56 protein-coding genes and 5 pseudogenes (1 of these 61 running past the window's edge) are annotated in these 57,671 nt (G+C 49.9%); 53 read left to right on the top strand and 8 right to left on the bottom strand.

The genetic code is table 11. The features are described from left to right. Nucleotides 1-68: 68 nt before the first annotated feature. Entirely contained in the window at nt 69-200 is a 132-nt protein-coding gene (locus tag ABLV07_RS20390; RefSeq protein WP_255344245.1) for a hypothetical protein, read from the bottom strand. Between the two features lie 396 nt (nt 201-596). On the opposite strand from ABLV07_RS20390, the gene ABLV07_RS20395 reads away from it, so the two are divergent. After that, nucleotides 597-1,418, top strand: a complete 822-nt coding sequence (locus tag ABLV07_RS20395; protein ID WP_348853715.1) for a DUF932 domain-containing protein — start codon at nt 597-599, stop codon at nt 1,416-1,418. A gap of 65 nt (nt 1,419-1,483) precedes the next feature. Then, nucleotides 1,484-1,792, top strand: a complete 309-nt coding sequence (locus tag ABLV07_RS20400; RefSeq protein WP_047047625.1) for a DUF5983 family protein — start codon at nt 1,484-1,486, stop codon at nt 1,790-1,792. Nucleotides 1,793-1,824: 32 nt separating this feature from the next. On the opposite strand, the gene ABLV07_RS20405 is transcribed toward ABLV07_RS20400, so the two are convergent. Then, nucleotides 1,825-2,310, bottom strand: a complete 486-nt coding sequence (locus ABLV07_RS20405) for a transglycosylase SLT domain-containing protein (protein ID WP_047047662.1) — start codon at nt 2,308-2,310, stop codon at nt 1,825-1,827. Between the two features lie 422 nt (nt 2,311-2,732). Between ABLV07_RS20405 and traM the strand changes: the two genes are divergently transcribed. The 38 genes from traM to repA all read left to right on the top strand — a co-directional run bounded on the left by traM (nt 2,733) and on the right by repA (nt 37,646). After that, nucleotides 2,733-3,119, top strand: coding sequence for a conjugal transfer relaxosome DNA-binding protein TraM (traM, locus tag ABLV07_RS20410; protein ID WP_087858762.1), 387 nt, complete (start codon nt 2,733-2,735; stop codon nt 3,117-3,119). Nucleotides 3,120-3,338: 219 nt separating this feature from the next. After that, entirely contained in the window at nt 3,339-4,028 is a 690-nt protein-coding gene (locus ABLV07_RS20415; RefSeq protein WP_063862887.1) for a helix-turn-helix domain-containing protein, read from the top strand. Nucleotides 4,029-4,202: 174 nt separating this feature from the next. Further along, entirely contained in the window at nt 4,203-4,367 is a 165-nt protein-coding gene (locus ABLV07_RS20420; protein ID WP_071594636.1) for a TraY domain-containing protein, read from the top strand. A 78-nt stretch (nt 4,368-4,445) separates the two neighbouring features. Beyond that, the gene (gene traA / locus ABLV07_RS20425) at nt 4,446-4,814 is read left to right on the top strand and encodes a type IV conjugative transfer system pilin TraA (RefSeq protein ID WP_058344120.1); all 369 of its coding nucleotides are present in this window, start codon (nt 4,446-4,448) and stop codon (nt 4,812-4,814) included. A gap of 79 nt (nt 4,815-4,893) precedes the next feature. Then, nucleotides 4,894-5,262 (top strand): type IV conjugative transfer system pilin TraA, encoded by a 369-nt coding sequence (gene traA / locus ABLV07_RS20430; RefSeq protein ID WP_046883992.1) that lies wholly within the window; start codon nt 4,894-4,896, stop codon nt 5,260-5,262. A gap of 13 nt (nt 5,263-5,275) precedes the next feature. Beyond that, nucleotides 5,276-5,581, top strand: coding sequence for a type IV conjugative transfer system protein TraL (gene traL / locus ABLV07_RS20435; protein ID WP_024191986.1), 306 nt, complete (start codon nt 5,276-5,278; stop codon nt 5,579-5,581). An 18-nt stretch (nt 5,582-5,599) separates the two neighbouring features. Next, nucleotides 5,600-6,166: a type IV conjugative transfer system protein TraE gene (traE, locus tag ABLV07_RS20440; RefSeq protein WP_001568102.1), complete on the top strand. Its 567-nt coding sequence runs from the start codon at nt 5,600-5,602 to the stop codon at nt 6,164-6,166. Next, entirely contained in the window at nt 6,153-6,893 is a 741-nt protein-coding gene (gene traK / locus ABLV07_RS20445) for a type-F conjugative transfer system secretin TraK (RefSeq protein WP_206352972.1), read from the top strand. Before traE ends, traK begins: the two co-directional genes overlap by 14 nt. Continuing rightward, nucleotides 6,893-8,305: an F-type conjugal transfer pilus assembly protein TraB gene (traB, locus tag ABLV07_RS20450; protein WP_348853717.1), complete on the top strand. Its 1,413-nt coding sequence runs from the start codon at nt 6,893-6,895 to the stop codon at nt 8,303-8,305. Before traK ends, traB begins: the two co-directional genes overlap by 1 nt. Next, complete coding sequence (locus ABLV07_RS20455; RefSeq protein WP_329503081.1) at nt 8,298-8,534, top strand: hypothetical protein; 237 nt, start codon at nt 8,298-8,300, stop codon at nt 8,532-8,534. The genes traB and ABLV07_RS20455 overlap by 8 nt, the downstream gene beginning before the upstream one ends. An 18-nt stretch (nt 8,535-8,552) precedes the next feature. Continuing rightward, a complete protein-coding gene (gene traV / locus ABLV07_RS20460) occupies nt 8,553-9,122 on the top strand; it encodes a type IV conjugative transfer system lipoprotein TraV (RefSeq protein WP_058344116.1) in 570 nt (189 codons plus the stop codon). Nucleotides 9,123-9,235: 113 nt separating this feature from the next. Beyond that, nucleotides 9,236-9,649 (top strand): hypothetical protein, encoded by a 414-nt coding sequence (locus ABLV07_RS20465; RefSeq protein WP_329503080.1) that lies wholly within the window; start codon nt 9,236-9,238, stop codon nt 9,647-9,649. Between the two features lie 4 nt (nt 9,650-9,653). Next, nucleotides 9,654-10,052: a hypothetical protein gene (locus ABLV07_RS20470; RefSeq protein ID WP_348853718.1), complete on the top strand. Its 399-nt coding sequence runs from the start codon at nt 9,654-9,656 to the stop codon at nt 10,050-10,052. 1 nt (nt 10,053) lies between these two features. Then, on the top strand, nt 10,054-10,440 hold the full coding sequence (locus ABLV07_RS20475) for a hypothetical protein (RefSeq protein WP_348853719.1): 387 nt from the start codon (nt 10,054-10,056) through the stop codon (nt 10,438-10,440). Nucleotides 10,441-10,516: 76 nt separating this feature from the next. Next, on the top strand, nt 10,517-13,156 hold the full coding sequence (gene traC / locus ABLV07_RS20480) for a type IV secretion system protein TraC (protein WP_348853720.1): 2,640 nt from the start codon (nt 10,517-10,519) through the stop codon (nt 13,154-13,156). Next, nucleotides 13,156-13,533, top strand: coding sequence for a type-F conjugative transfer system protein TrbI (trbI, locus tag ABLV07_RS20485; RefSeq protein ID WP_348853721.1), 378 nt, complete (start codon nt 13,156-13,158; stop codon nt 13,531-13,533). The genes traC and trbI overlap by 1 nt, the downstream gene beginning before the upstream one ends. Beyond that, entirely contained in the window at nt 13,530-14,159 is a 630-nt protein-coding gene (traW, locus tag ABLV07_RS20490) for a type-F conjugative transfer system protein TraW (RefSeq protein WP_058344112.1), read from the top strand. The genes trbI and traW overlap by 4 nt, the downstream gene beginning before the upstream one ends. Before the next feature lie 19 nt (nt 14,160-14,178). Next, on the top strand, nt 14,179-15,162 hold the full coding sequence (gene traU / locus ABLV07_RS20495) for a conjugal transfer pilus assembly protein TraU (protein ID WP_162270604.1): 984 nt from the start codon (nt 14,179-14,181) through the stop codon (nt 15,160-15,162). A 12-nt stretch (nt 15,163-15,174) separates the two neighbouring features. Then, the gene (trbC, locus tag ABLV07_RS20500) at nt 15,175-15,801 is read left to right on the top strand and encodes a type-F conjugative transfer system pilin assembly protein TrbC (protein WP_348853722.1); all 627 of its coding nucleotides are present in this window, start codon (nt 15,175-15,177) and stop codon (nt 15,799-15,801) included. Further along, nucleotides 15,798-17,690: a type-F conjugative transfer system mating-pair stabilization protein TraN gene (traN, locus tag ABLV07_RS20505; RefSeq protein ID WP_348853723.1), complete on the top strand. Its 1,893-nt coding sequence runs from the start codon at nt 15,798-15,800 to the stop codon at nt 17,688-17,690. Before trbC ends, traN begins: the two co-directional genes overlap by 4 nt. Nucleotides 17,691-17,703: 13 nt before the next feature. Beyond that, nucleotides 17,704-17,964: a conjugal transfer protein TrbE gene (gene trbE / locus ABLV07_RS20510; protein WP_058675679.1), complete on the top strand. Its 261-nt coding sequence runs from the start codon at nt 17,704-17,706 to the stop codon at nt 17,962-17,964. Further along, nucleotides 17,961-18,293: a hypothetical protein gene (locus ABLV07_RS20515; RefSeq protein WP_348853724.1), complete on the top strand. Its 333-nt coding sequence runs from the start codon at nt 17,961-17,963 to the stop codon at nt 18,291-18,293. Before trbE ends, ABLV07_RS20515 begins: the two co-directional genes overlap by 4 nt. A 15-nt stretch (nt 18,294-18,308) precedes the next feature. After that, nucleotides 18,309-19,058, top strand: coding sequence for a type-F conjugative transfer system pilin assembly protein TraF (gene traF / locus ABLV07_RS20520; protein WP_279925703.1), 750 nt, complete (start codon nt 18,309-18,311; stop codon nt 19,056-19,058). 10 nt (nt 19,059-19,068) lie between these two features. Continuing rightward, the gene (traQ, locus tag ABLV07_RS20525; RefSeq protein ID WP_001568081.1) at nt 19,069-19,302 is read left to right on the top strand and encodes a type-F conjugative transfer system pilin chaperone TraQ; all 234 of its coding nucleotides are present in this window, start codon (nt 19,069-19,071) and stop codon (nt 19,300-19,302) included. A 19-nt stretch (nt 19,303-19,321) separates the two neighbouring features. Next, nucleotides 19,322-19,858 carry a type-F conjugative transfer system pilin assembly thiol-disulfide isomerase TrbB gene (gene trbB / locus ABLV07_RS20530; RefSeq protein ID WP_058675738.1) on the top strand — a complete coding sequence of 179 codons (537 nt, stop codon included), beginning with the start codon at nt 19,322-19,324 and terminating at the stop codon, nt 19,856-19,858. After that, entirely contained in the window at nt 19,845-21,215 is a 1,371-nt protein-coding gene (gene traH / locus ABLV07_RS20535; RefSeq protein ID WP_023332869.1) for a conjugal transfer pilus assembly protein TraH, read from the top strand. The genes trbB and traH overlap by 14 nt, the downstream gene beginning before the upstream one ends. After that, nucleotides 21,215-24,034, top strand: a complete 2,820-nt coding sequence (gene traG, locus ABLV07_RS20540) for a conjugal transfer mating-pair stabilization protein TraG (protein ID WP_348853725.1) — start codon at nt 21,215-21,217, stop codon at nt 24,032-24,034. Before traH ends, traG begins: the two co-directional genes overlap by 1 nt. Before the next feature lie 18 nt (nt 24,035-24,052). Next, nucleotides 24,053-24,643, top strand: a complete 591-nt coding sequence (locus ABLV07_RS20545; protein ID WP_348853726.1) for a hypothetical protein — start codon at nt 24,053-24,055, stop codon at nt 24,641-24,643. Nucleotides 24,644-24,777: 134 nt separating this feature from the next. Next, a complete protein-coding gene (traT, locus tag ABLV07_RS20550) occupies nt 24,778-25,509 on the top strand; it encodes a conjugal transfer complement resistance protein TraT (RefSeq protein ID WP_348853727.1) in 732 nt (243 codons plus the stop codon). A 184-nt stretch (nt 25,510-25,693) separates the two neighbouring features. Further along, complete coding sequence (gene traD / locus ABLV07_RS20555; RefSeq protein ID WP_348853728.1) at nt 25,694-27,901, top strand: type IV conjugative transfer system coupling protein TraD; 2,208 nt, start codon at nt 25,694-25,696, stop codon at nt 27,899-27,901. Further along, nucleotides 27,901-33,156 carry a conjugative transfer relaxase/helicase TraI gene (gene traI / locus ABLV07_RS20560; RefSeq protein ID WP_348853729.1) on the top strand — a complete coding sequence of 1,752 codons (5,256 nt, stop codon included), beginning with the start codon at nt 27,901-27,903 and terminating at the stop codon, nt 33,154-33,156. The genes traD and traI overlap by 1 nt, the downstream gene beginning before the upstream one ends. An 80-nt stretch (nt 33,157-33,236) precedes the next feature. Next, on the top strand, nt 33,237-33,959 hold the full coding sequence (gene traX, locus ABLV07_RS20565; protein ID WP_058344105.1) for a type-F conjugative transfer system pilin acetylase TraX: 723 nt from the start codon (nt 33,237-33,239) through the stop codon (nt 33,957-33,959). Nucleotides 33,960-34,057: 98 nt separating this feature from the next. Then, complete coding sequence (locus ABLV07_RS20570) at nt 34,058-34,633, top strand: fertility inhibition protein FinO (protein WP_348853730.1); 576 nt, start codon at nt 34,058-34,060, stop codon at nt 34,631-34,633. A gap of 127 nt (nt 34,634-34,760) precedes the next feature. Further along, nucleotides 34,761-35,549, top strand: coding sequence for a DsbA family protein (locus ABLV07_RS20575; RefSeq protein ID WP_348853731.1), 789 nt, complete (start codon nt 34,761-34,763; stop codon nt 35,547-35,549). 3 nt (nt 35,550-35,552) lie between these two features. Then, entirely contained in the window at nt 35,553-36,089 is a 537-nt protein-coding gene (locus ABLV07_RS20580; protein ID WP_348853732.1) for a phospholipase D family protein, read from the top strand. 136 nt (nt 36,090-36,225) lie between these two features. Further along, nucleotides 36,226-36,495 (top strand): replication regulatory protein RepA, encoded by a 270-nt coding sequence (locus ABLV07_RS20585; RefSeq protein ID WP_001568069.1) that lies wholly within the window; start codon nt 36,226-36,228, stop codon nt 36,493-36,495. Between the two features lie 217 nt (nt 36,496-36,712). Then, nucleotides 36,713-36,790, top strand: coding sequence for a RepA leader peptide Tap (tap, locus tag ABLV07_RS20590; protein ID WP_072057007.1), 78 nt, complete (start codon nt 36,713-36,715; stop codon nt 36,788-36,790). Then, nucleotides 36,771-37,646 carry an incFII family plasmid replication initiator RepA gene (gene repA, locus ABLV07_RS20595; RefSeq protein WP_348853733.1) on the top strand — a complete coding sequence of 292 codons (876 nt, stop codon included), beginning with the start codon at nt 36,771-36,773 and terminating at the stop codon, nt 37,644-37,646. Before tap ends, repA begins: the two co-directional genes overlap by 20 nt. Before the next feature lie 1,175 nt (nt 37,647-38,821). On the opposite strand, the pseudogene ABLV07_RS20600 reads toward repA, so the two are convergent. Beyond that, a pseudogene (locus ABLV07_RS20600) lies at nt 38,822-39,857 on the bottom strand (IS3 family transposase). A gap of 382 nt (nt 39,858-40,239) precedes the next feature. On the opposite strand from ABLV07_RS20600, the gene ABLV07_RS20605 reads away from it, so the two are divergent. The 3 genes from ABLV07_RS20605 to ABLV07_RS20615 all read left to right on the top strand — a co-directional run bounded on the left by ABLV07_RS20605 (nt 40,240) and on the right by ABLV07_RS20615 (nt 41,523). Continuing rightward, complete coding sequence (locus ABLV07_RS20605) at nt 40,240-40,452, top strand: DUF1187 family protein (protein ID WP_348853734.1); 213 nt, start codon at nt 40,240-40,242, stop codon at nt 40,450-40,452. Nucleotides 40,453-40,544: 92 nt separating this feature from the next. After that, entirely contained in the window at nt 40,545-41,039 is a 495-nt protein-coding gene (locus ABLV07_RS20610; protein WP_348853735.1) for a nuclear transport factor 2 family protein, read from the top strand. A gap of 217 nt (nt 41,040-41,256) precedes the next feature. After that, nucleotides 41,257-41,523 (top strand): transposase, encoded by a 267-nt coding sequence (locus tag ABLV07_RS20615; protein WP_348853786.1) that lies wholly within the window; start codon nt 41,257-41,259, stop codon nt 41,521-41,523. Here the strand turns inward: ABLV07_RS20615 and ABLV07_RS20620 are convergent. Next, a pseudogene (locus ABLV07_RS20620) lies at nt 41,508-42,261 on the bottom strand (transposase); the annotation flags it as partial. The gene ABLV07_RS20615 and the pseudogene ABLV07_RS20620 sit on opposite strands and share 16 nt — an antisense overlap. Before the next feature lie 510 nt (nt 42,262-42,771). On the opposite strand from ABLV07_RS20620, the gene ABLV07_RS20625 reads away from it, so the two are divergent. The 5 genes and pseudogenes from ABLV07_RS20625 to ABLV07_RS20645 all read left to right on the top strand — a co-directional run. Next, on the top strand, nt 42,772-43,470 hold the full coding sequence (locus ABLV07_RS20625; protein ID WP_348853736.1) for a helix-turn-helix domain-containing protein: 699 nt from the start codon (nt 42,772-42,774) through the stop codon (nt 43,468-43,470). A 98-nt stretch (nt 43,471-43,568) separates the two neighbouring features. Continuing rightward, nucleotides 43,569-43,697, top strand: coding sequence for a hypothetical protein (locus tag ABLV07_RS20630; RefSeq protein WP_348861493.1), 129 nt, complete (start codon nt 43,569-43,571; stop codon nt 43,695-43,697). Nucleotides 43,698-43,793: 96 nt separating this feature from the next. Continuing rightward, complete coding sequence (locus tag ABLV07_RS20635; RefSeq protein ID WP_348853737.1) at nt 43,794-44,579, top strand: MipA/OmpV family protein; 786 nt, start codon at nt 43,794-43,796, stop codon at nt 44,577-44,579. Between the two features lie 61 nt (nt 44,580-44,640). Further along, nucleotides 44,641-44,964: a hypothetical protein gene (locus ABLV07_RS20640; protein ID WP_348853738.1), complete on the top strand. Its 324-nt coding sequence runs from the start codon at nt 44,641-44,643 to the stop codon at nt 44,962-44,964. 1,042 nt (nt 44,965-46,006) lie between these two features. Continuing rightward, nucleotides 46,007-46,738: pseudogene (locus ABLV07_RS20645) on the top strand (transposase); the annotation flags it as partial. Nucleotides 46,739-47,122: 384 nt separating this feature from the next. Here the strand turns inward: ABLV07_RS20645 and ABLV07_RS20650 are convergent. Continuing rightward, entirely contained in the window at nt 47,123-47,512 is a 390-nt protein-coding gene (locus ABLV07_RS20650) for a hypothetical protein (RefSeq protein WP_348853739.1), read from the bottom strand. 276 nt (nt 47,513-47,788) lie between these two features. Here ABLV07_RS20650 and ABLV07_RS20655 point away from each other — a divergent pair, with 276 nt between their 5' ends. Both ABLV07_RS20655 and ABLV07_RS20660 read left to right on the top strand, forming a co-directional pair. Next, complete coding sequence (locus tag ABLV07_RS20655) at nt 47,789-48,958, top strand: efflux RND transporter periplasmic adaptor subunit (RefSeq protein ID WP_348853741.1); 1,170 nt, start codon at nt 47,789-47,791, stop codon at nt 48,956-48,958. 3 nt (nt 48,959-48,961) lie between these two features. Beyond that, nucleotides 48,962-52,069, top strand: a complete 3,108-nt coding sequence (locus tag ABLV07_RS20660; protein ID WP_348853742.1) for an efflux RND transporter permease subunit — start codon at nt 48,962-48,964, stop codon at nt 52,067-52,069. Nucleotides 52,070-52,072: 3 nt separating this feature from the next. Here the strand turns inward: ABLV07_RS20660 and ABLV07_RS20665 are convergent, their stop codons facing one another. Beyond that, complete coding sequence (locus tag ABLV07_RS20665) at nt 52,073-52,780, bottom strand: helix-turn-helix domain-containing protein (RefSeq protein ID WP_348853743.1); 708 nt, start codon at nt 52,778-52,780, stop codon at nt 52,073-52,075. A 206-nt stretch (nt 52,781-52,986) separates the two neighbouring features. On the opposite strand from ABLV07_RS20665, the pseudogene ABLV07_RS20670 reads away from it, so the two are divergent. The 3 genes and pseudogenes from ABLV07_RS20670 to ABLV07_RS20680 all read left to right on the top strand — a co-directional run. Continuing rightward, nucleotides 52,987-53,767 (top strand): annotated as a pseudogene (locus ABLV07_RS20670) (integrase core domain-containing protein); the annotation flags it as partial. Between the two features lie 265 nt (nt 53,768-54,032). Next, on the top strand, nt 54,033-54,878 hold the full coding sequence (mscS, locus tag ABLV07_RS20675; protein ID WP_348853744.1) for a small-conductance mechanosensitive channel MscS: 846 nt from the start codon (nt 54,033-54,035) through the stop codon (nt 54,876-54,878). Nucleotides 54,879-55,493: 615 nt separating this feature from the next. Then, nucleotides 55,494-55,917: pseudogene (locus tag ABLV07_RS20680) on the top strand (DDE-type integrase/transposase/recombinase); the annotation flags it as partial. 147 nt (nt 55,918-56,064) lie between these two features. On the opposite strand, the gene ABLV07_RS20685 reads toward ABLV07_RS20680, so the two are convergent. Then, nucleotides 56,065-57,462, bottom strand: coding sequence for an ISNCY family transposase (locus tag ABLV07_RS20685; protein ID WP_348853746.1), 1,398 nt, complete (start codon nt 57,460-57,462; stop codon nt 56,065-56,067). 178 nt (nt 57,463-57,640) lie between these two features. Then, nucleotides 57,641-57,671 carry the final stretch of a helix-turn-helix domain-containing protein gene (locus tag ABLV07_RS20690; protein ID WP_348853747.1) on the bottom strand. Its footprint extends 395 nt past the window's final position, so 31 of the gene's 426 nt are visible here — the last part of the coding sequence; its start codon lies beyond the right edge, outside the window; its stop codon occupies nt 57,641-57,643.

The following is a 57,671-nucleotide window of genomic DNA, read 5'->3' on the forward strand; positions in this document are numbered from 1 at the left end:
CGCACCTGCCGGGCTCCGCCGAACCCCTTCGGGTTTCGGGCCATACGGCTAGGGTCTGATGGCTGAGGTCAACGGCGCGCTTGCTGCGGCCGTTCCGGCCACGCCGCTTTCACCGTGCCGGCGATACAGCTGCCGTCACTCTGAAGGGCAACGCCGTTTCGCGCCCGCGCGTTCCGTCGTTGCGGCGGGTTCCTGCTCATATCCACCCTGGTGCCGTATCACCCATTTGAGTCCTTTCGCCGGGGCTGAGACAAGCACAACCCGCCTGGCTGTCCAGGGACGGCTCTGCCTTTCGCAATAAATTTTTCCCGGCCATTCCGCTGCGCTTCATTAGACCGAAAAAAATTTCCCGCTCACCCCGGACATCTGCGTCGGGCCGTGCTCGTTTACGCCCTTGCGGCGAACGGCTCTCAAACGGGTGAAGGTAACAACCAGGGGGCAGGTTCAGCAGGTCCCCGCAAAACGTCAAAACCGCGGCCCCGGCAACTCAACGGGTGATGGTTTTAAAAGCTGGAAATCGTTAATGCCAATTACCAGAAGTTATTTTTTGGCGCTTTTTTATTAAACAGTAACTGAAAATAGATAAGGAAATTATTATGCGTTTGGCTTCTCGTTTTGGTCGTACTAATTCAATTCGCCAGGAACGTCCGTTAACAAATGATGAACTGATCCAGGTCGTGCCTTCTATTTTTTCTGAAGCAAAACACAACTCTCGTAGTGAACGTTACACCTATATCCCAACAATCACATTGCTGGATAAATTAAGGGATGAAGGTTTTCAACCGTTCTTTGCTTGCCAGTCAAGAGTAAGGGACGAGGATAAACGGGGACATACAAAACACATGGTACGTTTACGCCGGGAAGGCGGAAGCAAAGGAAAAGAAGTACCCGAAATTATTCTGCTTAACTCTCATGATGGGTCATCAAGCTACCAAATGATCCCTGGGATGTTTCGTTTTGTGTGTACCAATGGTCTTGTATGCGGAACATCCTTCGGAGAAATCCGCGTGCCTCATAAAGGTGACGTTGTCGGGCAGGTTATCGAAGGTGCTTATGAGGTTCTTGGTATTTTTGATAAAGTCGCGGAAAGTGTTGATGTGATGAAATCCATTAACTTAACAAAAGAAGAACAACGACTTTTTGGCCAGGCTGCTCTGACATATAAGTATGATGACGAAACTAAAGCGCCTGTGAGTATTGAACAAATCATTCACCCGCGTCGTTATGAAGATAAACAGGATGATATCTGGACAACATATCAACGTGTTCAGGAAAATATGATAAAAGGTGGATTGCCTGGTCGCACCCAGAAAGGGAAGAGAACGACAACACGACCCGTACAAGGAATCGATGGAGACGTAAAACTGAATAAAGCATTGTGGCTGATTGCTGAACAGTTCAGGGCGTTTAAAGGGTAAATAGCAATAGGGCCCGGGTAAGTTTTACCCGGGTTATCTCATCTGGTAACACAGGCAGAATCTATATGTTCGAGTTTTCCGGCGTATGTATCAGTATTAGTCATATGGAAGAAAGTGACATCAGGGTACTTCAGGTGCTCTCATCTAATAACCATTCTTACGATAGTTATAATGAGTGGATTCACGATACACCGTATGGTTGTGTAATCAGAATGTATGATTTTAAACGGCATATTCTGGCGCTAAAGAGAGGTGGCGTATCAAGACTATTACGTAAAAATCTCATTCGGATGAATCAGGAAAGAGGGTATCTTCTTTTCCATTTCGACAGTGATGCAGATTATTACCCAGGTATTGAATCTGTAGACTTTTGAAAAATAAAAGCCTTCTCTTGCGAGAAGGCTTTTTAGTTCATCGCTGTTTTCTGCTCATTAGCCCTTTGCTGTTTACTCGCTTTTATTGCTGAGTAGTAACGGTGGATCCTTTTTGCATACTCATAGCGCCTGGCTGCCTGACGTGGTGTCTTTCTGAACCCGGCATTGTAAGCCCCCACAGCTACCCATGAAACACCCCACTTATTGAACGCCTGCGCAAGATAATAAGCCCCGGTATAGATATTCAAGCATGCATCGGTGAGAAGGTGATCGGGTTTAATTCCATAGCGCGACAGTTCGTTGAAATGTTGTGAATCAATTTGCATAAGACCTGACCCATAACCTGAGACAGGATTGCGGCCGATCGCGTCAATTTTGAAATGCGACTCCTGCCAGGAAATTGCGCGTAGTAAATCAGGATCAATTTTGTAATCCCTTCCAGCCATGTCAAAACAGTCTGAAGCAGAAGTAATATCCGAAAATAATAAAAGTGTGATCGCCAGCGCCATTCCCTTCATGATTTTCCCTCCGAGGCCAATTACCGGAAATACGTTAACCCATCCCAGGCCCAGACTCAACAAATATGCACTCCTCACCACAAAATCACCACACCCCACGCAAAATTAAAATTTTGCAGATTGTTCTTTAGTTTCAGTTTGTTATGGTTAGTTATATTATGCAGTGTTATATTTTGTTATATATATACAAGTCGTCAAAGACTTATCGGTGAGTTTTGTATGAGTCATATAAAACTCGCCTACAACTCGTCTATTAAAAATCAGTGGGTTAACCAGACTTAAGTCGGGACTTAAGTTGTTGAGTGAGTTGTATTGCAAGTTGCCTGAACTCTAGACTTAAGTTTAGAGTTGTTTTAATTGAATGTTCACGATATCGTTGTGGCGAATATTGTTCTTGTCACCATATTAAAAAAGGAGTTCATATGGCTAGGGTTCAGGCATATCCCAGTGATGAGGTAGTCGAAAAAATCAATGCCATAGTTGAAAAGAGAAGAACTGAGGGTGCGAAGGAAAAAGATATTAGTTTTTCCAGTGTGGCCACAATGCTCCTTGAACTTGGTCTCAGGGTTTATGAAGCCCAGATGGAACGGAAGGAGTCCGGATTTAATCAGGCGGAGTTCAATAAAGTATTGCTTGAGAATGTTATGAAAACTCAGTTTACTATTTCGAAAGTACTGGCGATGGATTCACTTAGCCCACATATAAAGGGCGATGATCGTTTTGATTTCAAATCAATGGTTATGAATATACGAGACGATGCCAGAGAGGTTGTGGAAAGATTTTTCCCATCACAGGATGAGGAGGAATAAGATTTTTCCAGTCTCTGTATAGAGACTAATAAACTTTAGTGTTTGTGCCTGTCTAAAGTTAATAAAAAAGAATAATGATCTAGGTGCTGGAAGTGACACGAAGAGTCAGGAGTTATAAAATGGAATTAGTGCAGTGATTAAAATTTGTTGAAGCGTTAGCGCCTGGGGTTTGCCCCCCCAGACGCCAACTATCCATAGTGTCCTTTAGTGGAGGCGCCTATGTGTGCGAAGGATCGTAGTCAAAATGCGTTTGTCAGTCAAACGGATTCCATTCATTCTTTAGGTGAGATGCTTAACATTTCATCTTCCCTGTCATTTATTCGTAATGCCCGTGGTGAGTTAATTCACACCAGCCCACTTTTTGACAAAGTTTTCTTAACACGTACCAATGTTGACTCATGGTTTTCCTCTCTTCCACTTGAAACAGGCATGGAGTTGGTAAAGTCAGAGATTAATGTTTTATCAGAACGTTCTGCTTGCATTGTTAGAGACGTTCGCATCGATGGCTACGTATGGGATGTTTTTATAGAAAGCCTGTCAGTTAATAATGAGTTCTACAGTAAATGGGTCTTTGTCAGGGAAACCTACGATGTTGGATTTATTTCTAACCCCTTTGCAGACGTGGGGAGAAAAATTGAAAAGTATATCTCCAGTTTGTCTTCAAGAAAGGATGATAAATGGAAAATACTCAATTTGTATGCCATAGGTTTAACACATTCAAAAATTTCTGCTATCACTGGCGTATCCGAAAAAACATCTAGAAACGTTGTGAGCGATTTTAATAAAGAATTTGCTTTTGATAGCAGAGATAACCTTATACTCTCGTTATTTTATTCTGTAAGTTATCACAGGCTGGCAATGAACATCATGGATATATTAAAGCTCTGTGTTAATGATTTGTTAAAGTGACAGGGACATTTCCGGTAAGGGAATGTAAAAATAATTTACTCACATTCCCTGCATTATTTGTTTACTTTAGTAGTTCGTAATGTAAAGATTTATTACGTGATATTAATATTTCTATGGGAGGCATGATTGGCAAGAGCGGTTAGGAGTAACTCAAGACCAGCACCAGGGCTTCATGTGCTTCTTCGTCTTGATGAAGATACAAATCGTCTTTTAATAAAAGCAAAAGACAGAAGTTCAAGAAGTAAGACTGCAGAAGCTTACATGCGTCTTAGAGACCATTTAGAGAGGTTTCCAGACTTCTATAATTCTGAAACTGTGGAGGGAAAAAAAGCACAATAAAGTTTTATTAAAATCAATGGACTGTTCTAAACAGGTTATGTCTGATATTTAAATCCATTTTATTCATTGGGTATAAACATGAATACTGTATTAACTGTGCAGGGTAGCTCTGTAGCTGTTGAAAACAAAAAGTCTATTCTTTCGCGCATCTTTAATAAAAAGAATGTGCTGAAAGCTGCTAAAGGAATTTTGCCTCTTGCCGTTCTGGCAGCTGTATTCCCACAAGCAGCACTGGCCACTACTACCGGTACGGATTTAATGAAGACCGGTGATGGCACTGTAAAAGCAACTTTTGGTTCAGGTTCCAGTGTCGTGAAATGGGTGATTCTGGCTGAGGTTATTGTCGGCGGCATCATGTACATGATGACCAAAAACGTTAAGTTCCTGGCCGGTTTTGCCATCCTGTCGGTATTCGTTACCGTCGGCATGTCTGTTGCTGGATATTAATTTTCCTGCGGCAGATTTTCCCCTGTCTGTCGTTCTCCGGCAGATGTAATACCACTCGTTATTAAAGAAGGATTTTTACATGACTACAGCATTATCCATTCAGAGTGCTGAAATGAGTAAGGGTGTTAAGCCATCTCTGCGTACCCGTCTCTTCAGCAAGACCAAAATGCTGAAGGCGGCAAAAGCCGTTCTCCCTGTAGCTGTTCTTGCGGCAGCTTTCCCTGAAGTAGCGATGGCCACCACCACCGGTACCGATCTGATGAAGTCAGGCGACGGTACGGTTAAAGCCACCTTTGGTAAAGGGTCAAGTGTCGTCAAGTGGGTGATCCTGGCGGAAGTTATCGTTGGCGGCATCATGTACATGATGACCAAAAACGTTAAGTTCCTGGCCGGCTTCGCCATTCTGTCGGTTTTTGTCACCGTCGGAATGTCTGTCGCTGGTTACTAAGAGGGCGTGAATGATGACCGGGGACGAACTCAAAAAGTACCGTTTCCCGGAAACATTGACGAACCAGTCCCGTTGGTTCGGTCTGTATCTCGATGAACTAATCCCGGCCGTAATCTGTCTCGGCTGGGGTTTCTGGACCAGTAAGTTTTTGTTCGGTCTGGTAGCGGCAATTCTGGTTTTCCTGGGCATCAAAAAACTGAAAAAAGGGCGGGGCAGTGCCTGGTTACGCGATTTGATTTACTGGTATCTGCCTACGTCCCTTCTTAAAGGGATTTTCCATGATGTCCCGGACTCCTGTTTCCGGCAGTGGATTAAATAATAGTACGGAGTAACTAACATGGAACACGGCGCACGTCTCAGTACCACCCGTGTCATTGGTCTGGGGTTTATCTGTCTCGGTACCGTCACAGTACTGAGCCTGGCCACCAATGTTATTCAGGGCATCAATAACTACCGCCTGCAAAATGAGCAAAAGGTTGCGGTGACGCCCATGTTATATAACGCCCCTTTCGCGGTATCACAGAACCAGTCTGATGCATCCTATCTGGAACAGATGGGCCTGAGTTTTGTTTCATTGCGCCTGAATGTCACCCCTGAAACCGTGGATGCTCAACACGAACAACTGCTGAAGTATGTGTACCCGGCATCGCAGAACAACCTGAAAATTCAGCTTGCTGAGGATGCAAAACGGATTAAGGACAATAACGTTAATTCCAGTTTTTACTGGACGTTTGTCCGTGCCTACCCGGTAGAAAACCGTGTTGAAATTCGAGGGGAACTGAAGACCTGGATCGGGGATTCCAGGCCTTATTCAGAAATTAAACATTATGTTATTCAGTTTAACCGTTTAGATGGGATCAGCTGGCTGACACGTTTTGGAGAGGTGACTGATGAAAATCGTTAAACCCCTGTGTGTATCCGCCTGCCTGAGCCTTTGTCTGATGACACCGGCAATGTCTGCCACGGTAAACGGAACGCTTGCACCCACAGTGGTACCACTGACAAATGGTGGTCAGGCAAACATCGCTGTCAGCAACACGGATCCTAATCTGTTTATGGTTCCGGGCGATCGCATCACCGCCATTAACAGTCTGGATGGCGGTCTGACGAACCAGGAGCAAACAGACAGTGGCGGAGCCATCCTGGCAACCGTCAGTAAAAAACCATTCACTTTCATTGTTGAGACAGAACGCGGACTGAATTTCTCAATTCGTGCCGTTCCGCGCGCGGGGGCAGGCCGGACCATTCAGCTGGTCTCCGAGCTGGCTGGTACTCCCGGCCCGGCGAAGTCCTGGGAAGAGTCTTCACCGTATGAAAGCCTCCTGGTATCACTGAATCGTGCCGTTCGTCAGGGTGGAATGCCTGAAGGGTACCAGCCCGTTCCTGTCACGTCGGAAACCTTAACCGTTCCGGCAGGGCTGAGTGCAAAGGCAGAAAAAGTGTGGACAGGGCATCACCTGAAAGTGGTTCGTTATGCCGTGGATAACGTGTCGCTTTCTCCACGTATGGTCAAAGAAAGTGATTTCTGGCAGCCAGGTACGCGCGCCATCATGATCAGTGGGACAGCGGGTCCCCTGTTGAGTGGCGGACGCCTGCAGGTCTGGGTCACCACAGCAGAGGGAGATCGCTGATGGCCAACATTAATAAGCTGGTCAAGAACAAACAGTTTATGTGGCTGGGTGTCATCGCCGTATCTGCTGTCGCCGTTATCGGTGGCGGTATGTATCTCTCTGATCTCGAGGTTGGTTCCGATGATGCCGCCCAGACGCAGAACGAACCTGCGCCGGACATGACGGGGGTAGTGGACAGTCGTTTCGATACCAAAGTTCAGCAACATGCGACAACTGAAATGCAGGCAACAGCAGCGGATCTGACAAAGCGTTTTGATGCACTTCAGAACGAAGTGAACCTGTTGAATAAAGGTCGCGGTGAGGATCAGAAGCGTATTGAGCAACTCACTACGGAAAACCAGGCAATGCAGGACCAGTTAAACAAGCTGGGTGTGAAGCCGACCACGACCAGTGGTGAGCCTGTTCCGAAACCACCGATCCCTGCACCGGGACCGGAGGGTGAGCCGCAACCGGCGAATTTCCCGCCGCAACCTGCAGGTGCTGTCCCACCACCCACGTCATTCTATCCAGGTAACGGGACTACACCGGCGCCACAGGTCAGTTATCAATCTGTACCGGCCCCTAACCAGATCCAACGACGTACATTCAGTTATGACAAAGGTAAGAAGGCAAAAACACTGCCGTACATTCCTTCAGGTAGTTTTGCGAAAAGCATTCTGATTGAAGGGGCGGATGCGAATGCCTCTGTCACCGGTAATGAATCTACGGTTCCGATGCAGGTTCGTCTGGTCGGCCGTGTGGAAATGCCTAACAGCAAAACTTATGACCTGACTGGCTGTTTTGTTGGCCTCGAAGCTTATGGTGACGTTTCAAGTGAGCGCGCGATTGTCCGTACCCGAAATATCAGCTGCATCAAAGGTGATAAGACTATCGATCAGCCAATTTCAGGCCACGTTTCCTTTATGGGGAAAAACGGTGTGAAAGGCGAAGTCGTGATGCGTAACGGAAAAATCCTCGGCTGGGCGTGGGGAGCTGGTTTTGTTGATGGTATTGGTCAGGGGATGGAACGTGCTGCACAACCATCTGTTGGAATTGGTGCGACGGCATCAGTGGGTGCTGGTGATGTGCTCAAAATGGGCGTTGGCGGAGGGGCATCCAAAGCTGCGCAGACGCTAAGTGAGTATTACATCAAACGTGCAGAACAGTATCACCCTGTCATTCCAATTGGTGCCGGTAACGAGGTGACCGTTGTGTTCCAGGATGGCTTCCAGTTGAAAACGATTGAAGAACTGGATGCAGAGAAAAATGGTAAGCAGCAGGAACAAAATCAGGAACAGCAGCCGCAACAACCTCAACAGGCAGGTGTATCCCTGAACGGCTTCAGTACTGACCAGATGCTGAAACAACTCGGGAAATTAGATCCCCACCAGTTTTCACCTGGTGCCATGTCAGAGGGGAACAACAATGGCTAGGCAGAAAATGGAGAAAAGTAATCCGCTCCCGGATACGTCTGGTCATACCGTTCCTGTTGGAGATACGGGGGCCGGCAAAACAACCATTATGTCGAAGATGGTATTTGCCTTGTCAGATACAAACCAACTGGAGAATGTTTATGGTGCCATGAGTCCGGAAGAGAGAGACAGATTTACTCAGAAAATTAAAGCTAACACCCTATTCAGGATGAACCTGAAAAAGAGCTAATAACTGGCGGAGAATATTATGAAGGGATTAATTCTGTTAATTCCTCTGGGCAGCGCATTGCTTTTAACCGGGTGCGCAGGTACGGAGACTGATTTTCAATGTAACGCAACAACATCGGATACCTGTATGACGATGGAGCAGGCCAATGAAAAAGCTAAGGCGAAAGAGGAACGCAGTGAGGCAAAGCCGGTTGCGGCCGGGTTGCCTCGACTGGCTGACGGTAATTTCAGAACAACGTCAGTAAATTCATACCCGTTGCCGCCACAACCTGATTTAGTACAGGCGAAAGCCCCAGCGGCTGTAGTAGTAAATAAAAGTACCCCGTCATTATTAAATGACAGGGGTTCGGTAAATAAGCCTCGGTATATACAACCCGTTACACCCCAGGTTATGCGTCCGGTGACAGTATCAACATTTACATCGCCTCAAACTGTACCGGGCCAATATCCGAGACCATTAAGAAAAGGTGAGCAGATAACATCATTATGGATCGCTCCCTATGTGGATTCCGATGATGTTTATCATCAACCAACGACAGTGTTATTTGTGGTGACGCCATCAGCCTGGGGGCAACCTCGTCTTAATTAATTACCAGCGCCATGACTGGCGCTGCTGGAATGTAACTGCTGGATTAAAACGAGTGCCCTCTGCGTTGAAAGGGATGGGCGGTAGCGTGTTTGTGATGTCAGGGATTTCAGTTCATGGTGTTAAATATTGATTTTATAAAGTATCTGTATTTACTGATGAAAGAAGATTCATCATATATTATTTTGAGTATTGCTCTTTTTGGGGGGCTTGCAGCACTGTTATTGCCGGGTGTATTGCGGATTAAAAACAGAATGAAGCGCTTGCTGTCGTTAATGATTATTATGATAGTTTCAGTTGGAGCGCTCGCATTGCTCCAACCAGAAAGTAAGTACAAAGCAATATTAATCAATAAGCAAAATACTGAATATACATTACAACACTGCACAGTATCGGCATTTAACGCGCAACCAGAAACACCATTTACCAGTGCAAAAGATGCCTGGCGTTGCCCTGATGACATTACCCGCTATCTGGGGGTTAAGTACCGGGATAAGGGCATTCAAAGCCTTTCTGATAAAAAGGAGTAAGAGTATGCATGCTTACATAAACGGTATGGATGTGTGGTGGGTTTTAGTCATTGATCTAGTAATATTAGTTGCAGGAATCATTGGGGTGTTCTTAGCACTTATTCTTCCCGAACAATATCAATTCAGGGGAAATCTTTTTCTGGCCGGTGCGTTCACTGCGCTGACTGGCATTGCAATCTGTTTCGTTATGGTGAGGTTAACCTATAGTGCCAGCGAGATCGATGCTGGCCGGCACTGGAAAACAGAGTGCTCACTTATTGAAGCAAATGTGCAGACCGGTTTTTTGAATGACGCCGTCAATAAATTAAGGTGTGAGGGTGTTATTGTTAATGTTCCGGTGAATGCCTATGAAACCTACACTGAACAGTGGCAGTTATTACAAAAGAAAAAAGGTGGAGAATAAAATGGCTTTCCTGAAAAGATACGGCTTTCTAATTTATCCTCTAATGTACTGGTTTGTTTATCTCACTTTAAGGTATTTGTTAACTAAATCTCCAGATCAAAGTACAGAGGAGTTTCATACCGCTTTGCGTCGCGAGTTGGTTTTTATTATATGTAGCCTTGGTGTGTATTATTTCTTGTGTGTGTCGGTAACGGGTTATTATGAAGTTCTTCGTCTCGGTATCTTATCAACACTGATTATTCATAGTGCATTGCTCATTATCACGCTTCTGGTATCACTCTGGAATGGAAAGATTGTGATTGGTGAGGTGATATTTGCACAGTTGATGGCGGCAAAAATAATTCTTTTCTTTATGCCGTTTACTTTATTTTATTATCGGGAAAGATAAATGTCGTGCATCTTGAATTTTTCCCCCTCAAAAAAATATGAAAATCTATTTTTGTTCCTCAAAAAGGAGTTAACCTGTGAGTCTGAACCCTATTGAGTCGGTAGCCAAAGCAGTTAATACATTACTCACAGCGCTGAAGCTACCTGATGAATCTGCAAAAGCAAATGATATACTGGCCAGTATGGATTTCCCTCAATTCAGTCGCGTTCTGCCATATAAGGATTACGACAGTGAAACAGGGTTGTTTATTAACCAGAAGACAGTCGGTTTTATTCTGGAAGCCAGGCCTCTACCAGGCGCCAATGAGCATATTGTAGGTTCGCTTGAGAACCTGCTGAGAACGAAATTACCGCGTAATGTTCCGGTCACCATTAATCTGGTTTCCAGCAAGCTGGTTGGCGATGATATCGAATATGGCCTCCGTGAGTTCAGCTGGAGTGGTCCTCAGGCAGAAAAGTTTAACGCCATTACGCGAGCCTATTATGTGCGTGCAGCTGAGAAGCATTTTGCGCTGCCACCTGGAATGGATTTACCGCTGACGCTCAGAAACTACCGTGTATTTATCTCCTGCAGCGTGCCGCGTAAGAAAAATTCGAATGCGCAAATCATCGAGCTCCAGAACCAGGTCAAGATAATCCGGGCCTCATTACAGGGGGCGCAAATACCAACGAAAGCGCTGGATGCCCCCGGCCTTGTGGAAATCATCAGTGAACTGATTAATCCAAATCCAGGTGAGATGTACCGGAGGCCTAAAAAGCTGGACCCTTACCAGGAGCTGAATTACCAGTGTGTGGATGACAGCTTTGATATGGAAGTGATGGCGAATCATCTCAACATTGGCTTGCTGGACAAAAATGGGGTGGAACGTCATACACGGGTGCTTAACTATCATCTTGCACGCGATCCGGAAATTGCGTTTTTGTGGACCAGTGCAGACAACTACGCCAACCTGCTGAACCCGGAATTGTCTGTTTCCTGTCCCTTTGTCATTACGCTTACCCTGATGGTGGAAGACCAGGTTAAATCACAGAACGAAGCGAACCTGAAGTTTCTCGACCTGGAGAAAAAGAGCAAAACATCATACGCGAAGTATTTTCCCTCGGTTGAGAAAGAAGTTAAGGAGTGGGGGGATATTCGCCAGCGACTGTCTTCCAATTCCTCTTCACTGGTGTCCTATTTTTTCAACGTTACTGCCTATACCGAAAACGACCCAGAAGCGGCACTGGCCACTGAACAGGAAATACTGAACAGTTTCCGTAAGGGGGGCTTTGAACTCATCGCCGCTCGCTATCAGCAGATGCGTAATTTCCTGTCGATTCTGCCTTTTAAGGCGGGAGAGGGGATATTCAAGGAACTGCAGGCGGCGGGGGTAGTTCGCCGTGCTGAAAGCTTTAATGTGGCGAACCTGATGCCGGTGGTGGCCGACAGCCCACTGGCACCTTCCGGCCTGCTGGCGCCGACATATCGTAACCAACTGGCCTTTATCGATCTCTTCTATACCGGCATGAATAACACCAACTTTAACATGGCGGTATGCGGGACTTCCGGTGCGGGGAAAACGGGCCTGATACAGCCGCTTATCCGTAGCGTCATTGATGCCGGTGGTTATTCCTGGGTATTCGATATGGGGGATGGCTACAAATCACTGTGCGAAAACATGGGGGGTGTGTATCTCGATGGCGATACGCTGAAATTTAACCCGTTTGCGAACGTGCTCGATGACAATAACTTCGATGCATCTGCAGAGCGTATCCGTGACCAGCTTTCCGTAATGGCCAGTCCCAACGGGAATCTTGATGAAGTCCATGAAGGCCTGCTGCTTCAGGCGGTCAAAGCGGCCTGGCTGACCAAGCATAACAAAGCCCGGATTGACGATGTGGTGGATTTCCTGCAGGAAGCCAAAGACAGCGAAACCTATGCAGACTCACCGACGATCCGCAGCCGTCTGGACGAAATGATTATTCTGCTCGACCAGTACACGGTGAACGGGATTTACGGCAGCTACTTCAACTCTGATGAACCGTCACTCAATGATGACGCCCGTATGGTTGTGCTGGAGCTGGGGGGGCTGGAGTCACGTCCATCTCTGCTGGTTGCTGTGATGTTCTCGCTGATTATTTATATCGAGAACCGCATGTACCAGACACCCCGTAACCTGAAAAAACTGAACGTCATTGATGAAGGCTGGCGCCTGCTGGACTTCAAAAATGAGAAGGTCGGTACCTTTATCGAGAAGGGCTACCGTACCGCACGCCGTCACCTGGGTTCGTATATCACTATCACACAGAACATCGTTGATTTTGACTCAGATACGGCTTCCAGTGCCGCACGTGCTGCCTGGGGGAACTCCTCATACAAAATCATCCTTAAACAGTCAGCAAAAGAGTTTGCCAAGTACAACCAGCTTTACCCCGACCAGTTCACGCAGCTGCAGCGCGACATGATTAACCGTTTTGGTTCGGCTAAAGACCAGTGGTTCTCCTCCTTCATGCTGTCGGTGGAGGCGCATTCATCGTGGCACCGGTTGTTTGTCGATCCACTCAGCCGCGCCATGTATTCATCCAGTGGTGCTGACTTTGAGTACATCACACAACGAAAACGCGCCGGGGTGAGTATTCACGATGCCGTGTACGAACTGGCCTGCCGTAACTTCCCGGATGAAATGGCAGACCTGGAGGCCCGGGTGGCCATGAATAATACAAGGAGTGCTGCCTGATGGAAAAAAATATCAGAAATCGTCTGTTTACCCGACGTGCCCTTATCACTGGTGGGCTGGCGATTACCATTCTTGCCGCCAATGCCGTGGTGACCCGGGTCATGATAACGCACAGCACGCCTCGTGTTGTCGCGTTTGATATGAAGAAAACGCTCGATAACTTCATGGACAGTGTCAGCCGTAAGCAACTGACGGAAAGCCAGTCTAAGGCACTGTCGGACCGTTTTAACGAGGCGCTGGAAAAAAGTCTGGATGACTGGCAACAGAAAAACCATGTGCTGATCCTTGTTTCTCCTGCTGTGGTTAATGGGGCGCCGGACGTCACGCTCAGCATTCAGCGTGATATTGCGAAGCGGATGCAGGGAGGCAGGGAATGAAAATGATCCGCGGGGCGCTCTTTGCAGTATGTCTGGTCTCCCCGCTTACCCGGGCAGCTGATCTGGGTACATGGGGCGACCTGTGGCCAATACAAGAGCAGGATATGTTATCGCTGATAACCCAGCGACTTGAAGCGCTGGAGAAGTCCGGGCGGTGGGGGCAGGAGATGGAGGCCTTTAAGGAGCGGGTGAAGACCAACAGCCAGCGCCCGGCCCCCGTCGAGGGGATAAAGAAAGCGGATAAATATGAGCAGCGCTGGTTTGATCCCAGCATCAAATTAACTGAAGACCTGAAGGACCAGAACGGCGTGCTGTTCGCCCGGAAGGGCCAGGTTCTTAATCCGCTTAAAACCGTTCCTTTTATGCAGACGCTTTACTTCATTGACGGTGATGATCCGGACCAGGTGGCCTGGATGAAACGCCAGGTACCTGAGACGTTAATCAGCAAGATTATCCTCGTTAAAGGCAGCATCCCCGATACATCGGCGGCGCTCGACAGCCGGATTTATTTCGACCAGAACGGCGTGTTGAGCCAGCGCTTTGGGCTGACGTCAGTACCCGCGCGGATCACCCCGGCCCCCTCGGGAGAGCGGCTGAACATCGAATACTTTCCACCCACGCGATAAGGATGTTTCTGTGAAACGTATTTTGCTTTTCATCGCGGCCAGCCTGCTCTGGAGCCACAGTATGAATGCCGCTGCAGACCCGTCGTGTGAAGGACGATTTGTAAACCCCATTACCGATGTCTGCTGGCGTTGCATTTTCCCCTTATCGCTGGGGAGTGTGCAGGTGGGGAAAGGAGATCAGCCTGACACGCCTAATCCCGGCAGCCCGATACAGTATTGCCCGGCCCCACCCCCAATCTTTGTACGCATTGGTCTGGCTATCGGGTACTGGGAACCGATGGCCATGACCGACGTCAGCCGATCACCTGGCTGCATGGTTAATCTGGGGGGCTTCAGTATCAATCTCGGTAAAACAGGGATGGGGACGGCCAAAAAGGACGACAAACAGGTCAACGGGGCGTTCTATCACGTGCACTGGTACAAGTACCCGCTGACGTACTGGCTGAACATCATTACGTCAGCTGGTTGCCTTGAAGGCGGAGATATGGACATCGCCTATCTCTCGGAGATTGACCCGACCTGGGTGGACAGCAGTCTGACCACGATCCTGAATCCGGAAGCCGTACTGTTTGCCAACCCGATCGCTCAGGGGGCCTGTGCTGCCGATGCCATTGCAAGTGCTTTCCACTTACCACTTGACCCGTTGTTCTGGTGTGCAGGCTCGCAGGGCTCTATGTATCCCTTCAGTGGATGGGCCAGTAACGAATCCAGCCCGCTGCAATCCTCGGTTCTGCTCAGTGAGCGTATGGCCTACAAGCTTCACCGACAGGGCCAGATTATGGAAACGGTCGGCGCTGATACCGCAGTCTGTTACGAATATCCGTCGCCGATTATCCCTAAAGAGCGCTGGCGCTATCAGATGGTGAATATGTATCCGGACAGCGGACAGTGCCATCCCCTCGGGCGCAGTGTGATGCGCTGGGAGGCCGGTCGCAACCCGCCTAATACCCGGAAGAATTTTGGTTACCTCATGTGGCGCAAACGTAACTGTGTTTTCCTCTGAAAGGAGTCTTCTGTGACACGACTAAATATTTTTATCCTCACGCTTTTACTCACCGGTACCGCTGTTGCAGCTGGCAGTCCGGGGAGTCCGACAACGGCTGACCGGGAGTGGCTGAAGCACCAGGAAGACTTCAGCGAGCAGTTACGCCAGCACCCGGACAAGCAGCTGCAGCAGGAACTGGAAGCGCAGATTAACCGTAACCCCCTGGCGAAAGCCGATCGCCAGTACATCGATAATCTGGCCAGCCAGCAAAGGGCGTCAGCACAGGGAAAACCCTCTGAAGGTGCGCTGTACTTCGTGTCGTTTTCTGTGCCGGAGGAAGGTCTGAAACGCATGCTGCATGAAACCCGCCAGTATGGTATTCCGGCCACGTTGCGCGGACTGGTCAATAACGACATGAAGGCAACCACCGATGCGGTGATGCGGCTGGTTAAGGATGGTGTGACAGACGGCGTCCAGATCGACCCGACGCTTTACTCACAATACAACATTCGCAGCGTGCCCGCCCTCGTGGTGCGCTGCAAAGCGGGGTTTGATGTGGTTCGGGGCAATATCCGGCTGAAACAGGCGCTGGAAAAGGTGGCGGAGAAAGGGGACTGTGCGGATATCGCCCGTAATATGCTGGGAGGTAACCAATGAGAACACTTCCGGCCATTCTCTTTGTTCATGCCCTGGTTCTGGGGACATTTATCTGGTTTGCAGGACCAGCCTGCGCGGACAGTAACACGGATTACAGAGCAGGTTCTGACTTTGCAAAACAGGTACAGGGGGGCGGCCTTGATGCCCTGAAAAACTTCAATGGCGAGCAGAATCTGCCGGGGTATACGAAAAATCCCGGGCAAAAGAAATACTACGGTGGCGTGACAGCCAGCGGCGACAGCTCACTGAAAAATGACTCTGCTTCCCAGTGGGCCGGGAGTGAAGTCGGACAAAGTATTACCGAGTCATTTACCAACCGGCCTCCGGACAGCATCTCTCCGGACGCCCCGTTTATCCAGAACGCCAAAGATATTGAATCAAGATCCGACACTATCATCGGCAATACCGGACAGGAGTGTAAGGCGGAAATCGTTAACCGGAGTGAATTTAAAAACTACACCTGTGAACGTGACCTGCAGGTTGAGCAGTACTGTACACGAACCGCCACGATAACCGGACACTATGAGGAAACCACGGTTATCAAAACGTATACCGTGCCGAATAACCAGTTCAGCTACAGCTATGACGGTAACAAAAGTGTGATGCTGACATTCCGCGCTCCGGCCACGGGAACGGTCCTGAGTGCATCAGCAGCGCTGCATTTTAATGACAAAAATATGTACTACCGCATGACCTGGTGGGGAGTAAATGAGGACTCGGTTGCAAAGAGAGATAACAGTTGGTCACTTCCCGGGGCGACTGGCGCCTATCTGACCGAGGGGGGCGCCTCTCCACAAGGTGTCATCCTCAACAAAAACTGCCTTAATGGCAAGCAGAGTCGTTGCCAGGAATATGCCCGTAAGACACTGAACTGGTTACAGGGTGGCTCAGAGGCCTGGATGAGTGTCACGCTGACCATGCGTGTGACGGAAAAAAAATGGGTTCCGGACGTGAAATGGGTCGAGTTCTGTCCGTTCAGTAAAGATGAAGGCAAGCAGACCACGACGGAATGCATTGAGCCGGGAGGAAACCGGACGGTTAACCAGGACGGGAATGTTTACCAGGTCTGGCAGGCCTGCTGGAAGTACCGTGATACGTATATTACCCAGCCTTCTGATTACGGTTCATGCCAGACACTGATGGACAACCATAATTGTACGCTGGCATCCCGGCAATGCGCCTTTACTTCTGATGACGGGACCTGTCTTCATGAATATGCCACGTACTCCTGCGAAACCCGGACCACCGGTAAACAAATGATTTGTGGCGGGGACGTGTTCTGTCTCGATGGTGAATGCGATAAAGCGGCCAGCGGCAAAAACAATGATTTTGGTCAGGCAGTGGCGGAGCTCGCCGCCCTGGCTGCGGCGGGGAAGGACGTTGCCGCACTGAACGGGGTGGATGTCAGGGCGTTCACCGGGAAAGCGAAGTACTGTAAAAAATTTGCTGCGGGCTTCAGTAACTGCTGCAAAGACAGCGGCTGGGGCCAGGATGTGGGGCTGGCGCGCTGCAGCAGTGACGAAAAAGCCCTCGCTAAAGCCAAAAAAGATAAGCTGACCGTCAGTGTGGGAGAATTCTGCTCTAAAAAGGTGCTGGGTGTTTGCCTGGAGAAAAAAAGAAGCTACTGCCAGTTCGACTCAAAACTGGCGCAGATTGTTCAACAACAGGGCCGGAATGGTCAGCTACATATCAGTTTTGGTGGCGCCAGCAGTCCGAATTGCCGCGGTATCACGGTTGATGAACTCCAGCGTATTAATTTCGATTCACTCGATTTCACTAATTTCATGGAAGACCTGATGAAGAACCAAAAAATTCCGGATAACGATGCGCTCACCAATAAAACCAAAGAGCGTATAAAAGAAATTATGAGTCAGCAATCCTCGAAATAATCAGGGGGTAAAAATGAAAGTAATATTCTCTTCAGGCTGTGTTACGGATTTCCTGATTAGATTATGCCTCACTGTTATTATCTCATCACCGGTAATTATCTGGTCATGGGATACGGTAAAACAAACCACGGGCAGTGATATTATCGCTGCCGTGTTTTTCATCACTATCCTCGGTGGGCTCTGGCTTCTTCTGTACGGCGTTTTATCTTTACTGATAGACCTGCTGAAACCAGCTGGCGAAAACAGAACAAAAAGAAAAGAGAGGGGGGAATGAAAGAGGAAAACCCTGAATGGCCGGTAATCGCGATCGTTGCTGTGTTTATCTTATTTATGACGGGTATGATGTGTTACGGACTCATCAGGGATAAGCGAGAGGTACTTTTCCATATTACCAATCAGTTTTATGGTGTTAATTGTGAAAAAAGTTCAGGTATCGCCTGGGTAATAAAAAATGACTATCGTCAGGATTTAACGTTTCATGATTATGCGGTGTTCTGCAATGACACTGGTTTTTCAGGGAAGCAAATTAAAACAGGCCACGAAATTCAGATAAATAAAGACGTTATCTATAACGCTCTGTCCGGTAATAAACATCAGAAATAAAGATGAAGGTGTCCCATGAAAATGAAACGGCTCGTACTGCTGCCCGTTGTGCTGGGTTGCGCCGTTATGTCTGCCTGGGGGAAGGATGCGGGATGGCAGTGGTATAACGAACCACTGAAAACAACCGACCCGGATCCGCAGCCGACCCCGCAGCCACCCCAGCAAATGGATATTCTGCAGAAGCAGGCAGCTCTGCAGCAGGCAACGAAAAAAGCATTAGCCGAAGCCATTATGTATCCATCGGTACCCGCTTTTGTGAAATATTTCCGCCTCCAGAATTACTGGACGCAGCAGGCAGGCTTATTTTCGATGAGCGCCAAGAAAGCGTTTCTTGAACATCCGGAGCTCGATTACAACCTGCAGTTCAGCCACTACAACGGCACGGTTAAAAACCAGCTCGCGGCCGATTACGCGGAACAGCGTAAAGCCATCTCGGCCATTGCTCAGCATTTCGGTGTGATGTTCTTTTACCGCGGCCGGGAGCCAATTGACGGGCAACTGGTTCAGGTGCTGAGTAACTTCCGTGAGACCTACGGGTTGAGTGTTATCTCCGTCTCTGTTGATGGCGTGGTTAACCCGTTACTACCGGACTCACGCGTGGACCAGGGACAGGCAGAGCGGCTCGGCGTGAAGTATTTTCCGGCCATGATGCTGGTTGACCCGAAAAGCGGACAGGTTAAACCGCTCAGTTACGGCTTCATCAGCCAGGACGATCTGGCGAAGCAGTTTCTCTATGTTTCCAACGACTTTAAACCCAATTTTTAAGGAGCGCGTGATGCGTAAATTTCGCATGCCAGATCTGGATATCACGGGAACATGGGTGGTGGCCGTCGGCGTATTTTTCCATCTCATTGCCCGTCTGGTGCGTAAACAACCGGAGATGGCTGTTGAGATGGGAGAAGGCCTGGGTATAGCCATGATGATTTTCGGTGGTTACCGCATCATTAATGCCCTGATTGCGCAGGCTGAGAAAGAGGAAAAGGACCGTGAAAATCATCCTGAACATTAATCACCGCGCGCGGCCGGTAATGCTTTGCTTCGTCCTGCTGCTGTCAACATTTGCTCAGGCCGGCACGCTTGATGAGGTGAAATCGTTGTACAACCCGAAAGGTCTGACCGGAGAGTCGGCAGATCAGGCGCCAGTGGTAACCACCACACCATCCCGGACCGGAGCGGCTCCTGTCTGGTACCGCCTCAGTAACGGTCGTCAGGTGAATCTGGCGGAGTGGAAGGTGGTGCTGTTTATGCAGGGGCACTGTCCGTATTGTCATCAATTTGATCCGGTACTCAAAACGCTGTCAACGCAGCATGGGTTTTCGGTCTTTCCTTACACGCTGGATGGTCAGGGCGATCAGGCATTCCCGGAGGCGCTACCCGCTCCACCTGAAGTGATGAAGACCTTTTTCCCTAACATTCCGGTCGCCACGCCAACCACGTTTCTTGTCAACGTGAACACGCTCGATGCTTTCCCGATATTGCAGGGCGCAACGGATGCTCAGGGCTTTATGGCCCGGCTCGATACCTTATTTCAGATGATGGAGACACCGAAAAATGGACAAGGTTAAGTCGGTAACATTGCTCAGCGGCCTGTTGCTCGGGTTGTCCTTCTCGGCAGCCGCAGACGTCAACGGCGACATGAACAACTTTTTCAATAAGCTCGGGTTTGCCTCAAATACGTCTCAGCCGCAGGTCTGGCAGGGGCAGGCCGCGGGCTACGCTTCGGGCGGTTCTCTGTATGCCAGAACACAGGTTAAAACCATCCAGCTGGTCAGTATGACTCTGCCGGATATTAATGCCGGTTGCGGCGGTATCGATGCGTATCTCGGTTCATTCAGCTTTATCAACAGTGAACAGCTGCAGCGCTTCGCCAAACAAATAATGAGTAACTCCGCAGGATACTTTTTCGATCTGGCACTGCAGACCACAGTTCCTGAAATTAAAACGGCAAAAGACTTCCTGCAGAAGATGGCCAGCGACATCAACAGCACCAACCTCAGTTCCTGCCAGGCTGCGCAAGGCATCGTCGGTGGTCTGTTTCCCCGAACTCAGGTTGCGCAGCAGAAGGTCTGCCAGGACATTGCCGGTGAAAGTAACATCTTCGCTGACTGGGCTGCATCCCGACAGGGATGCACTGTGGGCGGAAAGATGGACAGCGTCCAGGATAAAGCGAGCGATAAAGACAAGGAACGCGTGATGAAAAACATCAACATCATGTGGAACGGTCTGTCAAAAAACCGGCTCTTTGACGGTAATAAGGAGCTTAAAGAGTTCATCATGACCTTAACCGGGACACTGATATTCGGTGAGAACGGCGAAATCACACCGCTGCCGGCGCGCACTACCGACCAGGATTTGATCAAGGCCATGATGGAAGGGGGCAGCGCTAAAATCTATCACTGCAATGATTCGGATAAATGCCTCAAGGTCGTGGCAGATGCCACCGTCACCATCGCCTCGGATAAGGCGCTGAAGAACCAGATTTCGAAACTACTCAACAGTATCCAGAACAAGGCCGTTGCTGATGAAAAACTGACTGAGCAGGAGAAAGGGTTTATTTCAAGCACTACTATCCCGGTATTCAAATACCTGGTAGATCCCCAGATGCTTGGGGTGTCTAACTCGCTGCTTTATCAACTGACCGACTATATCGGTTACGACATTCTGCTGCAGTACATCCAGGAACTTATTCAGCAGGCCCGCGCCATGATGGCGACCGGGAATTACCCGCAGGCGACAATGGACATGATCCTGCAGAACCTTGACCAGGCCACGCAGCAAATCGCCACGTTCCAGGCGCGCGTACAGGTCCAACAGGATGCCTTACTGGTTGTCGATCGCCAGATGAGTTACATGCGTCAGCAGGTATCAGCAAGGATGATGACCCGCTACCAGAACAATTACCACTTTGGCGGAGGTATGTGATGCAGGAAGTGTATGTTATCGCCGGGGGCGACTGGTACCGGCATGTACTGAACGCCGTTGCGGCGTTTATGCAGACCGAAAACTGGAAAATTATCGAGAGAATGTGTATCGGTTTTTCCGTTTTGATCGTGGCAGGGAGCTGGATTAAAAAACACAGCGTGATGGATATGCTGGGATGGGTATTCTCGCTGACACTGGTATCGATGCTCGTTTTAATAAAAACCCCAGTACAGGTCATCGATTACTCTGAACCCTCATCGGTGTATCAGGTGGATAATGTGCCGATTGGCCTTGCGATTCCGGCATCCCTTACGACGCGCATCGGGAACGCGTTTGTACAGAGCTATGAAATGGTGATGACACTGCCGGACAGTTCGGTCTACAGCAAAACGGGCATGCTCTTTGGCAGCAACCTGGTGGCGAAAAGTACCGATTTTATGTCGCAGAATCCGGAGATTGTCACGCTGTTCTCCGATTACGTTCAGAACTGCGTGATTGGCGATATGCTGCTGAATCACAAATATTCGTTCGAAGACCTTATGCATTCAACAGATCCCTATACGCTGATTTTTTCTAACCCCAGCCCGTTAAGAGGCATATTTGACAAAAACAACCAGTTTAAAACCTGTCTTGAAGCGTCAGTCGATCTGAAGTCAGCGCTGGCGCTGGATACCCAGACGGGTGGAAAAACCTGGAACTATTATGTCCGCCAGATTTTTGGTGGCCGTCCGAACCCGGATGTGCTGATGTCCAGTTTACTGGGCGATAGTTACCAGACGTTCTATCACAACAGCCAGTCTGCCAGCCAGATTATCCGTCAGAATGTCACCATCAATGCCCTGAGAAGTGGGATACAGAGTTATGCAGCCCGCAGCGCAGATTCGGCGAGCCTGATCAATATTGCCACCACATCATCACTGGAAAAACAGCGTCTGGCGCAGGCATCAATGGGGCAGCAGGCACTGAGAACGTTGCCGATGATGCAGACCGTTATTCTCGGGATGATGATTGGCATGTTCCCGATTATTGTGATGGCGGCCATGTTCAACATGCTGACCATGCAGGTGCTGAAGGGGTATGTTGTCGCCCTGATGTGGCTGCAGTGTTGGCCGATTTTATACGCCATCCTGAACAGTGCCATGGCGTTCTATGCTGCCAAAAATGCCACGCCGGTGGTGTTATCTGAAATGTCACAGGTACAGTTGCGTGACTCTGATATTGCCACGACCGCAGGTTACATCTCGCTGATGATTCCTGGCCTGGCCTGGATGATGATAAAAAGCGTGGGGGCAGGTTTCTCAAACATCTACAGCCATTTTGCATCCTCTGGCCTCAGTGCCACCTCACAGGCGGCTTCCGGTGTTGTGGACGGGAATTACTCTTACGCCAATATGCAGACAGATAATGTCAGCGGGAACAGCTGGAATACTAACAGCACCACTGCATTTGGCCAGATGACCCGGCAGCTCTCTAACGGTGGTATGGGAACCCAGACATGGGATGGTTCAATGGTCTGGGATACCAGTGGCGCCATGTCGAAACTGCCGGTAGATATCAACGTCGGCCGTCAGATTGCCAGCGCACAGCAGCAGATGGCCAGAGAATCAGAAGTACAGGCTGAAAGCGCCCTGCACGGTTATAACCAGAGCGTGACGAGCGCCTGGAATACCCTGAAGCAGTTCGGTACCAATATGGGGACCAGCTCCTCGATGACGACGGGGGCAGACAGTACTGAATCCTCTCAGGATACGATGGCCAGAAGCAAAATGATGAATGCTGTTGATTCTTACGCGAAAGCCAATCATATAAGCCGTGATGAGGCATTCAGTCGGTTAATGGATAAATCAGTAAAAGGTGCGGTTTCTGGCGAAATTTATGGAAGCGCAAGAGCAGGCGCTGGGTTTGAATTATTCGGTACAGGTGGTCATGTGGAAGGAGGTGGAAAAGTATCGGTTAGCGGTACTGCCAGTTCTGGCTCTCAGGATAATACTAGTGAATCTGGTCGCCATTCTAATACGAATAATCACGATAGCAGCAGCCAAGCGGTTAAAGACTTCAGAGAGGCGTCGGATTACTTAACCAGTCATAAGACAACTACTTCCGGAAATGTTACTGATAATAATGCATCTTCCCGTGTTGACCAGTTTGCAGCGTCGTTGTCCAGCGCGAAAAACAGCTATGACCAGTATACGACAAGCAAAACCCGCAGCCATGAATACAGTGATATGGCATCACGCACTGAAAGCATGAGTGGACAGATGAGCGAAAATCTGACGCAGCAATTTGCGAACTTTGTCCAGAAACAGGCGCCACAGAATGCGGAAGCCATTCTGACTGATACCAGTTCTCCAGAAATTGCCGCACAACGAGAGGCCCTGGCCAGAGATTTTGTAAAATCTCAGGTAGAGCCAAAAATTGATGGGGCATATCAGGAGGCCAGAGGTTCTCTCGGGAATGATATGGGCGGTGTTTCTGCTGGAGGCGGTCGTGACGGTGTTGTTTCCGATTACGGTCAGCATGCAAGCAGTATTGACAATATGACTGCACAAGCTGGCATAAAACATGATGTAGGCAATGGCGTCGAAGCGCTAGTATCTGAAAATCGTCAAATTAATCAGGATGCTCGGCAAAAAATAACTACGCAGGGGCAAGAGGTACAGAAACAACATACAGATCTGCAAAACAACCATAATTTAGAGGGAAATAAAATTGATAATGAATACAATAGGAGAACGTATGAACAGAAAGCTCTTCCTGGTGCAGATACAAGAGATGAGCTCTTAAGGAAAGCTCAGGACTACGAGAAGAATCATAAATAATAGATTTAGGGAGGGGAAATGAAGAAAATGGTATTGCTGTTTATAGTACAGGCCATCTCGTGTCTTATCGGAAGGTGGGATATCCCTTCAACCCTCTTTGTTACGTTAACATTGGCTATATGGTTTTTGATTTTTTACTATGTTTTTTTGAAAGTTGGGAAAGGTAAGTCCAAAAATGAAGCTAATAATAGATTTTATCTGTATTTAGTGGGCGTTTGTGTGAGTGCTTTTGCCAGTCCTGCTATTTGCTTGCTTTTAAGTATGATGTATCCATTGTTTGCAATGAATAAATACTGTCGTTTTGTATCCTTTCACAAGAAAGGAGGATTCAAGAGAATCGGCTATGGCATGGGGATGGATAGAAACAACCAAGTATCTCCAACTCCTTATTCAGGTTGTCTTGAACATAAGGCTAATTTATTTGAATCGCACGAGACTCTCGATGCATCGTCTTTGACGAGTACTGATGTTAATGTGTATAAAGGCTTTGAGACACCAGTAGATACTTCACAATCAACGTTTACCGATGTTAATCCAGCCAGTGGGCTTCCTATGATAGGGAATATTGATGTTGCCGGTAATCCATATGGTATTGACCGGCATGATTGATCTAAATTCTCAATAGAGGTAGCGATTATTCATGTAGGTAATATTGTGTGATTTATTTCAACGTGTAGTAATTGTGCACCTGGGATATAAATGTGGGTGCCATCCATCTTCTTTTTATTGTACAAGGAACATGTATGAAACTTGATAAAGTTATGGCTGTTGCAGTCATGAGTTCAGTTTTGGTGCTTTCTGGATGTGGTGCAATGGGTACCGCAATTAAAAAACGAAACCTCGATGTCAAAACTCAAATGAGTGAGACTATCTGGTTAGAACCCTCTAATAATCGCACGGTATATCTGCAAATAAAAAATACTTCAGATAAAGATATGAGCGGACTGCAGGCTGAGATTGCCAGCGCAGTGACAGCAAAAGGTTACCAGGTGGTGACTAATCCGGATACTGCTGGGTACTGGATACAGGCTAATATACTGAAAGCAGATAAGATGGATTTGCGAAAGTCCCAGGGGTGGTTAAGTAAGGGATATGAAGGGGCTGCGACAGCAGCTGCTCTGGGCGCTGGTATAACGGCTTATAATTCTAATTCAGCAGGGGCTACATTAGGAGTAGGGCTGGCAGCTGGACTGGTTGGAATGGCTGCAGACGCGATGGTGGAAGATGTTAACTATACGATGGTCACTGATGTCCAGATCGCAGAAAGAACCTCGACAAAGGTCCAGACAGATAACGTTGCAGTATTGCGCCAGGGGACGTCCGGAGCGAAGGTACAGACCAGTTCAGAAACAGGTAATCAGCATAAATACCAGACCCGTATTGTCTCGAATGCCAATAAAGTTAATCTAAAATTCCCGGAAGCTCAGCCGGTTCTTGAAGACCAACTTGCGAAATCTATTTCTAATATTCTGTAATGTGTTCAATCCAATTTTCCAGGTGATTTCTCTGTTGGATTAAAGTTGCGTCTCTATCCGGTAATGCCGGTGCTTCAGTAAATTCAGATAACGGTGAGCAGGCACGCAAATATTTTGTGTGCCTGTGAGGCGTTGCCGGCTGCGGCCGGAATTCTTTTCAGTGGTTAATTGATGGATTATTGCCATGAGTTTTAACGCCAAAGATATGACACAGGGCGGTCAAATAGCGAGCATGCGTTTTCGTATGTTTGGTCAGATTGCCAATATTATTCTATATGTACTGTTCCTCTTTTTTTGGGTGCTTTGCGGGCTGATATTAATGTATCGCCTGAGTTGGCAAACCTTTGTTAACGGTGCCGTATACTGGTGGTGTACAACGCTTGGACCGATGAGAGATATCATCCGGTCTCAGCCCGTATATACAATTAATTATTATGGACAACAGTTGCAGTATACGTCGGAGCAAATACTCAAGGATAAATACACTATCTGGTGTGGGGAGCAGTTGTGGACCGGGTTTGTCTTTGCCGGAACAGTTTCCCTGATTATTTGTATTGTTGCTTTCTTTGTCGCCAGCTGGGTATTAGGTCATCAGGGGAAACAACAAAGTGAAGATGAAGTGACGGGAGGCCGTCAGCTATCAGAAAAGCCAAAAGAAGTAGCCAGAAAGATGAAGCGGGATGGTATGGCCTCTGATATTAAAATCGGTGACCTGCCTATTTTACTAAACTCCGAAATTCAGAATTTCTGTCTTCATGGTACCGTTGGTTCCGGTAAATCAGAAGTCATCCGACGACTGTTAAATTATGTCCGTGCCCGTGGGGATATGGCCATCATCTACGACCGCTCCTGTGAGTTCGTCAAAAGTTATTACGACCCGTCTATCGATAAAATTCTCAACCCGCTGGATTCGCGCTGTGCAGCCTGGGATTTGTGGAAAGAGTGCCTGACGCTGCCGGATTTCGACAACGTCTCTAATACCCTGATTCCGATGGGAACCAAAGAGGATCCGTTCTGGCAGGGTTCCGGTCGCACCATCTTTGCCGAAGGTGCCTACCTGATGCGTGAGGACAAGGACCGCAGCTATGAGAAGCTGGTTGATACGATGCTCTCCATCAAAATCGACAAGCTGCGCGCTTATCTGCAGAATACGCCAGCGGCAAACCTGGTGGAAGAGAAGATTGAGAAAACCGCCATCAGTATCCGTGCGGTGCTGACCAACTACGTTAAGGCCATTCGCTACCTGCAGGGCATTGAGAAGAACGGCGAGCCGTTCACCATCCGGGACTGGATGCGCAGTGTCCGTGAGGACCAGCCCAACGGCTGGCTGTTTATCTCCTCCAACGCTGACACCCACGCTTCCCTGAAGCCGGTTATCTCGATGTGGCTGTCGATTGCCATTCGCGGTCTGCTGGCAATGGGGGAAAACCGTAACCGTCGTGTCTGGATTTTTGCAGACGAATTACCGACATTGCATAAGTTACCGGACCTGGTGGAGATCCTCCCGGAAGCCCGAAAATTCGGTGGCTGCTATGTATTCGGGATTCAGTCCTACGCCCAGCTGGAAGATATCTATGGCGTGAAACCCGCAGCAACCTTGTTCGACGTGATGAATACCCGCGCATTCTTCCGCTCGCCCAGTAAAGGTATTGCTGAATTTGCTGCTGGCGAAATAGGTGAGAAAGAGATCAAGAAGGCAAGTGAGAACTACTCCTACGGTGCTGATCCGGTACGTGATGGGGTATCCACCGGTAAGGAGCAGAAACGGGAAACGATTGTCAGCTATTCCGATATCCAGACCCTGCCGGATTTATCCTGTTACGTCACGCTGCCAGGGCCATATCCGGCAGTTAAACTGGCACTGAAATATAAACCCCGCCCCAAAATTGCCGAAGGCTTTATTCCACGCCAGCTCAATCAGGCTATTGATGACAAGCTGGCTGCGGTGCTTGCTGCACGTGAAGCTGAAGGGCAGAGCGCCCGGATTTTGTTTATGCCAGATCCGGTTGAAACTGTGCCGGTTGAGAAGACCGACGAAAAGCCTGCGTCACCGGTAGCGGCCGTACCCACCCCTCAGGAGGAAAAGGCAAAAGTTCCGCCGGTTACTGCCAGTAACACGTTCCACAAACCTGCAAGTGCAGCGGCAGCGGCCGCCAGCGCATCGGCGTCCCCGGCTGGCGGCGTTGAACAGGAACTGCATGAAAAACCTGAAGATCAGCTTCCATTACCCCCGGGCGTGAATGAAGACGGGGAAATTGAGGATATGAACGCCTGGGATGAGTGGCAGTCCAGCTCTGATGTTTTGAGGGATATGCATCGTCGTGAAGAGATCAACATCAACCATAGTCATCATGTTGATCGTGATGATATCGATCTGGGGAGTAACTTCTGATGATGTCAATTGGTTCAGTGAAATCCGCGGGTAAAGCCGGAGATTATTACACTAAAGAAGATAATTATTACGTCATCGGCAGCATGGATGAACGCTGGCAGGGTAAAGGTGCTGAGGCGCTGGGCCTTGAAGGAAAATCAGTGGATAAGGCCTTGTTTACCGAACTGCTGAAAGGGAAGCTGCCGGATGGCAGCGACCTGAGCCGGATCCAGGATGGTATGAATAAACATCGCCCTGGTTATGACCTGACCTTTTCCGCGCCAAAAAGTGTATCCGTCATGGCTATGTTGGGTGGTGACAAACGCCTTATCGAGGCGCATAACCAGGCGGTCACTGAAGCTATTCGTCAGGTTGAAACCTTCGCAGCCACCAGGGTGATGGTGGACGGAAAATCTGAAACTGTGCTGACCGGCAACCTGATTGTGGCGAAATTTAACCACGATACCAACCGCAACCAGGAGCCTCAGATTCATACTCATGCGGTGGTGATAAATGCTACACAGAATGGCGATAAATGGCAGTCACTGGGTACCGATACTGTAGGAAAAACCGGTTTTATCGAAAACGTGTACGCCAACCAGATTGCGTTCGGAAAGATTTACCGTGAAAGGCTGAAACCTCTGGTTGAGGGGCTGGGGTATGAAACAGAGGTGGTCGGCAAACACGGTATGTGGGAGATGAAAGACGTTCCCGTTGAGCCTTTCTCTACGCGTACCCAGGAAATCAATGCCGCTGCCGGTCCCGATGCATCACTGAAATCTCGGGATGTGGCCACTCTCGATACCCGCAAAGCGAAGGAAACACTCGATCCGGCACAGAAGGTAACGGAGTGGCTTTCCACTCTGAAAGAGACCGGGTTTAACCTTAAGGAATATCGTGAGGCTGCCGATCAGCGGGCGAAAATACAACGGGAAGTTCCTCCTCCGGAAGCGCCAGCTGGACCAAATGTTGACGATGTAGTTACGCAGGCTATTTCCGGGTTAAGCGATCGTAAAGTTCAGTTTACCTATACGGAGTTGCTGGCCAGAACGGTCAGCCAGATGGAGGCCCGCCCGGGAGTCATCGAGACGGCAAGAGCCGGTATTGAAGCCGCCATTGGGAGGGAACAACTTATCCCGCTTGACCGGGAAAAAGGGATTTTCACCTCCGGGATACATGTTCTCGATGAGTTATCCGTCAGAGCCCTGAGTCAGGAAGTATTACGCCAGAACCACGTCAGTATGGTCCCGGAAAAGGCGACCGCGCGTCAGACGTCGTTCAGTGATGCGGTTACCGTTCTGGCTCAGGATCGCCCTGCAATCGGGATTGTATCGGGTCAAGGTGGGGCTGCAGGGCAACGCGAACGAGTGACTGAAATGGCCATGATGGCACGTGAGCAGGGACGGGATGTCCATATCATCGCGGCAGATAACCGTTCCCTGGAGTTTCTGTTGAAAGAAGAAAAACTGGCAGGCGAAATCATCACTGGTAAAAGCGCTCTGCAGGACGGAACTGCCTTTGTTCCGGGAGGGACGTTGATAATCGACCAGGCTGAAAAACTCAGCCTGAAAGAAACCATCAATCTGCTCGATGGCGCCATGCGTAATAATGTTCAGATCCTGATGTCAGACAGTGGAAAACGAAGCGGTACCGGCAGCGCGCTGACCGTCATGAAAGAGAGTGGTGTGACGGCGTATAAATGGCAGGGTGGTAAGCAGACTACAGCATCGGTTATCAGCGAGCCGGACAGGAATCAACGCTTTACCAGAATGGCCAGTGACTTTGTTGCCAGCGTCCGGGATGGTCAGGAAAGCGTGGTTCAGATACGCGGTCCCCGGGAGCAGGGGATCCTGACAGGGCTAATCCGTGAAAATCTCAGAAATGAAGGCCTGATAGGCAGTCATGAGGAAACCATTACGGCGCTGACGCCGGTCTGGCTGGACAGTAAAAACCGGGGTATCCGCGATAATTATCGTGAGGGAATGGTGATGGAGCGCTGGGATCCGGAAAAACGCATCCATGACCGGTTTATTATCGATCGCGTGACCGCTGTCAGTAATACCCTGACCCTGAAAGATGAAAAAGGAGAATCACTGAATCTCAAAGTCTCCGCCGTTGATAATACCTGGACGCTCTTTCGTCCTCAGCAGTTGCCTGTGGCGGAAGGAGAACGGCTGGCCATTCTGGGGAAAATTCCGGAAACCCGGCTGAAGGGGGGCGATACGGTTCAGGTGCTGAAAGCGGAGAATGGTGTCCTGACCGTACAGCACCCCGGTCAGAAGACCACCCAGAAGCTGGCCGCCGGCAATACGCCCTTTACAGGGATCAAGGTCGGTCACGGCTGGGTGGAAAACCCGGGCAGATCAGTCAGTGAAACCGCAACGGTATTCGCCTCATTGTCACAGCGTGAACTGGACAATGCCACCCTCAATGCCCTGGCGCAGAGCGGCAGCCAGGTTCGACTGTACTCTGCGCAGAATGAGCAAAAAACGGTTGAGAAACTCGGGCGCCATACAGCGTTCAGTGTGGTAACCGAACAGCTGAAAACCCGTGCGGGCGAGCAGGATATCAGCGCAGCAATTGCTCACCAGAAAACCCAGCTGCATATACCGGCTGAACAGGCAATCCATCTGGCGGTTCCGTCGCTGGAAAGCGATAAGCTCACGTTTACCCGGCCTCAGTTACTTGTCGCCGCTCATGAGTTTTCTGACGGTACCGTTCCGTTCTCTGATATCGAGAAAACTATAGGAGAACAGATTAAATCAGGCGATCTGCTGCACGTTCCTGTCGCTGCCGGTCATGGCAACGATCTGCTGATTTCCCGGCAGACCTGGGATGCAGAGAAAAGTTTGCTCACGATGGTGCTTGAGGGTAAGAACGCCGTTACGCCGTTAATGGCGAAAGTACCAGGTTCGCTGATGGAAGGGCTGACATCGGGACAACGAAATGCCACCCGTATGATCCTGGAAACCCGGGACAGGTTCACTCTGGTTCAGGGTTATGCCGGCGTGGGTAAAACCACGCAGTTCAGGGCGGTGATGTCGGCGGTGAATTTGTTGCCGGAAGACTCCCGTCCGAAGGTAATCGGCCTCGGACCAACACACCGTGCGGTGGGAGAAATGCAGAGCGCCGGTGTGGAGGCACAGACCACAGCCTCTTTCCTGCATGATACACAGCTTCTGATGCGAAGCGGCCAGACTCCGGATTTCAGCAACACACTTTTCCTGGTGGATGAGAGTTCGATGCTGGGGCTATCCGATACGGCAAAGGCCATGAGTCTGATCGCGGCCGGTGGCGGTCGTGCGGTTTCCAGCGGTGATACTGATCAGCTGCAGTCTATTGGCCCCGGTCAGCCTTTCCGGCTTATGCAGAAGCGCAGTGCGGCCGATGTGGCCATCATGCAGGAGATCGTGCGACAGGTGCCTGAACTCCGCCCGGCGGTGTACAGCCTTATTGACCGGGATATACACAGTGCACTTTCCACCATTGAAAGAGTCGAACCCGCCCAGGTTCCCCGAAAGGAGAACGCATGGGTACCTGAAAGCTCAGTCATGGAATTCACGCCAGAACAGGAGAAAGCGATTCAGAAAGCCATCGGTGAAGGCGAAGTTCTTCCTGATATCTCGCCCGTCAGTCTCTATGACGCCATCGTAAGGGACTATACCGGACGCACGGAAAGTGCTCAGGCACAAACGTTGATTATTACCCACCTGAATGATGACCGTCGGGTGCTGAACCGTATGATCCATGATGAAAAAATGCGAAACGGTGAGCTCGGGGAGGACAGTGTCACGCTGCCAGTTCTGGTAACCAGTAATATCCGGGATGGCGAACTACGTAAGGTATCGACCTGGGATGCACATAAAGGTGCCATCGCATTAGTGGATAACCAGTACCACCAGATAGTGGGCGTCAGTAAAGCAGACCAGCTGATTACGCTTCGTAGTGACGAAGGTACCGAACGCCTGATTTCACCGCGAGAGGCTTCTGCAGAAGGTGTCACGTTATACCGCCAGGAGAGTATTACCGTTTCGCCCGGCGACAGAATGCGCTTCAGTAAAAGTGATACCGAACGTGGCTACGTGGCGAATAGTGTGTGGCGGGTAGAAAGCATATCTGGTGACAGTGTCACGCTGAATGACGGAAAAAGTACCCGAACGGTAACGCCCGCTGCGGATAAAGCTGAAGCGCATGTTGATCTGGCTTATGCCATCACCACACACGGTGCGCAGGGGGCAAGCGAGCCCTTTTCAATTGAACTGGAAGGTGTGACTGGCGCCAGGGAACGGATGGTCAGCTTCGAATCAGCGTATGTAGCGCTCTCCCGTATGAAACAGCATACGCAGGTATATACCGATGACCGGAAAGGATGGACGGATGCAGTAAGCCGTTCTCAGGAGAAAGCCAGCGCGCATGATGTGCTGGAGCCTCTTAACGATCGCGCTGTTAAAAGCGCAGAGCAGCTGTTTGGTCGCGCGATTCCCCTGACGGAGAGTCCGGCCGGACGTGCAGCACTGCAACAATCAGGTATCGCCCGCGGGCAGTCCACAGGGAAATTTATCTCCCCGGGGAAAAAGTATCCGTTACCGCATGTCGCATTACCTGCATTTGACCGTAATGGAAAATCCGCCGGGATATGGCTGAGCCCACTGACGGATAAGGATGGGCGATTGCAGGCTATCGGTGGTGAAGGGCGGGTTATGGGGAATGAAGAGGCCCGTTTTGTCGCCCTGCAGGGGAGCCGGAATGGGGAAAGCCTGCTCGCCGGGAACATGGGAGAGGGCGTCAGAATTGCCCGGGATAATCCGGACAGTGGCGTGGTGGTTCGCCTTGCCGGCGACGACCGTCCATGGAACCCTGGCGCCATCACCGGCGGCAGGGTCTGGGGCGATATAGACGCCGTGGTTACGGGGGGGAGCAGTGCAAATATTCCGCTACCACCTGACCTTCTTGCTCAAAAAACGGCAGAAGAAATGCAACGCCAGCAGATTGAAAAGCAGGCACAGGAAACGGCTCGTGAACTGACCGGTGAAAAACGTAAACAGGACGAAGTGGGTGAGCAGATCAAGGACATTATCACGGATGTGGTTCGCGGTCTGGATCGACAGAAGGGGCAGCATGAACGATTCCAGCTTCCGGATGAACCGGAAAACCGTCTCAGAAATGAGGCTGTTCAGAAAGTGGTAGCCGATAATCAGCAGCAGGACAGATTGCAGCAAATTGAACGGGATATGGTCCGGGATCTGACCCGGGAAAAAACACTCGGAGGCGACTGACGCGCCTGCGGCTTGTCTGCTCCGGCAGGTTTCCCGATTAAAATCGGGAAACCTGCCGGAGCTCTAAAAAGGAATACGATATGAGAGCACAGGGTACCTTTCTCAGCATGACGGACAGCTGGCTGCAACGCCTTTTGACCTGGACTCCCGGACAGACGGATATGATTAAAACCGTCGCTCTGGTACTGATGGTGATTGACCATACCGGTCTTCTACTGGCAGGAAACAATGAAGTCATGAGACTGCTGGGCCGCGGTTGCTTTCCGCTGTTCGGGCTTGTCTGGGGAATGAACCTGGCCCGGCACGCTGTCATTCGCCAGTCACAACTGAACCAACTCTGGTGCTGGGCGCTGATAGCTCAGGGGTCATTTATTCTGGTGGGGTATCCCTGGTATATGGGGAATATCCTCTTTACGTTCGCCGTTACCGGACAGGCGATGCGCTGGTTCAGCCTGAGAAGCCGCAACGATATGCTGCTGGCGCTCGCGATAGTGGTGGCCTGGTTGCCGCTATCCACTGACAGCTATGGTCTGGCCGGAGTATTCATGCTGATCAACAGTTACCGGCTTTGTCGTGCCACAGAGCCGGTGGAAAGAACAGGCTATGCTTTACTCTGGGCGGTCATGGTTTTGCTGATGAATATCCATGATGCCGGGCAGGCCGTGGCGGGGTTGGCAATTGCACTTCTGGTCGTGGGTGTCTGCTCGGATATCGGGAAGCAGGTTAAGCGATTCTGGCCAGCGCATTTTTTTGTCCTGTTTTACACTATTCACCTTGCGGTGCTCGGTATTCTGGTCGGGTGACGGCCAGAAAGTAGTCGGGCGACAGGCAGAAGGATGATCAGGCAGGCAACCTGGCGTATCTTACCCGCACAGTATTAACTGCAGGAAAACCTTAAACTATGACGGAAGATAAACGTCCCACTCTCAGCCTGAAACGAAAGCCGGGGGAGAAAACACCGGAATCCGGTGCTGATACAGCCCGTGTTGTCCGCCGTAAACAGGTGGTGAATGTGACCACCCCGCCGGCATGGAAAGTGAAGAAAGAGAAACTGGCCAGAAAAACGGAACCGGTGGCACCTGCTGCCCCCGTGCCGAAGACACCGGACAAACCGGAAAGGATCGTCCGTCCAGTTCGTTATCTTTGCCTGCCGGAGTTGCAGGATGCGATGGATACCCTGAAGGTGTGGTGGCCAGGGCTGTTCAAGGGGGAAGCGCCTCACCTGCTGGCCATCGGCATCCGGGAGGCCTTTTTTGAGGATATTGCCGAACGGGGAATACCGTTGTCCCATAAACAGGTCATTAAATGCCTGAAAAGTATTACACGGTCTGAACTTTACCTGTCATCGATGATCGCCGGTGCTGAACGAGTTGACTTACACGGTAACCCGGTGAGTGTCGTGACCCCGGATGAAGAAAAGTATGCTCAGCTGCGTCTGGAAAAACAGCGACAGCAACAGGCCAGAATTCAGAATTAAATCATTTAAATTGTATTAATTCTTTTTATTTAATCTGTATTCCCTTTTTAACTCTGCCCGCGTAATTGAATACGCTGGCAGAGTGATAATATCTGCACGTTACACTTTGTCATTGAAAAGGATATTTATGAAGCTTAAAACTGTTTTAGCAGCTCCGCTTATTACCGCCATGTTATTTAATTCCTTACCTTCATTTGCGAGCGACACGAGTTCTGCATTTACTCCCGAGCAGGAAAAGCGGATTGGCGAAATAGCCGCAGATTATATGCGTGCACATCCGGATATTCTTATCCAGATGAGTGAGTCGTTACAGCAGGAACAACAGGAAAAACAGACCCGGGAATTAAAATCGGCCGCTATCGCACAACAGGCCCGGATAATGGCGGATAAGCGTATCCCCTCCTGGGGAGCAGAAGGCGGATCTGTCATGGTGGTCGAGTTCTTTGATTATCAGTGTATCTGGTGCAGTCGGCTGGCACCTGAGCTGGAGAAGGTCATGAAGGCCAACACGAACGTGCGCTACTACTTCATGGAGTGGCCGGTGTTTGGCAGCCGCTGGCCAGAATCTTTACTGGCAGCGAAAATCGGATTGCAGGTCTGGAAAGAAAAAGGCGAGAAGGATTACCTCAAATATCACAATGGCATTTATAGCTCTGGACTTAATGAAGGAAAACTAACCCAGGATGCTATCGGGAAATATTCAGAAAATATGAAGTTCAGTAAAAACACGATCGATGAAATTAATTCCACGCTGACCGATATCAATGATATTGCCACCACCATTGGTTTGACCGGGACACCGGGTATTGTCATCATGCCCGTTAAGAGGGCAACAGAAGATAATACGACGGTTTTCGCTGGAATGACTGAGGCTGAAAATATCCAGCAGGCGATTAATAAAGCGCAGGGGAAATAAAGAATGAAACGTTCAACACTGTCTGGTCTCCTGGCGGTCTGTTTAATGGTTTCAGGTGGTGCAGTTGCTCAGCCAACGGTACAGGCAGGATTTTCACCCGAGGGTTCTGCGCTGCAGCTGGTGCTGAACACTATCGATACCGCACAGGAAAGTATTCGTCTGATGGGGTACAGCTTTACATCGCCGGAGGTCACGCGAGCGTTGATTCAGGCAAAACAGCGTGGGGTAGATGTGAAGGCTGTTCTTGACTGGAAAGCGAACAGTACAAAAGGCAGGGCCGGTGTGGCGGCAATGAATCTGCTGGTGAATGCCGGCATCCCGGTGCGTACCGTCAGCCAGTTCAAAATCATGCATGACAAGGTCATCATCACTGACGGCCGTAATGTCGAAACAGGCTCGTTCAACTTCAGCAGGGCGGCGGCACGCAATAACTCCGAAAATGCCCTGGTCATCCGGGATTATCCTGTTCTGGCAAATACCTATCTGCAGCACTGGCAAACTCGTTGGGAGATGGGAAAAGACTGGAGTTCTTCGTATTAACCCCCTCGCTGAATAACCTGTTCATTGCGCCAACAAGGGCAGGTTATATAACAAAAAATAACATAGACTCTCGCTGCATCTGGCTACGTGTAGTATCTTTGTCCAAGTATTTTGTTAAATGCTTGAGGAGGCAGAGATGTCACAGGTCGTTAACGCAGTTACTTCCTCATCTAAACGTCCCTACAGAAAAGGGAATCCGCTTTCTGCTGCAGAGCGTCAGCAGAAAGCTGTTGCACGTAAAAAAGCCACGCATAAAGAAGTGAGGGTGTTTGTGCGTGACTCGCTTAAAAGCCAGCTTCAGTTAATGTGTGAAAATGAAGGGATCACCCAGGCGGAAATGATTGAAAGGCTTATCGAAATGGAATCAGCCAAGCTTGGAATAGGCGTAACGACGTCACATTCTTGATCCTACTGGCGATGAGTGCTAGATTACTGATCGTTTAGAGATTTCTGGTTGGCCACGCCGTAAGGTGGCAGGGAACTGGTTCTGATGAGGTGTCTACCCAGAACCAGAAAAGCAAAAACCCCGATAATCTTCATCTAGTTTGGCGACGGGAAGAAGATTAACGGGGCCTAATTAAACTGTATAGCCATCAATCAGGCTATGCAGGGAGTATAGTTTTATGCTCAGAAAAGTTCAATACTTGTTTCTGTGGCATTTACTCCTTCCGTGCATTGTAAGTGCAGGAAGAAGTGACTGACACCCAAACACCGTTCACTCATTACCGACAGGTCAAAAACCCGAATCCGGAATTCACGCCGCGAGAAGGAAAAAAGACACTGCCGTTCTGCCGTAAGCTGATGGCAAAAGCCGAGGGCTTCACGTCCCGTTTTGATTTTTCTGTTCATGTGGCGTTCGTGCGCTCACTCGGTAAGCGTCATCGCATGCCGCCACTGTTGCGCCGTCGGGCCATCGATGCCTTGCTCCAGGGACTGTGTTTCCACTATGACCCGCTGGCCAACCGTGTCCAGCGTTCCATCACCAATCTGGCTATTGAATGCGGACTGGCCACCGAGTCGAAAACCGGCAATCTGTCCATCACCCGTGCCACACGGGCGTTGAAATTTATGGCGGAGCTGGGGCTGATTACCTATCAGACCGAATACGACCCCCAGATTGGCTGCAATATCCCGACTGATATCACCTTCACACCGGCACTTTTCTCGGCGCTCGATGTTTCTGACGTGGCTGTTGTGGCTGCCCGCCGCAGCCGCGTGGAATGGGAAAATCAGCAGCGCAAAAAACAGAACCTAAAGCCGCTGGAGATGGACGAGCTGATCGCGAAGTCCTGGCGGTTTGTGCGCGAAAGGTTCCGCAGCTACCAGTCCGAACGTAAACAGCATGGCCTGAAACGTGCCCGTGCACGTCGTGACGCGGGCAGAACCCGCAAGGACATTGTGACCCTGGTGAAACAACAGCTGACGCGGGAATACGCCTGCGGACGCTTTACCGGTGGTCTTGATGCCATGAAGCGGGAGCTGGAGCGCCGAGTTAAAGAGCGCATGCTGATGTCGCGCGGTAACAACTACACGCGGCTGGCCACCGTCCCCCTATAACCCTTCCTGTGTGAAAAATCCGGCTGACGCCGGAGGGTTCCGCACGTCTGCTTCCCGCCACTGCTTATTATCTGAGCTACGTGGAGGGGCTGTTCACCAAATCCCATGTCTTTCGGCCATCAGAATGGCCAGAAATTTCATCGCTGTCGTCACTTTCGGCCACTGAATTCAGTTACCCACAAATAACTGCAAGGGAAGTTTCCATAAGGTTAGAACCGTTATGGCTACAGAGCGCCAGGCGAAGTCATTTCAAAGTGCGTGGTTTCCTTTAAAAACCTGCTCTGTACTTCTTTTAAATAAAGAATTTTTCTCTCTTATAAAGATATAACCTGTTCATCGCCTGACCTGTGGACAGGCTCCTTAGAATGCCCGCCCTTGCAGCGGACTCACGTCCGCGCCGGTTCGGCAACAACATTAAGTACCTCCCGCCGCAAAGCGGCGGGCATGGGCGCAGGAGAAATATTAGTTACAGCATTCAAAAGAGCTTATCAGACAAACAAACCGGCGCCGATCTGATCGCCCCAGCCCCTCCCCACCACTGAAAAGCGCCGCCGCCCCCGGCCGAAGGCCGGGAGTAGTGCGCTTTTAATGATGGGTGTTGTAACTACTCTTCTTCGTCGCTGTGAGTGGTGCTGCGGTCAGTTCTGGGGTACACGCTCGTAAGTGCCTAAGCGGCGCTAACGCGGAGATACGCCCCAACTGCGGCTAACGCCTTGCCGGGGCCACTCCGACCGCGTACAGAGGCGTCTGTGACGTTTTATGCGGTTATAGCTTTGCAGCTATCGTGTTAAGTTCCCCGGTGTCGCTGAATTAATTGAAGAACATCCCCCTAAGCGTCAGCAGCAAGCTGCCGCCGCTAAGGCCCCGGAAATCACGCCCTTTACGTCGTAAACGCCGTAAAGCCCGCTCACCGGGGTTGAAAGGGATTACCTTAACTCCTTCATTTCTGTGAGCTGATTAAAGCTAACCAGGGCAGGGGGCGACAGGCAGAATTTGTGATCCAGAAGCCGACTACGCCGGGCTTTCGGCGCCATATAACTCCACAGATACATGCAGCTTCATCTGGCGCCTCCATGCCGCTAACGCGGCATCCGGAAGCTTCCCGATGCTGTAGGCTTTAACGTCTGCTTTGTGCTGTGAGTGGACTGCCCCATGCCTGTAGACAAATTCTGTCCTCACGACGAGGCCAGTTCGAAAGCCTCCAGACTGACGCCGCCGAGGTAACTGTGGCGCCGAGACCGGTTGTAGTACACTTCAATGTGTTTCCGCGACGGCTCATGCTTGGCGCCAGATTGTTGGGCCGGCAGAACCGCTGCCAGTCATCACTGCCATACTGACTACCCTGCTCACTGTGCACAATGACGTTTTCTGAAGGCTTACTCCGCCAGACCGCCATCAGCAACGCATCCAGTGCTAGCTCGCACGACAGTGTTGGTTTCATCGATAAGCCCACCACATTACGGGCGAAGAGATCGATGACCACTGCCAGAGACAGCCAGCCCTGCCAGGTGTGGATATAGGTAATATCTGTTACCCAGACCTGATTGGGCTTTACCACATTAAATTCACGCTGTACGCGGTTAAGCGCTATCAGTGACGGTCGACCCCGGGTCCCGCGTGGCACTTTATAACCATGTATGGCCTGTATCCTGTTTTTCTCATGATTTTGGCGACCCGGTTTCTGCTGCACACTTCACCAATTTCACGAAGATCGCCGTGAATTCGGCGATAACCATAAACCCCACCACTCAGCGTATAGGAGTCCGTATGAGCGCCAGCAGTCGCTGGTTATCCTTTTTTCCGGCAGATCCAGGGTTATGGAGCCAGACATAAAATCCGGCACGGGCAACTTGAGAACCCGACACATTGTAACGATCGACCAGATTTCACGGTGATCGTTGATAAAGCGGTACTTCAGTCGGGCTCCCTTGCAAAGTACCGCGCTGCCTTTTTCAGAATATCCCGTTCTTCCTCAGTGCGTTTAAGCTGCGCTTTCAGCCTGAGAATTTCTGTTCTGGCATCCAGTAAGTCCTGTGCCTGTTGCCCATCGTTGTCAGGCTTAACAGCGCAGAGTCATTTATAAAGACTGTGCGCCGAAATGCCGAGTCGTTCAGATACTTCAGCGATGGAATAGCCCCGCTCGGTGATTTGGCGGACAGTTTCTTCCTTAAATTCAGGGGTAAAACGTGGTGTGCCATAGACCCCTCCTATGCTCAAACTATAGGGCAGATTTGTCTACGGGCTCGGGGGCACTCCACATTTCAGGTCCAGACTAAAATTTCAGATTAACTGTGAACGCGTGAGCCTGCGGCCTGATATCTTTCCCCTCGTTCTGAGAGGATTCACAACAATTGAGGTGGTCCAATGTCCGAACCTATAACCGGCACAGGCTTAGCTGGTGGCGCTCCCTCTGGTTACTTAAGTTTCACTGTCTTCAGGATTTGGTTAAGCGTTCCGGGCTTTCCGTATCAGAAAAGAATGCTTACAGGTTTCGGTAAAATCTTGCTCATCAGTGTTAGATAATCCCGCACTCATTCTGCCTGAAACAAATTGTGCAGTTTATGGTAGGTCTGGAGAAATTGCAGGAGACATGATGTTCAAAATAACCGCAACCATTATTAAACCTGGTGGCGCGCCAGCAAACTGGCTTCGCTACTCCGCCCGGGAGTTGTCAGTAAAGGAATGCGAACAGATGTTTTTCAAATCCCGTGAGGCGGGGCGATCATTCGGTGAAAAAGTGAAGCTGGAAAATTTTAAATGTGAGAAGGTTGATCCTTCCAAGAAGAGTATTGTCAACAAACCTTAATGCCACGAAAAATATTATGTTGCATGAAGATTTCTATTTTGACAGTGCCGATTGATAATCTGTCATGTCATCATGAATAAAGGGGTTATGCTATGAATCAGACAGTCGATGCTTTATGCCATGAATTAAACCCGAAAGATGAGTCTGCAGTAACGAAACTGTTGGCTCAGTACGGCCCTGCTTTTGATCATGGGAAAGCTGATGCTTACGCACTTCTTTTCACTCAAGATGGTCAACTGAGCTTTCCGGACGGAAAGGGAGGGACTACAGTAATCAAAGGACGTGTAGCGCTTGCGAAGTTTACTGAGCAGGCATATAAATCCTCTTATGAGACAGGTGCCAGCGGTGTACATTTTGCGGGAAAAACCATCCTGGTTCAGATTAGCCATGACACCATCCATGCTTACACCCCGGTGACGATGATTTTACTTCAGGAAAATGCTCAGCCCGCTGCGAGCATCATGAGTGTGGGTCAGTATGTTGATGTGATCAAAAAAGTGGAAGGTGAATGGCTGTTCGCCAGCCGCACTGCCGACAGCTACATCACTGGGCCTCTCCCCGCTGAGTTCCTGCCGCCAAATGAATAACATTCTTTTCAAGTGATCCACAGGTTCCGGAACCTGGCGGGGCTTTTTTTATGCCCAAAAGGGAGACCAACAGTAAGCGTCGTCTCAGCACTGTCTGGCAGATCCTGAAATTCCTGAGCGGATAGTGGACACCAAATATGGTGGACGCTATCCATGAAATCATTAACCACAGTACGTAAAAAAAAGCTCTAATTATCCCGTTGAGTTCAAAATCAAAATGGTTGAACTCTCGCATCGACCAGAGCTCTCCGTAGCGCAACTCGCTCGTGAGCATGGGATCAACGATAATCTGCTGTTCAAGTGGCGCCAGTACTGGCGCGAAGGAAAACTACACCCTCCTTCAACAACAGAAAACAGCGTGCCTGAGCTGCTCCCCATAACACTTGATGCCGAAGATGTTGTCCCTGCAACCTCCTCCCGCTCACGACCTGTAGCTACTGCGGCACCGGAATCACTCAATATCATAAAAATACGCGTGACCTGAACACCTGAAATACCGAAAGCAGCGGTGATCGTCAGACACTCCTTCGTGAAATCATCCACACAGGTCAGGCACATGATCCTGCGACCGTTGGCCAGTGCGTCCATAATGAAATCCATCGACCATGTCAGGTTCGGCGCATCCGGCCACAGAAGCGGAAACCGCCCGGTCACCAGTCCTTTGCGGCGTCGTCTGCATTTTACGCTCAGTCCATTAAGGTGGTAGATACGGTATACCCACTTGTGATTGACGTGAAGGCCCTCCCGACACAGCAGCTGCCAGATGCGCCGATAACCAAAACGTCTGCGTCCAAACGCCAGCACAGTAATACGCTCTGATAAATGCGCATCCGCAGATGGACGCTGAGCGTCATAACGGCTGGTCGACAGGGACAAACGTGTAAGCCTGCAGGCACGACGTTGCGACAGACCGGTCGCATCACACATCAACACCACGCCTTCCCGCTTCTGGTCTGTCGACAGTACTTTCGCCCCAGGCCACCTGAAGCGCCTCCTTATCCAGCATGGTTTCGGCAAGCAACTTCTTGAGGCGGGCGTTCTCCTCTTCAAGAGATTTAAGCCGCTTCACTTCAGGAACTTCCATGCCACCAAACTTCTTGCGCCAGGTGTAGAAAGTGGCATCGGAAATGGCGTGCTTGCGGCAGAGTTCACGGGCAGAAACTCCGGCTTCCGCTTCGCGGAGAATACTGATGATCTGTTCGTCGGAAAAACGATTCTTCATGGGGATGTCCTCATGTAGCTTATGAAGACATTACTGACATCGGGGTGTATTAATCAACTGAGAGCAGGTCACGGAGTCCATTTTCGTACCCACACTTTTTCCGGAGCGTGTCACTATGTCCGCCATGAACCTGATGTCCTCTGTCCATCCGCCTGCCCGTCCGGTGTATCCGGAGCGCTTTCCTCCCGACCCCGCGGGCGCGGCAGACCAGCCCTGTGCCCCGGATGATGTCCGGACGCTGATGGTCGCCCTGTTACCCCTCTCGGTCCCGGTAGCCCCCGGGGTGGATGCCCTGCGTCGGTTTGGCAGCACCGACCTGTGCCTGCTGACCCGCGGAAGCATGAACCCTGTGGCGCCGGGAGGGGGTACTCACCATGTCCCGCGGGCACTTGGTACGCCTGAACATCCCTGTCGCCGTCAGTCCGCCACCGGACTCCCCCCGGCTGACTGAGTCCGGCTCGGTTATGCGCTATGCTCTGCAGACTGCATCCCTTTCACGGAGACCTGAGAATGACATTATCCCGGCTTCCTGCTGCCGGCCTGCCGGCAGACGCGCCGTTCACCTCCGGACTGACGACCCCGGACTTCTCCCCGGCACGGCCGGTCCCGCGCCCGGAGGCGGTAATACAGCGGCTGATACAGGCACTCCTGCCGCACGGGCGGGCGCTGCGTACCCGCAGCACCTGTCCGCTGGGCCCCGACACCCCGGTGGTGTACCTGTTGACGCAGGGCAACCTTGACATGCTGCGCATCACGGACGGGCTGGTGCTGACCACGGTGCACGCGCCGTACGTCATCGGGCTGGCGAACCTGCTGCAGCCGGGGCAGGCGGGGTTGCTGGCACAGCATCCGGACAGCCGGATGCTGCGGGTGGGCCGCGACAAGGTGCTGCGGATCCTGGAGGAGACGCCGTCACTGTGGACGGATGTGGCCCACCTACTGGCCTATGCCCTGCAGTTTGCCGGCCAGCGCGACCGGGAGCTGACCACGTCGCGGGCCTATGACACGGTGTGCGGCAAGCTGATGGAACTGATGCATGCGCCGGCGGCCTTCCGGGAGAGTACCAGTGTGTTGAACTTCATCCAGCGCCGCACCCCCCTGTCCCGTTCGGTGGTGGCGCTGATACTGCGTGATCTGCGGGCCGGGGAGTACATCACCATGCGTCAGGGACGCCTGGTGAGTGTGCAGCACCTGCCGGCGGAGTACTGAGGTGTCATCCCCACGTACACGGCAGCAGGCTGGCCGGCCCCCCCGACCCGCAACAGGCCGGCCGGACGATGACGGTGGTGCTCAGCCGGTTTGCATTCATGCCTGACGGACAGGCTGACATTGCCGTTGTGGTGCTGCTCTCAGCGAAAACGGGGGAAGCCCTTCGCGTCATGCCGTTTCAATCCGCGGCATCCGTGCTGTCCGGCGCGGATCACGGCAACGGATGAGCTGAACAGACTGAATGCCGGCTGGCAGCGGGTGGCTGTCAGTCTGGCCAGAGAACTGACCACCCGTTCACCATCACTCTGACCATGAGGACTACCATGCTTCACATTAACGGACGTGACCGCCGTCGCCGGCGTTCACTGCTGGCACTGGCGCTTGTCGCCACCCTGCCGGCCACGGCCCTGGCGGCCGGTAACGATATTCTGCCGGACAGCATCGGGCTCTCCGCCCTGATGACCCCGTCGCCGTACAAAAGGACGGATGCCGATATCTGGCCGGTGCCGATCATCAACTATGACAACGACACCGTTTTTGTGCACGGGCTGTCTGCCGGCGCCTGGCTCTGGAAGGACCGCCGGGACCAGCTCTCGGTCAACCTCTACTACTCCCCGCTGCACTTTAATCCGGACGACAGCGACGACCGTCAGGTCTCACAGCTGAACAAACGCCGCAGCACGCTGATGGGCGGCCTTGGCTGGCGCCACCATACCGACGGCTGGGGCACGATACGCACGGAGCTGGCGGCAGACCTGCTGGGGAACAGTAACGGCCTGGTGGGGGACGCCGCCTGGCTGTACCCGTGGACCCGGGGCAACTGGTCCCTGGTGCCGGGTATCGGGGTGACCTGGGATAACGCCAACACCGCCCGCTACTACTACGGTATCTCGCAGGACGAGGCGGCCCGCAGCGGCCTGAAGGCGGGTAGTCCGGGGAGCAGCTGGAGCCCGTATGTGGAGCTGTCGGCCACCTGGCGCTTTGCGCCCCGCTGGTCGGCGTTTGTGACCGGTCGCTACACGCATCTGGCCACGGGCATTCAGGACAGTGAGATGGTGGACGGCACGGGGACCGGGATGCTGTGGACCGGGGTGACCTGGGCCTTCTGACCTTTCTGACGCACCGGGACCGGCAGGGTACCGCCGGTCCCGCTTCACAGGAGAAAACATAATGACGGCACGACAACGGCGCCATCCGGCGCTCACCCTGAGTACGGAACGCCCCCGCGCCCGGGAGCTGGCCGGGAAGGCAGCCTGGCTGGAGCGCAGTATCAGCCGGCTGCCCTGCGGCCCGGCGGCAACGGATGATGTCATCCACCTGCTGCGCCAGGCCGCGGAATGGTGGCAGGCGGCGCGGGATGCGGCCCGTCCGGGCTCGGCCAACCGTCAGTGGTATGATGCCCGGGCGGAGTACTGCCTGAATCCGGCCACCCAGTCCCGGCTGCAGGGGCGACGGCTGACGACCGTGGCCGACCCGGCTGCTTCCGGGAAGTGACAGGGTGCTCCCGCGGTACCTGGCGGTGCTGCAGCGTCTGCTGACACTGGAGAACGGGGCGGGGGATATTTCAGCTGCGGCGTGAGGTGCAGCGGTGCCGGGCCGGGAGAAGGGAAGCGAGATGGAGGTGGAGGGGTACCTGATAGACCTCATTACTGCCGGCGGCCTGTATGAAGCCCCCCTGCACTGACACCGGCGGCGGAAAGAGGCGTGCCATTGTATGCCGCTCTGTTCACCCTGGTGACTGAGGGGCAGGTGGTTGACAAAAATATATGATAGTGGGCAGTGGTGAGTAGCGGTACCGTCACTATATGATACCAAAAGCAGATGAACAAAACATCCGTCAGACAGGCGAGAGAAAATTCATAATGTCAGGATGAAGCATGACAATTATCCGTGTGGCCGGTGCGGTAGCGGTGCTGCTGCTGACAGCCAGCGCCATGACACTGGCAGACTGGTATCTGCTATTGTGCCCCGGGTGAGACATTGCAGAGGCGTTTTCATTGAAGGAATAAAAGCTAGCAGTCCATAATTGTACTGAAAAAAAACGAATGGCGGAATAATATAGGTATGTTCTTTGATAGCTAAATAAAAGAGCTGAAGCAGGCAAATCGAAACACAACAACTTGCCCGGCCATCTTGTGGTCGGGCTTTTTTATTGAGGAATGCAGTTTGGCAGAACCTCGGTCAGGATGAATTTCCCAGCAGATCTGTACTGCAAAGGGACGCTATGACAACCTGTCCGCACCTTCTGTGAGGGCTACTAGTTATGAAGATTTTTATTTCCTAATGCAGCTAGTTCTGTGCTTTTAAATAATTGGAGTATAAAAATAAATGTTGCGACTAATGGTTTTTTTTTGCGTTTTATTATTATTGATGTCAGGTGTTTTTTATATTTTAGCATTCCCTTGGTATTAGTGATTGAATATCAAAAGAAAAATACCTTATGCTGCGTATTCTGATTGTAAGCATCCCGGCAAAACGGCCCATTCACTTTTAGAGATCTTCCGACATACTGATTATGTCCCCTGAGGAGATCGCTATGCGTAAAGCCCGATTCTCTGAACACCAGATCATCGCCGTTCTGAAGTCCGTTGAAGCCGGACGTACCGTCAAGGACGTGTGCCGTGAGGCCGCTATTTCGGAAACCAGCTATTACAACTGGAAAGCGAAATATGGGGGGATAGAAGCGGCCGATATTAAAAAAATCAAGGAGCTTGAGGATGAGAATCGACGTTTGAAGCAGATGTTTGCCGACCTGAGCCTTGAGTGCCGGGCACTTAAAGACGTTATCGCTGAGCAGGACGGTATATTTTTATCAGCCTGATACCCGGCGTGATGAACCCGTTATTGACACATTGCAGGTGGTGGCAAAACGCTATCCGCGCTACGGTTTTAAGAAACTGTTCCAGCTGCTGCGCAGGCAGGGTAATACCTGGAACCATAAACGTGTTCACCGGATTTACTGCCTGCTGAAACTGAATTTTCTCCGCAAAGGAAAACAGCGGCTGCCTGTGCGTAATCCAGCACCACTGGCGACACCGCAAGCGTTAAAGCAGAACTGGTCTCGCTGGTGCTGGCACAATGGGCCGAAGAGCATGGCAAGCAGGTCGAATTTATCAAGCCGGGCAAGCCGACGCAGAACGCTTTCATTGAGCGCTTTAACCGGACATACCGAACAGAAATCCTGGATTTTTATCTGTTCAGAACACTGAATGAAGCACGGGAGATTACCGAGCGCAGGCTGAAAAACCGGAACACTCAAAAAGTGCATGGAACTGAAGCTGGGTTGCTTACATAATGATTGCGATTCAGTGATTCCGATGATTTCGATCGCGCTTCTCGCGCTGGTTTTTTCATACTTTAGTTTTTATGCCGCCCGGGTCGGGTGCTATACGTGGCTGCATACCCGGTCTCGGCGCGTGAAAATGATAACCAGCATCTGCTGGTGTTTATCCGAGGCCCATATTCACTGAGCGTAGGCGGACAAATTACTCGGTGTGGAATGGCAATCAAGGATGTGTCGAAAAAATGGAGCATACCGACCCAGAACTGGCGGCTGGCAATGAGTCGTTTTATTATCGCGTTCGGTGACCGACTAAGCGATCACCTTTAATACCGTGGCAGTTTCACAGAATTACTAACAGGCTCTTAAAATCTACTGCATTCCTTTTTTATACATTTCTACTAATTTTTGTTTTTGCTCTGCAGAGAGCATATTGCTGACATTTGTGTAGTAGGTTATTTTACAATGCGCAGCCTGGTCATGCAGTTTATTCTGAAGGTCTAACTGTTGATTAAATTCTTTTTCATCAACTTTGCCTTTTTTTACCATATCAAGAAACAATTTTGGCTGATAGCCTCCAGCATCAATATTATTGAAACACTCCTCAGCGCTGGCGTGAAGCTTAATGAGTTGCTCTCTTTGCTCTTTAGTTAATTTTAAGGTGCTACCCATCTCATCGGGTTTGCTTGGTATCTCAGCGGCTAGCGTCATACCAGAAAAAATAAGAGAGGAAAGACCAATGGCAATGTTCTGAAATTTCATGGCATTATGCTCCATATCATTTTTGTGTCCAAAAAAATCTCTGCCGCAAATTGCGTTCTACGGCAGAGCAATCGGACTTTCAAGGTAAAAAGCTGCAAATAATGCAACATAGCGCAGTCAGACCAAACTACCCTGTCGCTAAAAAAAACACTAACTCTTGTTATGGTTTTGGACAACCAATAATCAGTCCCAAATGAAACTCTTTTTTTACTGAGTCTTTGTATAATTCTTTTGGTTTATATAAATAAAATACTTTCGGACTTATCAGGCGGAATTATGATTAATACCTTTCAAAGAATGTTTTCAGGGGGCTTATTGATTTCATGTGCCTTCCTTTTAACGGCTTGCGATCAAGCATCTACTCAAGAGGCCAATACGGCGCCACACGAAGTTGGGGTTGTAACTTTACGTACACAGTCTCTTCCGGTTAAAACTGAGTTACCGGGCCGTGTCTCAGCGTTTCGTATTGCCGATGTCCGCCCACAAGTAAATGGGATTATTCTCAGGCGTAATTTTGTTGAAGGTAGCCACGTCAAAGAAGGTGAGTCGCTCTATCAGATCGATCCGGCACCTTACACAGCTGTCCTGAATAGCGCAAAAGGTGATCTGGCCAAGGCAAAAGCAGCAGCAGTACAGGCTCATCTGACAGCCAGTCGCGATAAAGCACTGGTCAAAAATAATTATGTTAGCCAGCAGGATTACGACACGGCGATTGCCAATGTAAAACAAGCAGATGCCCAGGTAGTGGCAATGCAAGCCGAAGTTGAGGCTGCCCAAATAAATCTCAAATATACTCATGTCACTTCTCCTATTTCTGGAGTGATTGGTAAATCAAGTGTGACAGAAGGCGCACTGGTCACCAACGCACAGTCTTCAGCTCTTGCCACCGTACAACAGCTCGACCCTGTATACGTCGATGTTACACAATCCAGCGATGATTACATGCACCTGAAGAGTGAGATAAAAAATGGCGAAATTAAGCAGCAGGATGGTAAAGCAGATGTGATGCTGCAGTTGGATAATGGACGTCTTTACCCACTGCAGTGCAAACTTGAATTCTCTGATGTTACGGTGGATCAAACTACAGGTTCGATCACTATTCGTGCCGTCTGTCCTAATCCAGACGATATATTACTTCCCGGTATGTTTGTACGAGCTTTCTTGAGCGAAGGGGTTCGTGAAAATACGATGTTGGTCCCTCAGCAAGCAATTACTCGCACACCTCGTGGTGACGCTACTGCATTGATAGTGGATAAAAACAACAAAGCACAATTGCGTTCGGTAGTTGCAGCACAAGCGTTGGGAAACCAATGGCGCGTTTCTTCTGGCCTGAAAGCGGGTGATCGAGTGATTGTTACTGGCCAGTTAATGTTACATCCTGGTATGTCAGTGAAACCTACCGAAGATGACAGCATGGCAGCTTGGACTAACACTGCGGGGAAATAAAAAGTGTCAAATTTCTTTATAAATCGACCGATTTTCGCATGGGTTATCGCGATAGTATTGATGCTTTCTGGAGCCTTGGCCATCCTCAAATTGCCGGTGTCGCAATATCCGACGATTGCTCCCCCTGCGGTACAAATTACCGCAAGTTATCCTGGGGCTGACGCCAAAACAGTACAGGATACCGTCACGCAGGTGATTGAACAGAAGATGAATGGCCTTGATGGACTAATGTACATGTCTTCTAATAGCGACGCTATGGGCAATGCCACCATTACCTTGACATTCTCCAATGGGACTGATCCCGATATTGCTCAAGTGCAGGTGCAAAACAAGCTTCAACTGGCTATGCCACTACTTCCACAGACAGTACAGAGTATGGGGATCAATGTACAAAAAGCCAGCAGTAGCTTCTTGATGGTGGTTGGCTTCACTGGTGAAAAAGGAAGTTCTCTGACTCAAGCGGATCTAGCCGATTACGTAGCTTCAACAGTGCAGGATCCTATCAGCCGAACCCAAGGGGTAGGCCAGGTGCAACTATTTGGCGCACAGTATGCGATGCGCGTCTGGCTGGACCCAAACAAACTAAATAATTATCAAATCACTACAGAGGATGTGGTACGAGCAATAAAATCACAAAACAACCAAATTGCCGGAGGACAACTCGGAGCTCTACCTGCCCCACAATCACAACGTTTGAATGCGTCTATTATCGCCCAAACGCGACTTAGTACGCCTGAGCAATTCGGCAATATCATATTGCGTGTTAATGAAGATGGCTCACAGGTTCGTCTACGTGATGTGGCTCGCGTTGAGCTCGGTAGTGAGAACTATAGTACTAGCGCTGAATACAATGGACGCCCAGCGGCAGGGCTTGGCATAAAACTTGCTACTGGAGCTAACGCTCTGGATACAGCTAAAGCGGTGAAGAACGAAATTGAGACCCTGAAGCCATTCTTCCCTCAAGGTATGCAAGTAGTATACCCATATGACACCACTCCGTTTGTGCAAATTTCAATTCACGAAGTGGTAAAAACGCTGCTCGAGGCCATCATCCTGGTATTCCTTGTGATGTATCTGTTTATGCAGAACTTCAGAGCGACACTAATCCCCACCATTGCGGTTCCAGTTGTTCTCTTGGGGACGTTTTCAGTGCTGGCGATATTTGGTTTCTCGATAAACACACTGACGATGTTCGGCATGGTACTGGCTATTGGACTGTTGGTGGATGATGCCATCGTGGTGGTGGAAAATGTCGAACGCGTGATGATGGAGGAGGGACTTTCCCCGAAAGAGGCAACCCGTAAATCGATGTCGCAGATTCAGGGGGCTCTGGTTGGGATTACGATGGTACTATCAGCGGTGTTTATTCCAATGGCATTTTTCGGAGGCTCCACTGGCGCTATATATCGTCAGTTTTCGGTGACTATTGTCTCGGCAATGGTGCTGTCGGTAATGACAGCAATGATACTGACTCCAGCATTGTGTTCTACACTCCTCAAACCGGGAAATCATGCGCCGCAAAAAGGTTTCTTCGCCTGGTTTAACCAAATGTTTACCAAGAGCACCGCTCACTACGAAGGTAGTGTTGGACGCATTATTCGTAAAACCGGTCGTATGATGGCACTGTATCTGTTTATAGTACTTGGGATGGCGGCGATGTTTATTCTGCTTCCTACTTCGTTTCTACCGGACGAAGACCAGGGGGTGTTTATGAATATGGTACAACTGCCATCGGGAGCCACTCAGGCACGGACACAGGCAAGCTTGGACAAAGTGACGCAATTCTATCTGAAAAATGAAGCGAAAAATGTAAATTCTGTGTTTACTGTTGCAGGCTTTGGTTTCAACGGTAACGGACAGAACAATGGCCTTGCATTCGTCAGCTTGAAGGACTGGAGTCAACGCAGTGGCGCAGAAAATCATGTGGAAGCAATTATTCGTCGCGCCAACATAGCTTTCCACCAGCAAATTAAAGATGGCGTGGCATTCGCCTTTAACTTGCCTGCAATTACCGACTTGGGTACCGCGACAGGTTTTGACTTCGAGCTTATCGATAAAGCAAATCAGGGGCACGCAGCGCTGACTAAAGCACGAAATCAATTGTTGTTTATGGCGCATAAATATCCGAATGTGGTAACGAAAATCCGTCCGAACGGGCTGGAAGATGCTCCGCAAATGAAACTTGAAATAGATCAAGAGAAGGCTGAAGCACTGGGGGTAAGCAATGATGCGATCAACCAAACAATTTCCACCGCACTCGGCGGAACTTACGTCAATGATTTCCTTGATAGAGGGCGTGTGAAAAAAGTCTATGTTCAAGCGGATGAAGAGTATCGGATGCTGCCTGATGATATTAACAATTGGTATGTTAAAGGCAAACACGACCAGATGGTACCATTTTCGTCTTTCGCCACAGCGAAGTGGGAATATGGATCCCCGCGCCTAGAACGTTATAACGGTCAACCATCAATGGAAATTCTCGGCGAGCCCGCTCCAGGTCGTAGTTCCGGTCAGGCGATGATGCTGATGGCGAAACTGGCGGCGAAACTGCCACAGGGATTTGATTATCAATGGACCGGTATGTCGTATCAGCAGAAGCTTTCAGGAAACCAAGCCCCAGCTCTATACGCTGTTTCTCTGGTGGTAGTATTCCTGTGTCTGGCAGCGCTGTATGAAAGTTGGTCGGTGCCGTTAGCAGTTATATTGGTCGTGCCACTTGGTGTCATTGGTGCACTTATGGGAGCAACGTTCCGCGGGCTCAGTAATGACGTGTACTTCCAAGTCGGTCTATTGACTACAATAGGACTATCAGCGAAGAATGCAATCCTGATCGTTGAATTTGCCAAAGACTTGATGGAGAAAGAGGGGAAAGGATTGATGGAGGCTACCCTTGAAGCTGTACGTATGCGCCTTCGTCCAATTCTGATGACATCGCTTGCTTTCATACTTGGTGTCCTACCATTGGTAATAAGCGATGGAGCAGGCAGTGGTGCGCAAAATGCAGTTGGCACAGGAGTCATGGGGGGAATGGTGACTGCCACATTGTTCGCCATATTTTTTGTCCCGGTATTCTATGTAGTAGTGATGCAACGCTTTAGCCGCAAAAAATAAGGCCTAATAGCGCAGCGGTAGGTGAATAATTCGAATCAGTTTACCCCGCTGTGCTTCCACATAACCGCCATCTGTCAGATCTTTCATCACCCGCAGGATCGTACTACGCGAAAGTTTGGTAGTTCTGAGAATGTAATTGAGAATCGTGGTTGTTTCCTTCAGATTTTCACCATGCATTTCCATTTCCATTAACTTGCCGCGAATGGTGTCGTAGGCGTTGCCATTCAGTAAATGCAGATCACGCCAAGTAGAAAAATGCAGATGAAAAGCGAGAACCCGCGAAACATCCCTCCATAAAATTGGGTTTTCATCCAGCAATCCCCGGGCTTTTGCCCCAGATAGTGCATAAACCTCACTTTCTGCAGAAAATTTAACGTAAGTAGTATTTCCCACTGGAATTACCAGTTCTGCTAGTCCAAAAATATGAGGGGCTTTCGCCATGCTCATTTGCAAATCGTCTGCACGTCGGTGTAACCCAAACCCCCCCTCAGTGAGGAGGTAAATTTCAGGGCCATTCTTATGAAAACTTCGCGGACGGCGTACTATTATTTTGTCTGCCTGCGGCAGTAGCACAGTCATCAGCCGTTCAATGCTGCCAATTGGCTTTAACCCCATGATTTTACTTAGAACATACTGAAGTGAATCACCGTGGGAAAGATTTTGGGATGTTATCATTCTGAGCCATTGAATCAAAAAATATGAAGGTGTCATACCTTTTGCAGGATATCAAGCACCATAGAGCAATAACATTAATGCTTCAAATAGGTTCTGGGAAGATTGAAGATAAAAAATGACAGGAACGCTATTAATACAGAAAAGAGAAGGAAGCATCGTCAGCAAAACACATCGTTACTTTTTACAAAGGTTATCAATCCCACACTGTTATCAGGCCGACAGTAAAAGATGATTGTTGCTGTGTGATGCGACGTCGTGCCTGTAGACTTACAGGTTTGTCCCTGTCGACCTGCCGCATTGACACTCAGCGTCCAGTTGCTGACGCGCATTTTTCAGGGAGCATCAGCAACTGGCGCTTGAATGGGGGCGTTTTGGTTACCAACGCATTGTGTAGTTGCTTCTTCGGGAGGGGCTTCACATCAACCTCAAGCGGATATACCGTATTTACCACCTTAATAAACTGAGAGTGAAACGCAGACGACACTGTAAAGGACTGGTGACCGGGCGGTTTCCGCTTCTGTGGCCGGATGCGCCGAACCTGACATGGTCGATGAATTTCGTTATGGACGTACTGGCCACTGGTTGCAGGATCAATACCTGATTTGCGTTGATAATTACCGAAGGAGTACCTGACGATTGTCGTCGTATTCGGGATTTCAGGTGTTGCAGGTCACGCATAATCTGTACCGTGTCGCGTTCTTTCGTGGCTATCCTGTGAAGATAAGCACCGTTCAGGGGCCGGAACTCACTTGCAGACTTGAAACAATGGGCCTTTGAACACGGTTTGGAACATCGGCCTTTCCTGCCGGGCAAGCCGACTAAGAACGGATTAATTGAGTTTTTTAACGGTCGATTCAGAGATGAGTGTCTCAATGAGCAATGGTTCAGCGATATTGTTTGCGCAAGGAACAAGATTAATGACAGGCGGCAGGATTATAATGTGAACCGTCAACACTCATCACTGAATTTACAGCAGACTGGCGAAACGGGAAATATAAAAAAACAAACGACATTACTAACTAAAGGTTGTATCTAATCCCAGGTGTAAGTTATCTCAGCTATATCGAACGTATTGATTTTGCAACCTGGATGTTTTGCGCATGAAAAAATGATGGGGCTACAGAAGAGGAAAAACAGAATGAGGCTATAATGTGCCTCGTGATGAGCTGCCCCCAATTCAATGCGTTGAAAAATTTTTCAAGCATTATTTTGTTTTTTTTAAGAGTCATCATGGTCTATTTTTACGATATTATTACTAAAACCAACATGACTTTAGGGCAAATCCAGCATGGTGCAGATTAAAGCAGTAACCGAATTCGAACAGATTGGAAAATGGGTAACACAAAATGAAACTTTGATTATGCAAAGCGTTATAAGTGTAATAGGTGCAATAATAATATTGTGTCTGGGAACAGTTTTAGCTCGAATTTTGTCTGTTGGCATAAAACGCTTTCTTCTACGTCGCGGCGTTGATAAGACCGTCGCTCAGTTTTCAGCCACTCTGCTTAGATACTCTTTGATTGTCTTTTCAGCAGTTGCAGCATTGGGCCGAATTGGGGTCGAAACCAGTTCCATCATTGCCGTTATTGGTGCGGCAGGGTTAGCTATTGGTTTAGCGTTACAGGGGTCTTTGGCTAATTTTGCTGCAGGGATCTTACTAGTTTCTCTACGTCCATTCAAAGCTGGTGAATATACAGATATGGGGGGGGTGGCTGGTACCGTTGAGGAAGTTCACATTTTCTCAACTACTCTGCGTATGCCAGACAACCGACAAGTTATTATTCCAAATAGTAAAATTATGTCAGGGGACATCATCAATTACTCCCGTCAACCCAATCGTCGAGTCGATTTGGTAATTGGTGTAGCTTATGATACAGATGTTAAATTGGTGAAACGAATTCTTCAGGAAGTCATAATACAGACGCCAGGAATACTCCATGAACTTGGTTATACCGTCAGATTAAATGAAATGGCAGCATCTTCCCTGAATTATGTTGTTCGAGTATGGGCTCAAAACTCGGATTACTGGGATGTCTACTACGACCTGATGGAAAGTATTAAAACAACACTTGATGAATATAAAATAGGGATTCCATTTCCGCAACTAGATGTTCACCTTCATCGAATAAAATAAACACAAGCAAGGCAGCTTAGAGTATGCCTGAGTTATACTCTAAGGTGTATGGGGACAGTAAGTTTTGTGGACTTACAAACGTTGTTTAATGAGATTTTTGGATGAGTTACCAGAAAATTTTGTGCCGAGGAATCATGATACTAGTGGCTGTGTTGTTAAGCGGATGCGTTAAAAAACAGACATCACCCCTGCCAGAATGCGACATTGATAATGACACTAACGTAGTGACCTGCGACTGGCAACTTCCACCATCATCGACTGGTGACAACAATTAGCAGTATTTTATACCAGCTACCTGTGCAGTAGTCTGGCCCACTTGGGTTTTCTCCACGATATGCTCTAGGACGCAGTTTACGGTTGCTTACATACTGATGAGTTTTGAGATGGTTGATTTCTTTCACGGTGAATATCCCGGTTTCATGCATAGCCGCAGAAAATTCCTCATCAGGAAAAGTGAGTTGTTGACTCGGCATACAGGTTTGAAAACTTTTATCTGGACATTCCAATGAGCAACAATGGGGTGCGGACGAATTCCTGGACCTTCAGGAGTTAATTTATGCATTCATATGAGGAGTGTATCCGGGCCATTGAACTCTATTACCGGTACGGTAAATGCTTCCGGCTGGAAAAGTCTATCTGTCGCCGGTTATCGACTGCTTTGATGGCCAGGTCGTGAGCTGGTCTATAGGAACACGCCCGGACGCTACGCTGGTGAATACCATGCTCGATGATGCGCTCAGCACACTCAGCACAAATGACAAACCAGTGATACACAGCGACCGGGGCGGCCATTACCGATGGCCGGGCTGGCGTGATCGTATCAACACATCCGGACTTAAAAGGTCCATGTCGCGCAAAGGATGTTCGTCGGATAATGCGGCGTGTGAAGGCTTCTTCGGGCGGGTCAAAAATGAAATGTTCTATGGCAGAAACTGGGCGGCTATAACGCTGGAAAAATTTATCTACATACTGGACAGGTACATACGCAGGTGCAATGAGTCCGGTGAAATACCGACAGCATCTTGGGATCACAACATAACAGTCCAGGAAAACATCCGCAGCCCCCAAATAGACATTATCATTGAGCCCCTACATTAGATGTCTGGGCTGTTTTTAAAGGTATGTCTGGGCTGTTTTTAAAGGCCGCTTTGTGGCTAAATTAAGATGTCCGCATGTGGGTTATGTTTCAACTTTTGCCAAAGATTTCCTGGCTCCTTGTCTGGAGTTGCTGCAGGGCTTCCAGCATGTCGTTCTGATTCAGACTTCGTTGTGATTTCCTGCCAGATTGTTTCTTTCTGCGAGATGTCTGTCCGTCAAGGGATGGCAGGGCCTGTGAGCGGGTATTGTCACGCTTGTCCTGAACCAGCTTTATCATTTCCAGTGCGCATCCCAGGCGTTTGTTGTCGACGATGGCTCCCTGGTCCAGTTCTCCCAGCCGGTCGTAAGTGATGAAGGGCAGGGAAGTACCGTTAGCCCGGATCTCAATAGCGCCGTCCGGATACTGCCAAACATCAATGTACTTCCCCTGAAAACGCCGGTTTTCTTCATTGTCTTCAAGCAGATATAGCTTCTTATCGTACTGTAGTGTCAGGTTTTTTGAGACCTTACGATGTTCACGCCAGGTGAATGTTGCCTCCAGATTTTCATTATTCTCAAGCGGACGGTGAACGTCGAAATCGTGACGAGGTGGCTTTGCAAACCGGCGGTTGTAGTCAGCCATGAATTCTCCGGCAAAGGCGTTTGCTGCCTCGGGGGTACTGATACCGCGAAGCCGCAGTTCCTTGACGAGGCGATCCTGCAACGTCAGGTGAGCCCGCTCAACACGGCCCTTGGCAGAACTGGTATTGGCACAGATACCGGTGATGTTCAGCTCGCTCATGGCACGGCCAAACTGAGTCTGGCCATCTCCATCGGTGGCCTGCTTGTTGTTAACCCTGAAGACACTGGCCTTGTCGCTGTAGAACGCCAGAGGCTTACCGTAACGCTCCAGATAGCCCCGGGTGGCTTCAAAATAGGTGAAAGTGGACTCAGAACTGACGAACAGAAGCTGCATCAGCCGGCTGGTCGCATCATCAACGTAAACGAGCAGCGTGCAGGCCGGACCACGATCCTCGAACCAGCGGTGCTCACAGCCATCAATCTGGATGAGTTCTCCAGTGCAGGTCCGACGCGGTCGTGGCTGATGTACACGAGGCGGCCGTAGCTTGCGGGGGATCCATAAACCAGCCTGTGTCATCAGCTTGCGTACCGTCTCTTTGGCCAGATACAGCCCATGAACCTCGGCGAGCTTCTCACAGGCTAAAGTCGGGCCAAAATCAGCGTAGCGTTCTCGGATAATACGTAGTGCGCGTTCAGCGAGGCCTGGCATGAGTTGCCGGTTGCCAGGCTGGCCACGACGACGGTTAAAAAGTGAAAGCGGCCCATGTTCACGATAGCGCTCCAGCAACCGTCGGCAGTGTCTGTCAGATATCTCAAGCCGGGTTGCTGCAAGACGTGTGGTAAGACGGTGGTCTATAACGTCCTGAAGGATCCTGAGTCGGTTTACATCGTTCATTGAGAAAAACTCCGTTCCGTATGCCGTCATGAGTCTCATCCTTTGAAAGCCGTGATCGCTGTGGTGAGACTGTAGCGCGGACATGTCTATTTGGTCAGAGACGGACATCTCAATTTAGCCACTACAATATGTGTCTAGCCAATGTTCAAATGTCGTATTTAAAACCAGGCTGACGTGACGTCTGTGGAGAGTCCGGGCAATCCTTTCTCTAGTCTGATTCAGGTTTTGAGGACGGGCGA

Origin of the sequence: Klebsiella sp. CN_Kp097 (genome assembly GCF_040064495.1) — a bacterium.
Lineage (GTDB): Bacteria > Pseudomonadota > Gammaproteobacteria > Enterobacterales > Enterobacteriaceae > Klebsiella > Klebsiella aerogenes.

Coding starts and splice junctions, on each gene's coding strand:
- ABLV07_RS20605 (WP_348853734.1), top strand. CDS start 40,240: ATGTTCAAAATAACCGCAACCATTATTAAACCTGGTGGCGCGCCAGCA.
- ABLV07_RS20585 (WP_001568069.1), top strand. CDS start 36,226: ATGTCACAGGTCGTTAACGCAGTTACTTCCTCATCTAAACGTCCCTAC.
- trbI (WP_348853721.1), top strand. CDS start 13,156: ATGGAAAAAAATATCAGAAATCGTCTGTTTACCCGACGTGCCCTTATC.
- traH (WP_023332869.1), top strand. CDS start 19,845: ATGGACAAGGTTAAGTCGGTAACATTGCTCAGCGGCCTGTTGCTCGGG.
- ABLV07_RS20625 (WP_348853736.1), top strand. CDS start 42,772: ATGACATTATCCCGGCTTCCTGCTGCCGGCCTGCCGGCAGACGCGCCG.
- ABLV07_RS20575 (WP_348853731.1), top strand. CDS start 34,761: ATGAAGCTTAAAACTGTTTTAGCAGCTCCGCTTATTACCGCCATGTTA.
- traA (WP_046883992.1), top strand. CDS start 4,894: ATGACTACAGCATTATCCATTCAGAGTGCTGAAATGAGTAAGGGTGTT.
- traG (WP_348853725.1), top strand. CDS start 21,215: ATGCAGGAAGTGTATGTTATCGCCGGGGGCGACTGGTACCGGCATGTA.
- ABLV07_RS20640 (WP_348853738.1), top strand. CDS start 44,641: ATGACGGCACGACAACGGCGCCATCCGGCGCTCACCCTGAGTACGGAA.
- ABLV07_RS20610 (WP_348853735.1), top strand. CDS start 40,545: ATGAATCAGACAGTCGATGCTTTATGCCATGAATTAAACCCGAAAGAT.
- mscS (WP_348853744.1), top strand. CDS start 54,033: ATGGTGCAGATTAAAGCAGTAACCGAATTCGAACAGATTGGAAAATGG.
- traA (WP_058344120.1), top strand. CDS start 4,446: ATGAATACTGTATTAACTGTGCAGGGTAGCTCTGTAGCTGTTGAAAAC.
- ABLV07_RS20405 (WP_047047662.1), bottom strand. CDS start 2,310: ATGAAGGGAATGGCGCTGGCGATCACACTTTTATTATTTTCGGATATT.
- ABLV07_RS20415 (WP_063862887.1), top strand. CDS start 3,339: ATGTGTGCGAAGGATCGTAGTCAAAATGCGTTTGTCAGTCAAACGGAT.
- trbB (WP_058675738.1), top strand. CDS start 19,322: ATGCTTTGCTTCGTCCTGCTGCTGTCAACATTTGCTCAGGCCGGCACG.
- ABLV07_RS20475 (WP_348853719.1), top strand. CDS start 10,054: ATGGCTTTCCTGAAAAGATACGGCTTTCTAATTTATCCTCTAATGTAC.
- ABLV07_RS20650 (WP_348853739.1), bottom strand. CDS start 47,512: ATGAAATTTCAGAACATTGCCATTGGTCTTTCCTCTCTTATTTTTTCT.
- tap (WP_072057007.1), top strand. CDS start 36,713: ATGCTCAGAAAAGTTCAATACTTGTTTCTGTGGCATTTACTCCTTCCG.
- traI (WP_348853729.1), top strand. CDS start 27,901: ATGATGTCAATTGGTTCAGTGAAATCCGCGGGTAAAGCCGGAGATTAT.
- traQ (WP_001568081.1), top strand. CDS start 19,069: ATGCGTAAATTTCGCATGCCAGATCTGGATATCACGGGAACATGGGTG.
- ABLV07_RS20630 (WP_348861493.1), top strand. CDS start 43,569: ATGCCTGACGGACAGGCTGACATTGCCGTTGTGGTGCTGCTCTCAGCG.
- ABLV07_RS20570 (WP_348853730.1), top strand. CDS start 34,058: ATGACGGAAGATAAACGTCCCACTCTCAGCCTGAAACGAAAGCCGGGG.
- ABLV07_RS20685 (WP_348853746.1), bottom strand. CDS start 57,462: ATGACGGCATACGGAACGGAGTTTTTCTCAATGAACGATGTAAACCGA.
- trbE (WP_058675679.1), top strand. CDS start 17,704: ATGAAAGTAATATTCTCTTCAGGCTGTGTTACGGATTTCCTGATTAGA.
- ABLV07_RS20545 (WP_348853726.1), top strand. CDS start 24,053: ATGAAGAAAATGGTATTGCTGTTTATAGTACAGGCCATCTCGTGTCTT.
- traB (WP_348853717.1), top strand. CDS start 6,893: ATGGCCAACATTAATAAGCTGGTCAAGAACAAACAGTTTATGTGGCTG.
- traX (WP_058344105.1), top strand. CDS start 33,237: ATGAGAGCACAGGGTACCTTTCTCAGCATGACGGACAGCTGGCTGCAA.
- ABLV07_RS20580 (WP_348853732.1), top strand. CDS start 35,553: ATGAAACGTTCAACACTGTCTGGTCTCCTGGCGGTCTGTTTAATGGTT.
- ABLV07_RS20515 (WP_348853724.1), top strand. CDS start 17,961: ATGAAAGAGGAAAACCCTGAATGGCCGGTAATCGCGATCGTTGCTGTG.
- traK (WP_206352972.1), top strand. CDS start 6,153: ATGAAAATCGTTAAACCCCTGTGTGTATCCGCCTGCCTGAGCCTTTGT.
- traW (WP_058344112.1), top strand. CDS start 13,530: ATGAAAATGATCCGCGGGGCGCTCTTTGCAGTATGTCTGGTCTCCCCG.
- ABLV07_RS20655 (WP_348853741.1), top strand. CDS start 47,789: ATGATTAATACCTTTCAAAGAATGTTTTCAGGGGGCTTATTGATTTCA.
- ABLV07_RS20615 (WP_348853786.1), top strand. CDS start 41,257: ATGGTTGAACTCTCGCATCGACCAGAGCTCTCCGTAGCGCAACTCGCT.
- traM (WP_087858762.1), top strand. CDS start 2,733: ATGGCTAGGGTTCAGGCATATCCCAGTGATGAGGTAGTCGAAAAAATC.
- ABLV07_RS20635 (WP_348853737.1), top strand. CDS start 43,794: ATGCTTCACATTAACGGACGTGACCGCCGTCGCCGGCGTTCACTGCTG.
- traV (WP_058344116.1), top strand. CDS start 8,553: ATGAAGGGATTAATTCTGTTAATTCCTCTGGGCAGCGCATTGCTTTTA.
- ABLV07_RS20455 (WP_329503081.1), top strand. CDS start 8,298: ATGGCTAGGCAGAAAATGGAGAAAAGTAATCCGCTCCCGGATACGTCT.
- ABLV07_RS20390 (WP_255344245.1), bottom strand. CDS start 200: ATGAGCAGGAACCCGCCGCAACGACGGAACGCGCGGGCGCGAAACGGC.
- ABLV07_RS20665 (WP_348853743.1), bottom strand. CDS start 52,780: ATGACACCTTCATATTTTTTGATTCAATGGCTCAGAATGATAACATCC.
- traN (WP_348853723.1), top strand. CDS start 15,798: ATGAGAACACTTCCGGCCATTCTCTTTGTTCATGCCCTGGTTCTGGGG.
- traL (WP_024191986.1), top strand. CDS start 5,276: ATGACCGGGGACGAACTCAAAAAGTACCGTTTCCCGGAAACATTGACG.
- ABLV07_RS20465 (WP_329503080.1), top strand. CDS start 9,236: ATGGTGTTAAATATTGATTTTATAAAGTATCTGTATTTACTGATGAAA.
- traD (WP_348853728.1), top strand. CDS start 25,694: ATGAGTTTTAACGCCAAAGATATGACACAGGGCGGTCAAATAGCGAGC.
- traE (WP_001568102.1), top strand. CDS start 5,600: ATGGAACACGGCGCACGTCTCAGTACCACCCGTGTCATTGGTCTGGGG.
- ABLV07_RS20400 (WP_047047625.1), top strand. CDS start 1,484: ATGTTCGAGTTTTCCGGCGTATGTATCAGTATTAGTCATATGGAAGAA.
- ABLV07_RS20470 (WP_348853718.1), top strand. CDS start 9,654: ATGCATGCTTACATAAACGGTATGGATGTGTGGTGGGTTTTAGTCATT.
- traF (WP_279925703.1), top strand. CDS start 18,309: ATGAAAATGAAACGGCTCGTACTGCTGCCCGTTGTGCTGGGTTGCGCC.
- traT (WP_348853727.1), top strand. CDS start 24,778: ATGAAACTTGATAAAGTTATGGCTGTTGCAGTCATGAGTTCAGTTTTG.
- ABLV07_RS20395 (WP_348853715.1), top strand. CDS start 597: ATGCGTTTGGCTTCTCGTTTTGGTCGTACTAATTCAATTCGCCAGGAA.